General features: G+C 73.9%; 51 protein-coding genes, 1 tRNA gene and 2 pseudogenes (1 of these 54 only partly in view). 17 read left to right on the top strand and 37 right to left on the bottom strand.

What is annotated here, in order from left to right; translation table 11 throughout:
* A protein-coding gene (locus LCD35_RS19020; RefSeq protein WP_224955530.1) for an aldehyde dehydrogenase family protein crosses the window boundary here: on the top strand, positions 1–1,367 show its 3' portion. The gene continues 94 nt to the left of window position 1, outside the view; only the last 1,367 of its 1,461 coding nucleotides appear in the window; its start codon lies off the left edge, out of view; the stop codon is at positions 1,365–1,367.
* Positions 1,368–1,436: 69 nt separating this feature from the next.
* Here the strand turns inward: LCD35_RS19020 and LCD35_RS19015 are convergent, their stop codons facing one another.
* Together LCD35_RS19015 and LCD35_RS19010 are read right to left on the bottom strand one after the other, a co-directional pair.
* Positions 1,437–2,924, bottom strand: coding sequence for a long-chain fatty acid--CoA ligase (locus tag LCD35_RS19015; RefSeq protein WP_224955531.1), 1,488 nt, complete (start codon positions 2,922–2,924; stop codon positions 1,437–1,439).
* A gap of 66 nt (positions 2,925–2,990) precedes the next feature.
* Positions 2,991–3,860 (bottom strand): p-hydroxycinnamoyl CoA hydratase/lyase, encoded by an 870-nt coding sequence (locus LCD35_RS19010; protein WP_224955532.1) that lies wholly within the window; start codon positions 3,858–3,860, stop codon positions 2,991–2,993.
* Positions 3,861–4,196: 336 nt separating this feature from the next.
* On the opposite strand from LCD35_RS19010, the gene LCD35_RS19005 reads away from it, so the two are divergent.
* The gene (locus LCD35_RS19005; protein ID WP_225044584.1) at positions 4,197–5,975 is read left to right on the top strand and encodes an FAD-dependent monooxygenase; all 1,779 of its coding nucleotides are present in this window, start codon (positions 4,197–4,199) and stop codon (positions 5,973–5,975) included.
* 62 nt (positions 5,976–6,037) lie between these two features.
* On the opposite strand, the gene LCD35_RS19000 is transcribed toward LCD35_RS19005, so the two are convergent.
* Together LCD35_RS19000 and LCD35_RS18995 are read right to left on the bottom strand one after the other, a co-directional pair.
* On the bottom strand, positions 6,038–6,568 hold the full coding sequence (locus LCD35_RS19000) for a hypothetical protein (RefSeq protein WP_224955534.1): 531 nt from the start codon (positions 6,566–6,568) through the stop codon (positions 6,038–6,040).
* 98 nt (positions 6,569–6,666) lie between these two features.
* Positions 6,667–7,377 carry a TetR/AcrR family transcriptional regulator gene (locus LCD35_RS18995; protein WP_225044583.1) on the bottom strand — a complete coding sequence of 237 codons (711 nt, stop codon included), beginning with the start codon at positions 7,375–7,377 and terminating at the stop codon, positions 6,667–6,669.
* On the opposite strand from LCD35_RS18995, the pseudogene LCD35_RS30325 reads away from it, so the two are divergent.
* Positions 7,320–8,279 (top strand): annotated as a pseudogene (locus tag LCD35_RS30325) (FAD-dependent monooxygenase); the annotation flags it as partial. The gene LCD35_RS18995 and the pseudogene LCD35_RS30325 overlap by 58 nt on opposite strands.
* Positions 8,280–8,367: 88 nt before the next feature.
* On the top strand, positions 8,368–8,985 hold the full coding sequence (locus LCD35_RS30320; RefSeq protein ID WP_308011232.1) for an FAD-dependent monooxygenase: 618 nt from the start codon (positions 8,368–8,370) through the stop codon (positions 8,983–8,985).
* A gap of 87 nt (positions 8,986–9,072) precedes the next feature.
* On the opposite strand, the gene LCD35_RS18985 is transcribed toward LCD35_RS30320, so the two are convergent.
* Complete coding sequence (locus LCD35_RS18985; protein ID WP_224977617.1) at positions 9,073–10,200, bottom strand: NDMA-dependent alcohol dehydrogenase; 1,128 nt, start codon at positions 10,198–10,200, stop codon at positions 9,073–9,075.
* A 392-nt stretch (positions 10,201–10,592) separates the two neighbouring features.
* Between LCD35_RS18985 and LCD35_RS18980 the strand changes: the two genes are divergently transcribed.
* Together LCD35_RS18980 and LCD35_RS18975 are read left to right on the top strand one after the other, a co-directional pair.
* Positions 10,593–11,234 (top strand): carbonic anhydrase, encoded by a 642-nt coding sequence (locus LCD35_RS18980; RefSeq protein WP_224955538.1) that lies wholly within the window; start codon positions 10,593–10,595, stop codon positions 11,232–11,234.
* Between the two features lie 92 nt (positions 11,235–11,326).
* Positions 11,327–12,088: an MBL fold metallo-hydrolase gene (locus tag LCD35_RS18975; protein WP_224955539.1), complete on the top strand. Its 762-nt coding sequence runs from the start codon at positions 11,327–11,329 to the stop codon at positions 12,086–12,088.
* Positions 12,089–12,158: 70 nt separating this feature from the next.
* On the opposite strand, the gene LCD35_RS18970 is transcribed toward LCD35_RS18975, so the two are convergent.
* Entirely contained in the window at positions 12,159–13,178 is a 1,020-nt protein-coding gene (locus LCD35_RS18970; protein WP_374108110.1) for a GTP-binding protein, read from the bottom strand.
* A gap of 174 nt (positions 13,179–13,352) precedes the next feature.
* On the opposite strand from LCD35_RS18970, the gene LCD35_RS18965 reads away from it, so the two are divergent.
* Complete coding sequence (locus tag LCD35_RS18965) at positions 13,353–14,147, top strand: acetoin reductase (protein WP_224977616.1); 795 nt, start codon at positions 13,353–13,355, stop codon at positions 14,145–14,147.
* A 208-nt stretch (positions 14,148–14,355) separates the two neighbouring features.
* Here LCD35_RS18965 and LCD35_RS18960 read toward each other — a convergent pair.
* Positions 14,356–14,826: pseudogene (locus LCD35_RS18960) on the bottom strand (lysostaphin resistance A-like protein); the annotation flags it as partial.
* 550 nt (positions 14,827–15,376) lie between these two features.
* On the opposite strand from LCD35_RS18960, the gene LCD35_RS18955 reads away from it, so the two are divergent.
* Both LCD35_RS18955 and LCD35_RS18950 read left to right on the top strand, forming a co-directional pair.
* Positions 15,377–16,795, top strand: coding sequence for a histidine kinase (locus LCD35_RS18955; RefSeq protein ID WP_224955542.1), 1,419 nt, complete (start codon positions 15,377–15,379; stop codon positions 16,793–16,795).
* 4 nt (positions 16,796–16,799) lie between these two features.
* Entirely contained in the window at positions 16,800–17,453 is a 654-nt protein-coding gene (locus tag LCD35_RS18950) for a response regulator transcription factor (RefSeq protein ID WP_224955543.1), read from the top strand.
* Positions 17,454–17,626: 173 nt separating this feature from the next.
* Here LCD35_RS18950 and LCD35_RS18945 read toward each other — a convergent pair whose 3' ends face one another.
* The 4 genes from LCD35_RS18945 to LCD35_RS18930 all read right to left on the bottom strand — a co-directional run bounded on the left by LCD35_RS18945 (position 17,627) and on the right by LCD35_RS18930 (position 21,189).
* Complete coding sequence (locus tag LCD35_RS18945) at positions 17,627–18,454, bottom strand: carbohydrate ABC transporter permease (protein ID WP_224955544.1); 828 nt, start codon at positions 18,452–18,454, stop codon at positions 17,627–17,629.
* A complete protein-coding gene (locus LCD35_RS18940; protein ID WP_224955545.1) occupies positions 18,451–19,362 on the bottom strand; it encodes a carbohydrate ABC transporter permease in 912 nt (303 codons plus the stop codon). Before LCD35_RS18940 ends, LCD35_RS18945 begins: the two co-directional genes overlap by 4 nt.
* Positions 19,359–20,558: an extracellular solute-binding protein gene (locus LCD35_RS18935; protein ID WP_224955630.1), complete on the bottom strand. Its 1,200-nt coding sequence runs from the start codon at positions 20,556–20,558 to the stop codon at positions 19,359–19,361. The genes LCD35_RS18940 and LCD35_RS18935 overlap by 4 nt, the downstream gene beginning before the upstream one ends.
* Before the next feature lie 256 nt (positions 20,559–20,814).
* Entirely contained in the window at positions 20,815–21,189 is a 375-nt protein-coding gene (locus LCD35_RS18930; RefSeq protein ID WP_225044582.1) for an Imm1 family immunity protein, read from the bottom strand.
* A 382-nt stretch (positions 21,190–21,571) separates the two neighbouring features.
* Between LCD35_RS18930 and LCD35_RS18925 the strand changes: the two genes are divergently transcribed.
* Complete coding sequence (locus LCD35_RS18925; protein ID WP_224955547.1) at positions 21,572–21,760, top strand: DUF397 domain-containing protein; 189 nt, start codon at positions 21,572–21,574, stop codon at positions 21,758–21,760.
* A 63-nt stretch (positions 21,761–21,823) separates the two neighbouring features.
* Here LCD35_RS18925 and LCD35_RS18920 read toward each other — a convergent pair whose 3' ends face one another.
* From LCD35_RS18920 to LCD35_RS18910, 3 genes are all read right to left on the bottom strand, one after another.
* Complete coding sequence (locus tag LCD35_RS18920) at positions 21,824–23,044, bottom strand: FAD-dependent monooxygenase (RefSeq protein WP_224955548.1); 1,221 nt, start codon at positions 23,042–23,044, stop codon at positions 21,824–21,826.
* A gap of 52 nt (positions 23,045–23,096) precedes the next feature.
* Positions 23,097–24,905, bottom strand: a complete 1,809-nt coding sequence (locus LCD35_RS18915; RefSeq protein WP_225044581.1) for an ABC transporter ATP-binding protein — start codon at positions 24,903–24,905, stop codon at positions 23,097–23,099.
* Between the two features lie 136 nt (positions 24,906–25,041).
* Positions 25,042–25,182, bottom strand: coding sequence for a hypothetical protein (locus LCD35_RS18910; protein WP_225044580.1), 141 nt, complete (start codon positions 25,180–25,182; stop codon positions 25,042–25,044).
* Positions 25,183–25,527: 345 nt separating this feature from the next.
* On the opposite strand from LCD35_RS18910, the gene LCD35_RS18905 reads away from it, so the two are divergent.
* Together LCD35_RS18905 and LCD35_RS18900 are read left to right on the top strand one after the other, a co-directional pair.
* Positions 25,528–26,895, top strand: coding sequence for an aminotransferase class V-fold PLP-dependent enzyme (locus tag LCD35_RS18905; protein ID WP_225044579.1), 1,368 nt, complete (start codon positions 25,528–25,530; stop codon positions 26,893–26,895).
* Positions 26,896–26,995: 100 nt separating this feature from the next.
* Positions 26,996–27,154 (top strand): hypothetical protein, encoded by a 159-nt coding sequence (locus LCD35_RS18900; RefSeq protein ID WP_224955551.1) that lies wholly within the window; start codon positions 26,996–26,998, stop codon positions 27,152–27,154.
* A 146-nt stretch (positions 27,155–27,300) separates the two neighbouring features.
* On the opposite strand, the gene mftE is transcribed toward LCD35_RS18900, so the two are convergent.
* The 12 genes from mftE to mftA form a co-directional block, all read right to left on the bottom strand.
* Positions 27,301–27,972, bottom strand: coding sequence for a mycofactocin biosynthesis peptidyl-dipeptidase MftE (gene mftE / locus LCD35_RS18895; RefSeq protein ID WP_225044578.1), 672 nt, complete (start codon positions 27,970–27,972; stop codon positions 27,301–27,303).
* Positions 27,969–29,303 (bottom strand): mycofactocin biosynthesis glycosyltransferase MftF, encoded by a 1,335-nt coding sequence (gene mftF / locus LCD35_RS18890; protein WP_225044577.1) that lies wholly within the window; start codon positions 29,301–29,303, stop codon positions 27,969–27,971. The genes mftE and mftF overlap by 4 nt, the downstream gene beginning before the upstream one ends.
* On the bottom strand, positions 29,300–30,085 hold the full coding sequence (locus LCD35_RS18885; protein ID WP_225044576.1) for a mycofactocin-coupled SDR family oxidoreductase: 786 nt from the start codon (positions 30,083–30,085) through the stop codon (positions 29,300–29,302). The genes mftF and LCD35_RS18885 overlap by 4 nt, the downstream gene beginning before the upstream one ends.
* Complete coding sequence (locus LCD35_RS18880; protein ID WP_224977612.1) at positions 30,078–30,938, bottom strand: mycofactocin-associated electron transfer flavoprotein beta subunit; 861 nt, start codon at positions 30,936–30,938, stop codon at positions 30,078–30,080. Before LCD35_RS18880 ends, LCD35_RS18885 begins: the two co-directional genes overlap by 8 nt.
* A 5-nt stretch (positions 30,939–30,943) precedes the next feature.
* Positions 30,944–31,240, bottom strand: coding sequence for a ferredoxin family protein (locus tag LCD35_RS18875; RefSeq protein WP_224955556.1), 297 nt, complete (start codon positions 31,238–31,240; stop codon positions 30,944–30,946).
* Between the two features lie 24 nt (positions 31,241–31,264).
* Complete coding sequence (locus LCD35_RS18870) at positions 31,265–32,623, bottom strand: FAD-dependent oxidoreductase (RefSeq protein WP_225044575.1); 1,359 nt, start codon at positions 32,621–32,623, stop codon at positions 31,265–31,267.
* Positions 32,616–33,554 carry a mycofactocin-associated electron transfer flavoprotein alpha subunit gene (locus LCD35_RS18865; RefSeq protein WP_225044574.1) on the bottom strand — a complete coding sequence of 313 codons (939 nt, stop codon included), beginning with the start codon at positions 33,552–33,554 and terminating at the stop codon, positions 32,616–32,618. Before LCD35_RS18865 ends, LCD35_RS18870 begins: the two co-directional genes overlap by 8 nt.
* Positions 33,551–35,515: a mycofactocin system FadH/OYE family oxidoreductase 2 gene (locus LCD35_RS18860; protein WP_225044573.1), complete on the bottom strand. Its 1,965-nt coding sequence runs from the start codon at positions 35,513–35,515 to the stop codon at positions 33,551–33,553. Before LCD35_RS18860 ends, LCD35_RS18865 begins: the two co-directional genes overlap by 4 nt.
* Positions 35,512–37,446, bottom strand: a complete 1,935-nt coding sequence (locus tag LCD35_RS18855; protein ID WP_225044572.1) for a mycofactocin system FadH/OYE family oxidoreductase 1 — start codon at positions 37,444–37,446, stop codon at positions 35,512–35,514. Before LCD35_RS18855 ends, LCD35_RS18860 begins: the two co-directional genes overlap by 4 nt.
* 64 nt (positions 37,447–37,510) lie before the next feature.
* Positions 37,511–38,713: a mycofactocin radical SAM maturase gene (gene mftC, locus LCD35_RS18850; protein WP_225044571.1), complete on the bottom strand. Its 1,203-nt coding sequence runs from the start codon at positions 38,711–38,713 to the stop codon at positions 37,511–37,513.
* 22 nt (positions 38,714–38,735) lie between these two features.
* Positions 38,736–38,975 (bottom strand): mycofactocin biosynthesis chaperone MftB, encoded by a 240-nt coding sequence (gene mftB, locus LCD35_RS18845; RefSeq protein ID WP_224966059.1) that lies wholly within the window; start codon positions 38,973–38,975, stop codon positions 38,736–38,738.
* A 207-nt stretch (positions 38,976–39,182) separates the two neighbouring features.
* A complete protein-coding gene (mftA, locus tag LCD35_RS18840) occupies positions 39,183–39,290 on the bottom strand; it encodes a mycofactocin precursor MftA (RefSeq protein ID WP_224955563.1) in 108 nt (35 codons plus the stop codon).
* 81 nt (positions 39,291–39,371) lie between these two features.
* Between mftA and mftR the strand changes: the two genes are divergently transcribed.
* Positions 39,372–39,983, top strand: coding sequence for a mycofactocin system transcriptional regulator (gene mftR / locus LCD35_RS18835; protein ID WP_225044570.1), 612 nt, complete (start codon positions 39,372–39,374; stop codon positions 39,981–39,983).
* 45 nt (positions 39,984–40,028) lie between these two features.
* On the opposite strand, the gene LCD35_RS18830 is transcribed toward mftR, so the two are convergent.
* Positions 40,029–40,934, bottom strand: coding sequence for a pseudouridine synthase (locus tag LCD35_RS18830; protein WP_225044569.1), 906 nt, complete (start codon positions 40,932–40,934; stop codon positions 40,029–40,031).
* Between the two features lie 115 nt (positions 40,935–41,049).
* Here LCD35_RS18830 and LCD35_RS30765 point away from each other — a divergent pair, with 115 nt between their 5' ends.
* From LCD35_RS30765 to LCD35_RS18820, 3 genes are all read left to right on the top strand, one after another.
* Positions 41,050–41,139 carry a putative leader peptide gene (locus LCD35_RS30765; RefSeq protein WP_374108108.1) on the top strand — a complete coding sequence of 30 codons (90 nt, stop codon included), beginning with the start codon at positions 41,050–41,052 and terminating at the stop codon, positions 41,137–41,139.
* 83 nt (positions 41,140–41,222) lie between these two features.
* A tRNA-Cys gene (locus LCD35_RS18825) sits at positions 41,223–41,296 on the top strand.
* Positions 41,297–41,359: 63 nt separating this feature from the next.
* Positions 41,360–42,496, top strand: coding sequence for an MsnO8 family LLM class oxidoreductase (locus LCD35_RS18820; protein WP_224955566.1), 1,137 nt, complete (start codon positions 41,360–41,362; stop codon positions 42,494–42,496).
* Positions 42,497–42,520: 24 nt separating this feature from the next.
* On the opposite strand, the gene LCD35_RS18815 is transcribed toward LCD35_RS18820, so the two are convergent.
* The 4 genes from LCD35_RS18815 to LCD35_RS18800 are packed head-to-tail and all read right to left on the bottom strand — an operon-like array spanning position 42,521 to position 47,940.
* The gene (locus tag LCD35_RS18815) at positions 42,521–43,468 is read right to left on the bottom strand and encodes an iron-siderophore ABC transporter substrate-binding protein (protein WP_224966061.1); all 948 of its coding nucleotides are present in this window, start codon (positions 43,466–43,468) and stop codon (positions 42,521–42,523) included.
* Positions 43,465–44,481 carry an acyl-CoA dehydrogenase family protein gene (locus tag LCD35_RS18810; RefSeq protein WP_225044568.1) on the bottom strand — a complete coding sequence of 339 codons (1,017 nt, stop codon included), beginning with the start codon at positions 44,479–44,481 and terminating at the stop codon, positions 43,465–43,467. The genes LCD35_RS18815 and LCD35_RS18810 overlap by 4 nt, the downstream gene beginning before the upstream one ends.
* A 40-nt stretch (positions 44,482–44,521) precedes the next feature.
* Positions 44,522–45,973 carry an ABC transporter substrate-binding protein gene (locus tag LCD35_RS18805; protein ID WP_224955569.1) on the bottom strand — a complete coding sequence of 484 codons (1,452 nt, stop codon included), beginning with the start codon at positions 45,971–45,973 and terminating at the stop codon, positions 44,522–44,524.
* Positions 45,974–45,999: 26 nt separating this feature from the next.
* Positions 46,000–47,940 (bottom strand): ATP-binding protein, encoded by a 1,941-nt coding sequence (locus LCD35_RS18800; RefSeq protein WP_224955570.1) that lies wholly within the window; start codon positions 47,938–47,940, stop codon positions 46,000–46,002.
* Between the two features lie 466 nt (positions 47,941–48,406).
* Here LCD35_RS18800 and LCD35_RS18795 point away from each other — a divergent pair, with 466 nt between their 5' ends.
* Positions 48,407–49,297 carry a CoA ester lyase gene (locus LCD35_RS18795; protein WP_225044567.1) on the top strand — a complete coding sequence of 297 codons (891 nt, stop codon included), beginning with the start codon at positions 48,407–48,409 and terminating at the stop codon, positions 49,295–49,297.
* A 149-nt stretch (positions 49,298–49,446) separates the two neighbouring features.
* On the opposite strand, the gene LCD35_RS18790 is transcribed toward LCD35_RS18795, so the two are convergent.
* The 6 genes from LCD35_RS18790 to LCD35_RS18765 are packed head-to-tail and all read right to left on the bottom strand — an operon-like array spanning position 49,447 to position 55,489.
* Entirely contained in the window at positions 49,447–50,304 is an 858-nt protein-coding gene (locus tag LCD35_RS18790; protein ID WP_224955572.1) for a phosphogluconate dehydrogenase C-terminal domain-containing protein, read from the bottom strand.
* Positions 50,301–51,098, bottom strand: a complete 798-nt coding sequence (locus tag LCD35_RS18785; RefSeq protein WP_224955573.1) for a sugar phosphate isomerase/epimerase — start codon at positions 51,096–51,098, stop codon at positions 50,301–50,303. The genes LCD35_RS18790 and LCD35_RS18785 overlap by 4 nt, the downstream gene beginning before the upstream one ends.
* Positions 51,095–51,868, bottom strand: coding sequence for a triose-phosphate isomerase family protein (locus LCD35_RS18780; RefSeq protein WP_225044566.1), 774 nt, complete (start codon positions 51,866–51,868; stop codon positions 51,095–51,097). Before LCD35_RS18780 ends, LCD35_RS18785 begins: the two co-directional genes overlap by 4 nt.
* Complete coding sequence (locus LCD35_RS18775) at positions 51,865–52,335, bottom strand: ribose-5-phosphate isomerase (RefSeq protein ID WP_224977608.1); 471 nt, start codon at positions 52,333–52,335, stop codon at positions 51,865–51,867. Before LCD35_RS18775 ends, LCD35_RS18780 begins: the two co-directional genes overlap by 4 nt.
* Positions 52,336–52,371: 36 nt before the next feature.
* The gene (locus LCD35_RS18770; RefSeq protein WP_225044565.1) at positions 52,372–54,111 is read right to left on the bottom strand and encodes a dihydroxyacetone kinase family protein; all 1,740 of its coding nucleotides are present in this window, start codon (positions 54,109–54,111) and stop codon (positions 52,372–52,374) included.
* A gap of 31 nt (positions 54,112–54,142) precedes the next feature.
* Complete coding sequence (locus LCD35_RS18765; protein ID WP_224955577.1) at positions 54,143–55,489, bottom strand: MFS transporter; 1,347 nt, start codon at positions 55,487–55,489, stop codon at positions 54,143–54,145.
* Positions 55,490–55,863: the final 374 nt, after the last annotated feature.

The following is a 55,863-nucleotide window of genomic DNA, read 5'->3' as shown; positions in this document are numbered from 1 at the left end:
CCGCGACCGGCGACGTCCTCGGCGAAGTCGGCCGGGCCGCGCCGGAGGACGCCGCCGAAGCGGCCAGCCGCGCCGCCCGAGCGCAACGCGACTGGGCCGCCACCTCCCCGTTCGACCGCGCCGCGGTGCTCTCCCGCGCCGCCGCGCTGTTCGAGCGGCACGCCGCCGAGATCGGCGACTGGATCGTGCGCGAATCCGGCTCCACCCGGTTCAAATCCGGCATCGAGACCGCCGCCGCCACCGCCGAGTGCACCGAGGCCAGCGCCCTCGCCACCGCGCCGCACGGCGAACTGCTGCACTCGCCGATGCCGCGGGTCAGCGTGCAGCGCCGGGTGCCCGCGGGCGTCGTCGCCGTCATCTCCCCGTTCAACTTCCCGCTGATCCTGTCCATCCGCTCCGTCGCGCCCGCGCTGGCGCTCGGCAACGCCGTGCTGCTCAAGCCGGACCCGCGCACCGCGATCTGCGGCGGCGTGGTGATCGCGCGGATCTTCGAGGAGGCCGGGCTGCCGCCGGGCGTGCTGCAGCTGCTGCCGGGCGACGCGGACGTCGGCGGCGCCCTGATCGACGCGCCCGAAGTGCGGATCGTGTCGTTCACCGGGTCCACCCCGGCCGGCCGGGCGATCGGGGCGCGCGCCGCGCGGACCTTCACCCGAACCCACCTGGAGCTCGGCGGCAACAGCGCGCTCGTCGTGCTCGGCGACGTCGACGTGCCCGCGGCGGCTTCCTGCGGCGCGTTCGGGAACTTCATCCACTCCGGACAGGTGTGCATGGCCATCGGCAGGCACCTGGTGCACGAATCCGTCTACCAGGAGTACGTCGAGGTGCTCGCGGCGAAGGCCGACGCGCTGCGGGTCGGCGACGGGTACCGGGAGGACGTGCAGCTCGGGCCGATCATCGACCGCGGGCAGCTGGACCACGCCCAGGACCTGGTGCGGCGCAGCGCCGGATCCGGGGCCCGGCTGGTCGCGGGCGGCACGCACGAGGGGCTGTTCCACCGGCCCACGGTCCTCGCCGACTGCACCGGCGACACCCCCGCCTACGCGGAGGAGGTGTTCGGGCCGGTCGCCTGCGTCCGCCCGTTCTCCGACGTGGACGAGGCGGTGGCGCTCGCCGCGGACAGCGAGTTCGGGCTCAGCCTCGGCGTGCTCGGCGCCGATCTGGGGGAGGCGATGGCCATCGCGGGCCGCATCCCGTCCGGCCAGGTGCACATCAACGACCAGACGTTCAACGACGACGCGGGCGCGCCCTTCGGCGGGGTCGGGGCGTCCGGCTCCTCGCGCGTCGGCGGCGCCCGCGCCAACGCCGAGGCGTTCACCGAGACCCAGTGGCTCACCCTCCGCCGCCAGGCCCCGACCTACCCGTTCTGACCCCGACCCACCCGTTCCGATCGCGATCCGGCGTTCCGCCGGGGTGTGCGGCCCGCCCGCCCGCGCGGTTCAGCCGCCGTGGCGGGCGCGGACCTCCGCCTTGCGGACCTTGCCGGACCCGGTGGTGGGGAGTTCGGCGGCGAAGCGCACCGACCGCGGCACCTTGTACCCGGCGAGCCGCCCGCGCAGGTGCGCCAGCAGCTCCGCCGGATCGACCGAGGCGCCCTCCTCCGGCACGACCACGGCGCGGCCCACCTCGCCCCACCGCTCGTCCGGGACGCCGATCACCGCGCAGGCGGCGACGCCCGGGAAGGCGTGGATCTCGTTCTCCACCTCGGCCGGGTGCACGTTCTCCCCGCCGGAGATGTACACGTCCTTGAGCCGGTCCACGATCCGCACGCAGCCGTCCTCGTCCACGGTCGCCACGTCGCCGGAGTGGAACCAGCCGTCGCGCAGCACCGCAGCGGTCTCGGCGGGCAGCCCCCAGTACCCGGGCATCACGTTCGGCCCGCTCACCACGACCTCGCCGCGCTCGCCGGGCCCGGCCTCGGTCCCGTCGCCGTCCACCACGCGCACGTCGGTGAAGAACGACGGCACCCCGGCCGAGCCGATCTTGGTGGTCAGGTGCTCGCGGTCCAGCAGCAGCGCGCCGGGCGCGGTCTCGGTCATGCCGTAGCCCTGCACGAAGCTCAGCCCCCGCGCCAGGTACCGCTCGATCGTCCTGGTGGGCACCGGGGATCCGCCGCACAGCAGCGTCCGCACCCCGGACAGGTCGGTCGCGTCCCACCGCTCGTGGGCGGCGAGCGCGTCGTACATGGCGGGCACCCCGAACATCAACGTCACCCGCTCGCGCTCGATCGCGGCCAGCGCCGCCGCCGGATCGAAGGACGAGTGCAGCACCACCGTCCCGCCCTTGAGCAGCGTCGGCAGGCACACCATGCCGAGCGCGGCGGCGTGGAACAGGGGAGCGGCGACCAGCGCGCGTTCGTCGGCGGCCAGATCGGTCTCCACGAGCACGTTGACGCAGTTCCAGGTGAGGTTCCCGTGCGTGAGCACCACGCCCTTGGGGCGCCCGGTGGAACCGGAGGTGTACATGATCAGGCACGGGTCGTCCGGGCGCACCGGTTGGTCGACCACGTCGGCTCCGCCCGCGTGCTCGACGTTCCCGTCGGCGTCGACGAGAACGCGGCGGGCGCGGGTGCCGAGCGCGGCGGCGGTGGCGGCGTGCTCGGCGGTGTGCACGAGCAGCACCGCCCCCGCGTCGTCGAGGACGACGTCCAGTTCCGGTGCGGTGAGCCGGAAGTTCAGCGGGACGAACACCGCGCCGATCCGTCCGCAGGCGAACAGGACCTCCAGGTACGCCGGGTGGTTCGGCCCCAGGTAGGCGACCCGGTCGCCCTGGCGCACGCCGGCGCGGCGCAGGCCGTCCGCGAGTCGCCGCACCCGCTCGGCGAGTTCGGCGTACGTGGTGGTCCGGTCGCCGTGGCGCAGGGCGATCCGGTGCGGTGTCATCCTGGCCCGCCGGTCGGGCCAGGACCCGAGCCCCTGGTTTCGCAACGGTGCACCTTTCGCCGAGCGCCCACCGGGCGCGGGAGGAGGATCTCGCGCCGCGGTGGGCGAGTGCTACCTGTTCGAGTCGAAGGCGCCCAGGCCCGGCCGGTAGGCCTTCTCGTCCAGGAACTGGCTGAGCCCCTGCGCGCGCGCCCCGGCCTGGTCGGCGAACTGGGACTGGTCGAGCTTGGCGTAGAGGTAGTCCTCGGCCTGGTCCCACGGCATGTCCGCGGCGACCTTGTAGCCGACCTTCGCGGCGTGCAGCACCACCTGGTTCATCGAGGCGAGCTTGAGCGCGAGCTCCCGCGTCCGCTCCCGCAGGCGTTCGGCGGGCACCGCCTCGTTGACGAGCCGCATCCGCGCCGCCTCGGCGCCGTCGAAGGGTTCGCCGGTGAGGATGTGGTACAGCGCGTCGCGCTGGCTGACGGTGGCCGCGAGCGCCCTGCTGACGACGCCGCCGGGCGGAATTCCCCAGTTCACCTCGGAAAGCCCGAACTTCGCCCGCTCGTCGGCGATGGCGAGGTCGCAGGCGACGAGCGGGGTGAAGGCGCCGCCGAAGCACCAGCCGTTGACCATCGCGATGGTCGGCTTGATCCAGTGCGCGAGCCGCTTCCACTGCCATTCGGCGCTGGCGCGGCGGACCTTGGTCTGCACGGCGGTGCTACCGGTGGCGTCGACCTCGCGGAAGTACTCCTTGAGGTCCATGCCGGCGGAGAAGGATTCCCCGGCGCCGGTCAGCACCAGCACGCGGCAGCGCTCGTCGCCTTCGAGGTGGTCGAGCACCCGCACCATCTCGTCGTTGAGCGCCGGGTTCATCGCGTTGCGCTTGTCCGGGCGGTTGAGCGTCACCCAGGCGATGCCTTCGTCGAACTCCACCAGGACGGTGTCGCCCCAGGGTTCGGGGGTGCCCGGCCGCTGTTCGTCGTCCACCGCTGCGCTCATCCGCCACCTCACATGAATCAGGGTTCCTGATTCATGTGTAGCAGCGCCGCGGAAGACCGGTCAAGGTGGTCCTCGTCGTGCGCCGTGTTCAGGATCACGGTCGTCGGCCGGTGCCGCGCAGGAGCGGCGGCCGCGCGGTCACTTCGTGCAGAAATTGCTTCCTCGAAAGATGTCCGCTTCGAGTCCACAGTGGATGCCAGCTCGCCCGCGGCCGCGGAAGTCTTGATCGACTGGCGGGCTGCGGCTGTAATCAGCCGCGAACTCGGGTCGCCGGCCAGCCCGCGAGCAGGTACCGGCGGACCGAGCGCGTGCCCGCGTCCAGTGCGAAGGAAGCAGATGACGGTTCCCGACCAGCAGTCGGCCACCCGGACGGACCCGGTGCGGACCGAGGTGCTCATCATCGGATCCGGCCCCGCGGGCGCGTCCGCGGCGCTGTTCCTGTCCACCCTCGGGGTGGACAACGTGATGGTGACCAAGCACCGGTGGACCGCGAACACCCCGCGCGCCCACATCACCAACCAGCGCACGATGGAGATCTTCCGCGATGTCGGCATCGAGGAGCAGGTGATCGCCGAGGCCACACCGCACGAGCTGATGGGCGACACCGTCTTCTGCACCGCCATCGCGGGCGAGGAGCTCGGCCGCATCCGCACCTGGGGCACCCATCCCGCCCGGCACGCCGACTACGAACTCGCCTCCGCGTCGTGGAACTGCGACATCCCGCAGAACTACCTCGAACCGATCCTCGTCGAGAACGCGACCAAGCGCGGCACCCAGACCCGGTTCGCCACCGAGTACCTGTCGCTGCGGCAGGACGCCGACGGGGTCACGGCGCGCGTCCGCGACCGGTTCACCGGTCAGGAGTACGACATCCGGGCCCAGTACCTGATCGGCGCCGACGGTGCGCGGTCCCGGGTCGCCGCCGACGTCGCGCTGCCGATGCGCGGCGAGCTCGACATCGCCGGATCCCTGAACATCACCTTCACCGCCGACCTCGCCGAGCACGTCGCGCACCGCCCCTCGGTGCTGTACTGGGTGGTGCAGCCCGGCACCAACGTCGGCGGCATCGGCACCGGCGCGGTGCGGATGGTGCGGCCCTGGAACCAGTGGATGATCGTCAGCGGCTACGACGTGCGCGGCGAACCGCCCGTGCTCGACGACGCCGGCGCCACCGCCATCGTGCGCAAGCTGCTCGGGCTGCCCGAGCTGGACGTCGAGATCACCGGAACCTCGTTGTGGGGCAACAACGAGCAGTACGCGACCCGGTTGCAGTCCGGCCGGGTGTTCTGCGCCGGGGACTCGGTGCACAAGCACCCGCCGAGCAACGGGCTCGGCTCCAACACCTCCGTGCAGGACTCCTACAACCTCGCCTGGAAGCTCGCCGCCGTGCTGCGCGGGCGGGCGGGGGAGCGGCTGCTGGACAGCTACACCGCCGAGCGCGCCCCCGTCGCCGAGCAGATCGTGCTGCGCGCCAACAAGTCCGGCCGCGAGTTCGCGCAGTTCTTCGAAGCGCTCGACATCGCCGAACCCGGTCCGGAGGAGCAGCTGCTCGCCAACATGGAGCAGCGCAAGGACGCCACCCCGGACGGCGCCGCCAAGCGCGAAGCCCTGCAGCGCGCGATGGAGGTCAAGGACTACGAGTTCAACGCGCACGGCGTGGAGATGGGCCAGTTCTACGAATCCGGCGCCGTGGTCTCGGACGGTTCCGCCCGGCCCGAGCCGGAGCGCGACCCGGAGCTGTACTACCAGCCCTCGACCGTGCCCGGATCCCGGCTGCCGCACGCGTGGGTCGGGGACCGGTCCCGCCGGTACTCCACCCACGACCTCGCGCCCGCCGGCCGCTTCACGCTGCTCACCGGCATCACCGGGCAGGCGTGGAAGGACGCCGCGGACAAGGTCGGGCACGAGCTGGGCGTGCCGGTCGAGGCGGTGGTGATCGGGCCCGGGCGCGAGGTCACCGACCTGTACTTCGACTGGGCGCGGCTGCGGGAGGTCGCCGAGGACGGGGTGCTGCTCGTGCGGCCGGACAAGCACATCGGCTGGCGCGCGCACCGGCTTCCCGCCGACCCGGAGGCCGCGCTGCGGGACGCGCTGCGCGCCATCCTCGCGAGGTGAGCGTCGGCTGAGCGGGGTGCGGGAACCCGGTTCGCGCCGGATTCCCGCACCACCGCGGGAGATCACTCCTGCATGGACTTGGCGAGTTCGCCCGCGATGCGCAGGTCCAGCCCCAGCCGCTCGCGCAGCAACCGCACCACTTCGATCTCCGCCTTGTGCTCGATCAGCGGCCGCAACCGCTGGGCGAGCTCCGGTTCGCGCTCGCGCAGGTCCCGCACCACCTCGGCGTAGCTCGTGGGGTGTTCGTGCTCGGCGAGCCGGTCCACCAGCAGCTTGCCCTGCAGCAGCGACACCGCGGGGATCGCCTCGCGCAGCACCTTCACCGCCCGCACCCGGTCGTCGGCGCGCACCAGTTCCCGCACCGCCTGCTGGATGTCCGGCGCGACCGGGACCGCCCACAGCAGCTCGCGCTGGCGCGGCGCGCTGAACCCCTGCCGCCACCGCAGCCACTTGCTCAGCACCACGAGCACCAGGGCGATCCCCAGCAGCACCAGCACGAGCACGAACACGACGCGCATCGGATCGATCGGCGCGGCCTGCGCGACCGCGGGCGGCGCACCGGCGAGCACGCCGGGCGCGAGGAAGATCGGCATGGTCGGGATCATGCCCGAGCGCGCTCCGCGACGGCGGAACGGGTCCCGGCCGCTGGGCCGATCGCGGCGGGCCTCGACGACCGGACGGGGGAGCGCGTTCAGCGCCGTGCGAGGCCGTCGATCAGCAGCCGCACGGCGAAGTCGAACCGCTCGTGCCCCGTGCCGGCGGTGAGCTCCGCCGCGTGCCGGGTGGTGTGCGGGAATTCGGCGGCGGGCAGCGCGGTGAGCCTGCGCCGCAGCTCCTCCCGGTCCAGCACCCAGGCCGCGTCCTCGTGGGCCGCCTTCCGCCGCGCGATCGCCAGCTCCAGGCAGTAGGACGCCACGTGCAGCACCAGCGCGTCGACCGCCCAGGCGGCGTCCCCGGGCGCGGCACCGCCGGCGAGCGCGATCGCCAGCAGGCCTTCGCCGATCCGCGCGACCTGGCGGTCGGTGGGCGCGGCGGCGAGCGCGGCGCGGGAGATCCCCGGGTACTTCAGGTACTGGTCGCGCAGCTGGGCGCACACGTGGTGCAGCTGGTCCCGCCACACGTCCGGATCGGGTTCGGGGAGCGCGATCTCGCCGCAGAGCCGCCCGATGAGCAGCTCGTCGAGGTCCGCCTTGTTGACCACGTGGGCGTAGAGCGACGCGGGGCCGGTGTCGAGCGCGGTGGCGACCCGTCGCATGGTCAGCGCCTCGTAGCCCTCCGCGGCGACGAGATCGAGGGCGGTGTCGACCACCTGCTCCACGGTGATCGGGAGCGCGCGGCGCCGGGGTGCCGCTTCGGCGGCGCCGGGCTGGTGGCGCGCCGCGCGCCGGTCTCTCGGGTTCACCCGGTCATCCTAGCTTGACGCGAACAGCGTTCGTCCGTAGAACGGTGTTCGTGACTGGAGCGGATGCGGGTGTGGTGGTCGTCGGAGCAGGACCGGTCGGGCTGGTGCTCGCGGCGGAACTGGCGCTCGCCGGGGCGGCGGTGCTGGTGCTGGAGCGGCGCACCGAACCGGACGAGTCGATGAAGGCGGCGTCGATCAACGTGCCCACCGCCGAAGCCCTCGCCCGCCGCGGCCTGCTCCCCGCCGCCCGGCAGGTGCAGCGGGAGGTGCGCGAGCGGGCCGGCGCCCCGGTGCTCGGCGGCGCGCGGTTCACCGGGCACTTCGCGGGCGTCGTCCTCGAACCCGACCTGGTCGACTGGACGCGGCCCGAGCTCGCCGCGCACGCCGCCGCCGCGGACACCTGGCTGGTGCCGCAGCGCGAACTGGAAGGCCTGCTGGCCGACCACCTGGCGCGGCTCGGCGTGCCGGTGCGGCGCGGGGTCGAGGTCACCGAGCTCGACGACGCCGGCGAGGACGTGCTCCTCGGCACCACCGCCGGACCGTTCCGCGGCCGGTGGGTCGTCGGGTGCGACGGCGGGCGCAGCGCGGTCCGGCGCCTCGCGGGCATCGACTTCCCCGGCACCGACCCCGAACTCACCGGCTACCTGGCGGTCGCCGACATCGCCGAACCGGAACTGCTCGGCGAGGGGTGGACGTGGTCGGAGCGGGGCGCGTACCGCTGCGGACCGCAGCCCGGACGGCTGATCACCGCGGAGTTCGACGGCGGGCCCGCCGACCGCACCGCGCCGGTCGAGCTCGCCGACGTGCAGGCCGGCCTGCGGCGGATCTCCGGCACCGAGGTTACGCTGACCGCGCTGCGCGGCCCGGCGACCCGCTGGACCGACAACGCCCGGCAGGCCGCGACCTACCGCTCCGGCCGGGTCCTGGTGGCGGGCGACGCCGCGCACGTGCACCCGCCGTGTCCTGCTGGGTCGGGTCCGACATGCCGAGGTGGGCGACGCCGCGCACGTGCACCCGCCGTTCGGCGGGCAGGGGCTCAACCTCGGCGTCGGAGACGCGATGAACCTCGGCTGGCGGCTCGGCGCCGTCGTCGCCGGATGGGCGCCGGACGGGCTGCTGGACGGCTACGACGCGGAACGCCGCCCGCTCGGCGCGCGGGTGCTGGACTGGACGCGGGCGCAGACCGGGATGCTGCGCGGCGACCCGAAGTCCGCCGCGCTCCGCGAGATCGTCACCGCGCTGCTGCGCACCCCGGACGGCGCGACCTGGGCCGTGGAGCGCAGCTCCGGCGTCGCGCAGCACGTCGAGCTGCCGGGCGAGCACCCGCTGCTCGGCCGGTTCGCCCCGGACCTGCCGCTGGCGGACGGGACCCGGCTGGTCGACCACGGGCACGACGGCGGTTTCCTGCTGCTCGACCGCACTCCGGGGCGCGAGTTCGCGCGGGCCGCCGAACGCTGGCCGGGGCGGGTGCGCGCGGTCCCGGACGGTCCCGGTGCGCCCGCCGGCGCGCTGGTGCGTCCGGACGGGATCGTCGTCTGGGCCGCGGACGACGCCGGGGCGCCCGGCCTGCCGGAAGCGCTGCACCGGTGGGCGGGCGACCCGGAGTAGCGGGAGCGGCCCGCGACGCGGCACGGGCCTGCCGCGCGGGTGCGGCAGGCCCGGTGTCAGCGGCTCATCGGTTCGCCGTGCGGCGCCTCACCAGTCCGCGTCGGTGTAGCGGACGATGCCGCGCAGGTTCTTGCCCTCCCGCATGTCCTGGTAGCCCTTGTTGATCTCGTCCAGCGAGTAGGTGCGCGTCACCAGCTCGTCCAGCTTCAACCGCCCCTGCCGGTACAGCTCCAGCAGCCGCGGCACCTGGGTCCGCGGGCTCGCGCCGCCGAAGATCGCGCCCTGGATGCGCTTCTGCAGCAGCGTCAGCTCGAACATGCCGATCTTCGCGTCGGTGGCGGTCATGTCGGCGAGCGCGGTCACCACGACCTGCCCGCCCTTGCCGGTGATCGCCAGCGCCTCGGCCAGCTGATCGCCCTGCAGCTCGCCGACGGTGAGGATCGTGGTGTGCGCGAGGCTGCCCCAGGTGATGTCCCGCAGCGGCTCCAGCGCCTCCGCCATCGAGGCGAAGGTGTGCGTGGCGCCGAACTCGACGGCCTTCTGCCGCTTGAACTCCACCGGGTCGACCGCGACGACGAACCGCGCGCCCGCGGCGGCGGCGCCCTGCACGGCGTTGATGCCGATGCCGCCCGCGCCGACGATCACCACGGTGTCGCCGGGGCGCGTGGCGCCGATCTCCGTCGCCGATCCCCAGCCGGTGGAGACGCCGCAACCCAGCAGCGCCGCGGTCTCCAGCGGGATGTCGTCCTCGATCCGGATGACGCTGGACTGGTTGACCGTCACGTACGGGGCGAACGTGCCCAGCAGGCACATCGGCGCCACCGGCCGCCCCTGGTGCGTCACCCGGTGGGTGCCATCGGAGATGGCCTGCCCGGTGAGCAGGCCGGCGCCCTGGTCGCAGAGGTTCTGCATGCCCGCCGAGCACGGCCGGCACACCCCGCAGGCCGGGATGAACCCGAGCACCGCGTGATCGCCCTCCCGCAGGCCGGTGACCCCGGCCCCGACCTTCGTGACCACCCCGGCGCCCTCGTGCCCGCCGAGCACCGGGTACACCGGCACCGGCATCGCGTTGGTGCGCAGGTGCTCGTCGGAGTGGCAGAGTCCGGTCGCCGCGAGCCGCAACTGCACCTCCCCGGCGACCGGATCACCCACCTCGATCTCGTCGATGGCCCAGTCCTGGCCCGGTTCGTGGAGAAGGGCGGCCTTGGTCTGCACGATTCGTTCCTCCCGCGGGGCGTCGGCGGACAGCGCTGCTCCGCCGGAATGCGATGGCGTCGTCGGCATCGGGCCGGCGCAGGACGGTGCGCGCCGACCACGGGTGACCTGAATCTCATGCAGACCGTGTCATGGGTCGTAGTGGCAGGTCAACCGGTCAGCGCTGACTTCGTTGGGTGAGTGGAACCCCGTCGTGGCAGGCGGGATCCGCCCGTTCGGCGCATTGCTGATCCGCGATCGGATGTGCTGGTCAGGCCGGAGGGGCGGGCCGTGTGCTGGTCCGAACGGCGGCAGGCCCGTCGCGCTCCGCAACCGCGCGCGGCCGCCACGTCCGGCCCGATCGTGATCGCGCCCACCGCGGTGCCCGCCTGACCTCGGGTAGCTTGCTGCACATGCCCTTCAACGATCCGGACTCCCCGTCCCAGGCCCTCGATCTGCTGATCCAGGGCAACGCCCGCTTCGTCGGCGGGGAGCGGCTGCACCCGAACCAGGACGCCGATCACCGCGCCGCGCTGGCTCCCGGCCAGACGCCGTTCGCCGTCATGTTCGGCTGCTCCGACTCCCGGCTCGCCGCCGAGATCATCTTCGACCGCGGGCTCGGCGACCTGTTCGTGGTGCGCACCGCGGGGCACGTCGCGGGCGCCGAGGCGCTCGGCAGCATCGAGTACGGCGTCGGCGTGCTCGGCGCCCCGCTCGTCGTGGTGCTCGGCCACGACTCGTGCGGCGCCGTCACCGCCGCCTCGCAGGCCTACGTCGACGGGAACTCGCCCACCGGTTTCGTGCGCGACGTGGTGGAGCGCGTCTACCCGAGCGTGCTCAGCGCCCGCGCCGCGGGCACCACCGAGATCGACGACATCGTCGACGAGCACATCCGCAAGACCACCGAGTTCCTGGTGGAGCGCTCGGCGGTGCTGGCCGCGAAGGTCGCCGACGGCAGCTGCGCCGTGGCCGGGCTGTCCTACCGCCTGCACGAGGGCACGGTGCGCCTGGTGGCCGCGCACGGCGAGCTCGGCGAGCACCTCGTCGCGAACTAGTGCCCGCGGGGGGGCGGTCCGCAACCGGCGCCCCGACCGCGCTGTCCCGCCCGGACGTCGATGCGGCATGATCGTCCCGGGAGGGGATCCTGATGAGCGAGAGCCGCGTCGTGCAGGCCGCCGAAGGCACGTACCTGGTCCGCGGGAGCAGCAGCAACTGGGTGATCCTCGTCGAGGACGACTCGGTGACGCTGATCGACGGCGGCTACCCGGACGACGCCGACGCGGTGGAGGCCTCCGTCCGCGAGGTCGGCCACCGGATGCGGGACGTGGAGGCGGTGCTCGTCACCCACGCGCACGTCGACCACATCGGATCGCTGCCGCACCTGGCCCGCAAGTACGGCTTCCCCGTCTACCTGGACCGGGTCGAGGTCGCGCACGCGAAGCGCGAATACCTGCAGCAGGTGTCGCCGAAGCAGATCCTGGCGAACGCGTGGCGGCCCGGCGTGCTGCCGTGGGCGGCGCACGTGGTGCGGGCCGGGGCCTTGAAGCCGTGCGCCGTCCCGTCCGCCGAACCGTTCCCGCGGGAGGGCGCGCTGGACCTGCCGGGGCGGCCGGTGCCGGTGCCGACGCACGGCCACACCTCCGGGCACAGCGCGTTCCACCTGCCGCAGCGCGGGGTGGTGATCAGCGGCGACACCGTGATCACCGGGCATCCCACGTCGCGGGTCGAGGGGCCGCAGCTGCTGCTGCCGATGTTCCACCACGACGGCGCCCGCGCCGTGCAGTCGCTGGACGCGCTGGAAGGGCTGGGCGCGGACGTCCTGCTGCCCGGCCACGGCCCGATGCGCACCGGATCGTTGAACAGGGCGCTCGGCGAGGCCCGCGAGAACGCCGCCCGCACCCTCCGCTGACCGGCCGAGTCCGCACCCCCGGCTGCGTGCGCGGCGCGGTCGGCGGACCGGGCGCGGAAGCCGCGGTGGATCAGCTGACGTAGCGGAGGACGGGCAGCATCGCGTAGTCGCCGTGCTCGGCGGGAGACCCGGCCGCGCAGGCCGCGAGCCGGGCGCGCAGGTCGGCTTCGTCCAGCTCGGTGCCGATGAGCACCAGCGCGGTGCGCGGCGCTTCCCCCGCGGGCCACTGCGTCCGGTGGAAGCGCACGTAGTTGCCCACCGTCTGGAGCAGGTACGGCTGCCGGTACCCCGGGATTCCGAAGTGGACGGTCCCCTTCATCCGGTACAGCCCGGCGGGGCGCGAGTCCAGGAACGCCATCAGGGCCCCCGGATCCACCGGATCGTCGAACTCCACGGCCACGCTCCGGTAGGCGGCGTGCGCGTGCTCGGCGCAGTCGTGCTCGGCGAGCAGGTCGGTGAACGACAGCTGCCGCGGCCCGGTGTCGGCGGGCCGTTCCGGCCGGTCGAACAGGAACGCCGGATCGACCTGGCCGCGTTCGGCCTCCAGCAGCGGGATTCCCGGCGCCTCGGCGGTGATCCGCTCGCGCAGCGCGGCGAGCTCGCCCGCGCCGACCCGGTCGACCTTGTTCAGCACCACCGCGTCGGCGAACCGCAGGTGGGTGGCGAACTCGGGGTGGCGCCGGACGGTGCCGTCGAACTCGGCGGCGTCGACCACCTCGACGAGCCCGCCGTAGCCGGTGCGCGGATTCTCGCCCGCCAGCAGCATCCGGATCAGCTCGCGCGGATCGGCCAGCCCGCTGCATTCCACGACGATCACGTCGATGCCCGCTCCCGGCTCGGCCAGCCGCTCCAGCATCGCGTCCAGCCCACTCGCGTCGACCGCGCAGCACAGGCAGCCGTTGCTGAGCGAGACCATCGAATCGACCTGCCCGGCGACGTTCATCGCGTCGATGCCGATGCTGCCGAAGTCGTTGACCACGACCCCGATCCGGGTGCCGCCCGCGGTCGCCAGCAGGTGGTTGAGCAGGGTCGTCTTGCCCGAGCCCAGGTAGCCCGCGACCAGCACCACCGGGATCCGCCCGCCCGCCACCGGCATCGACCTCCTCCGCGTCCGTCCGCCGCGAACCTACCGGCCCCGCGCGGCCCGGCCGCGGACGGTGCCGTTGTCAGCATGTGAGAACGGGCCTTGGGCGGTGGCGGTCGGTCGCGCAGCATTCGGTTCGCCGGGTCGAGTGACCTGGGACACGAACACGGAGGTCTGCACATGAGCGACCAGGCAACGACGCCGCGGAACGCACTGGTGACCGGCGCCGGGCAGGGGATCGGCAAGAGCATCGCGCTGCGGCTCGCCGCCGACGGGCTGGACGTCGCGATCAACGACATCCCGGCGAACGGCGAGGCCGCGCGGGCGGTGGCGGCGGAGGTCGAGTCCCTGGGCCGCCGTGCGACGGTCGCCCTCGCCGACGTGTCCGACGCGCAGGCCGTGGACGGCATGGTGGCGCAGGTCGCCGCCGACCTCGGCTCCCTCGACGTGATGGTCGCCAACGCGGGGATCGCGCACGTCAAACCGCTGCTGGAGGTCACCCCGGAGGAGTTCGACCACCTGATGTCGATCAACCTGCGCGGGGTGCACCTGTGCTACGGCGCCGCCGCCCGGCGCATGATCGAGCAGGGCGGCGGCGGGAAGATCATCGGTGCGTGTTCGATCGTCGGCTACCGCCCGTTCCCGCTGCTCGGACCGTATTCGGCGTCGAAGTGGGCGGTGCGCGGGCTCACCCAGGCGGCGGCGATGGAGTGGGCGCAGTACGGCATCACCGTGAACGCCTACTGCCCGGGCATCGTGGGCACCGCCATGTGGGACCACATCGACGAGAAGCTCGCCGAGAACGAGGGACTGCGCAAGGGCGCGGCGATCGAGAAGTACTCCGAACTGATCCACCTCGGCCGGGTGTCGGTGCCGGAGGACGTGGCGAAGTTCGTGTCGTACCTGGCATCCCCGGACTCGGACTACATGACCGGGCAGTCGGTGATGATCGACGGCGGCGTGCAGTTCTCCTGACGCGGGGGACTCCGGCGGGTTCCCGGTGGGCCCGCCGGAGCCCCGCGGCCCTGGCGATGCCGCGGCGCCGCGCCAGCCGGTCGATCCACCACGCGTAGACCACGGTCAGCGCGGTCGTCGGCAGCACGTCCCAGGCGGCGAAGTCCCCGGACTGCTCCAGGCTCGGCACGCCCTGCGTGCAGGCGACCAGCATCCCGAACGCGTTGTTCACCACGTGCAGCGCGATCGCCGCCTCCAGGCCGCCGGTGCGCACGGTCAGCCAGCTCATCGCCAGCGCGAACACGAACATGTCGGCCAGCACCAGCGGGTCGTCGTACCCGTGCAGCGCGACGAACAGCACCGAGGTGAGCACGGCACCGGGCCACGGGGTGCGCCACCAGGATGAGAAGGACTGCAGCAGGAACCCGCGGCACAGGTACTCCTCGGCGGCGGCCTGCAACGGCACCACCGCCAGCGTGATCAGCGCCAGCAGCGCGTACCGGGCGAACCCCGGCCACTGCGCCGCGAGCCACGGCTCGCCCCGGGTCAGGCCGAACGCCGTGACCAGTGCGAAACCGCCCAGCGCCCAGCCGGTGCAGTGCGCCAGCCACCGCAGGCGCAGTCGCCCCTCCACACTGGACAGAGTTCCGGCGGGTCGGCGGTGCGCCCACCTCGCGGTGAGCAGCACCGCGGGCAGCATCGCCGCGACGACCAGGAATCCCGCGGTGTACTCCCACACCGGGTCGGCGAAGGTGCCGTCGTGCTGCTCCACACCGGCCAGGGCGGCCAGCCCGAAGACGACGCCGGTCACCAGCCCCATGCACACCAGCGCGAGCAGGCCCAGGAGCGGGAAGCCGAGCAGGGTGCGCCACCAGCGGTGCCGCGAGCCGCGCTGCGGCAGGTGGTACGGGATCCCGCCGCCGGGGCGGGGAGTCCTGGTGTCCTGGGTGGTCGGGACCATGCGGATCCTCTCCTGGGGAAGTCTCGTCGGCTGTTGCTCGGAACCTCGGCGCTCGCGGCGCCGCGGGATCGGTGGCGCCGCGGCCCGGCGGCGGTGCGAGCCGCTCCGGTGATCGCCCGTCCTCGGCTTCGCCACCGAGCGGGGCACCGGCACGGGAACCGGCTCGAAGCTATGCGCCGCTCCCGCACCCGATCGTCGGCCGACCGGATGCTGGTGCCGGTCGATCGGCCACGAAGTCGTGGCCATCCGGTGCTTCCGGCCGCCGGGCGTCGGGCACGATGATCGGGTGGTGTCATCGGGGAAGAGGGTGCCGTCGCCGCGCGAGCTGGCGGCACGGGTCGCCGCGGAACCGCGGCTCGTGCGGGAGGCGGTGCGGGCGGCGCCGCGCCGCGTGCGGCTGGCGGAGTCGGTGTGCTTCGTGCTGCTGGTCGCCGCCGGGCTGGCGATCCAGCTGAACATGCCGCCGGAGCTGGTGCCGGCGCCGCGACCGTCGGTGCCGGTAGCCGTGCTCTCCGCGCTGTGGGCGGCGGTGCTCGTCCCGGCGCGGCGCCGCTGGCCCGTCGCGGTGCTGCCCGCGCTGGTGTTCGGCGAGGCGGTGCTCAGCATGCTGCTGTTGCCGGTGCTGGCGTTCTCCGCGGGCAGGCGGACCCGCAGCCCGGCCCTGCTGTGGACGGCGGTGCTGGGCACGGTGCTGCTGGGGACGGCCTACGACGCGCTGCTGCGCCCGGCCGTCCCGATGAGCGGCGCGGACTTCGCGCTCACCCTGGTCGGCTCCGCGGTGCTGCTGGGGGTGCCCGCCGTCGCCGGGCAGCTGCTCGGCACCCGGCAACCGCTCGTGCGGCTGCTGCGGGAGCGCAACGACTACCTGGAGAGCGTCCGCCACCTCACCGCCGAGCAGGCCCGCAGCGCCGAACGCGCCGACATCGCGGGCGAGATGCACGACATGCTCGGCCACCGGTTGTCGTTGTTGTCGCTGCACGCCGGTGCGCTGGAGCTGTCGGCGGCGAAGAAGGCGCCCGAGGTCAGCGAGCAGGCCGAGTTCGTGCGCGCCACCGCGGGGGAGGCGCTCACCGAGCTGCGCGGCATCCTCGGCGTGCTGCGTTCCGGTGCCGTCGACGCGGGCCGCGACGACAGCAGCGGCCGCCGGGCCGACGTGGAACGGCTCGTGGCCGAGTCGCGCACCGCCGGGATGGCGGTGCAGCTGCACTGGCACGGCCCCGACCTGGACGAGGTGGATCCTCGCGTGCGGCACGCGGTGCACCGCATCGTCCGGGAGGCGCTCACCAACGCGCACAAGCACGCGCCGGGCGCCGCGGTGGTCGTCGAGGTGTCGGCCGCGGATCCCGTGTCGGTGCGGGTGCACAACGCGCCGGTGGCCGCTCCGGATTCGCCGGCGCGCGGGCTGCGCAGCGGTCTCGCCGGACTGGAGGAACGCGCCCGGATGCTCGGCGGCACGTTCACCGGCGGCCCGGGCGCGGACGGCGGCTTCGCGGTGCGCGCGGAGCTGCCCGCGCACCCGCCCGCGGCGCCGCCACCGGAAGCGCCGGTGCGGGAACGGCCGCCGGTGCGGGAAGCGGAAGTGCTCACCAAGCCGCGGATGTTCGGCGCCGGGGTGCTGCTGTTCGTGCTGGCGGTGCCGATGCTGCTGCTGGTGTGCGTGCTGGTGTTCGCGCTGATGTTCAGCTCTGGCGGCGTGCCGCTACCGTAGGCGCATGATCAGAGTGCTCATCGCCGACGACGAGACGTTGATGCGCGCGGGGATCCGGCTGATCCTGGACAACGCCGACGACGTCGAGGTGGTCGCGGAGGTCTCCGACGGGCCCGCCGCAGTCGCCGCCTGCCGAGGGCAGGAGGTGGACGTGGCGCTGCTGGACGTGCAGATGCCCGGCGGCGACGGCATCACCGCGGTCGCCGGGATCGCGCGGGAATCGCCGCGCACCCGCAGCGTCGTGCTCACCGCGTTCGGCGACGACCGCAACGTGGCGCGGGCGCTGCGGTCGGGGGCGAGCGGGTTCCTGCTCAAGGACACCGGCCCGGCCCAGCTGATCCACGCGGTGCGCGAGGTCGCGGCGGGGGAGCCGATCCTCGCGCCGCAGATCACCCGCGGCCTCATCGAACGGCACCTGCTCACCCCGGACGCGGGCGAACCGGCGCGGCGGCGGCTCGCCGAGCTCACCGAGACCGAGCTGGAAGTGCTGCGCGAGGTCGGGGCAGGCCTGTCCAACGCGGAGATCGCGACGCGGCGGCACATGGCGGTGGGCACGGTGAAAGCGCACCTGAGTAGGCTGCTCACCAAGCTGGACTGCACCAACCGCGTCCAGGCCGCGATCGTCGCGCACGAGGCGGGGATCCTGGACGGGCGTTGACCGCGAGGTCCGCGTCGAACCGGTACCCGGCCCAGAACCCGGCGAGCCCGGCGGTGATCACGGCGGTGATTCCCACGAGGTGCGGCATGTCCGGTCCTCTCCGCGGAAGGGGTGGACGTCCAGTCTCGACCCGCCGCGTGTCACCGCCGTGACGGGCCGGTTTCCCGCTCGGGTCAGCCGTTGACACCGGTCTCGGTGACGCCGCGCACCAGGAACCGCTGCAACCCGGCGAACAGCAGCACGATCGGCAGGATGGACAGCGCCGCCGCCGCGAACAGCAGGTTCAGCTGCGGGTTCTGCGCGGTGAGCAGCGCGGACAGCGCCACCTGCACCGTCCACGACGACGAGTCCTGCGCGATGACCAGCGGCCACAGGAACGAGTTCCAGCTGCCGATGAACGTGATCGCCCCGATGGCCGCCAAAAACCCCGTCGAGTTCGGCAGCACGATCCGCCGGAACACGCCCCACCGCCCGAGCCCGTCGATGCGCCCCGCGTCTTCCAGATCGGCGGGGAAGTCGAGGAAGAACTGCCGGAACAGCACCGCGTTCAACGCGCTGAACAGCCCGGGCACCACGAGCCCGCGCAGGTCGGAGAGCCAGCCGAGGCTGGACACGAGCACGAAGCTCGGCACGAACGTCACCGAGGTCGGCACCAGCAGCGTGGCCACCACCGCGCCCAGCACCTTCCCGGAATGCCGGTAGGGGATGCGCGCCAGCCCGTACCCGGCGGCGGCGCACAGCACCAGCGATCCGGCGGTCTGCAGCACGGCGATCACCAGCGAGTTCAGCAGGCTGCGCGCGAACGGCACGTCGGTGGCCGACAGGAGTTCGGTGATGTTCTCCCAGCGCGGGTGGGCGGGCCAGAACGTCCAGTGCGGGGAGGTGATCTCCTCGCGGGTGGCGAGCCCGTTGCGCACCAGCAGGTAGAACGGCAGCAGGAACAGCGCCGCCGCGAGCAGCAGCGCGCTCCAGCGGGCGGCGGCGGCCGCACCGCGCCTCACCGCTGCCGCCCGGTGCCGAAGCCGAACACCTTGCCCTGCACCAGGGTCACCACCGCGATCAGCGCGGACAGGATCACCGCACCGGCGCTGCCGCGGCCGAGGTCCTGGCCGCCGGAGCCGAGCGCCGTGTAGTACAGGTACACCAGCGGCGGCCGACCGTACGGCGGGTAACCGCGGGCGTCGCCGAGGATGTTGTAGAACTCGTCGAACGCCTGGAACGCGCCGATGAGCAGCAGCAGGAGCACGGCGACGCTGGTGCCGCGTAGCTGCGGCAGCGTGATGTGCCGGAACACCTGCCAGCCCGGTTTCGCCCCGTCCAGCCACGCCGCCTCGTACAGGTGCCGCGGGATGCGTTGCAGCGCCGCGATGAACAGCAGCATGTAGAAGCCCAGCTGCAACCACAGCCGCGCGGTGATGAGCACGATCCAGTACAGCGGCGGGTCGGCGGTGCCGGTCCAGGCCACCGGTTCGACGCCGAACGCGCCGAGCGCGCTGTTGACCAGCCCGGAGCTCACCCCCGGGAACAGCGAGGTCTTCCAGATCAGCGCGGCCACCACGTAGGAGCAGGCGAACGGCAGGAAGAACACGGACCGGAAGAACGCCTTCGCGACCGGCAACCGGTCCACGGCGAGCGCGAGGGCGAGCGCGGCGGCGTAGGTGAGCGGCACGATGCCCGCGGCGAACGCGGTGAACGTGCCGAGGCTGGCGAGGAACGCCTCGTTGCCCAGCATCGCGGCGTAGTTGTCGACGCCGACGAACACCTCGGGCGTGACGGTGTTGCGGGCGTCGAAGAAGCTCAGGTACAGGCTCCACCCGATCGGCACGTAGGCGAACACGACGAGCCCGAGCAGCAGCGGGCCGACGAACAGCCAGAAGTCGCGGGCGTCGCGGCGGGTGCGGGCGCTCACCCGTGCAGGCGCTTCAACTCGGCGTCCGAAGTGGACACGACCTGCCGGGTCTCCGCTACGGGATCGGCGCCTTGGCGGGCGATGCGGAACAGCGCGTCGGACAACGCCGAGCCCGCCGCCGAAGTCCACATCGGACCGCCGACGAGGTGGGCGTGCTCCCGGGTGTAGCGCACCGCGTCGGCGGCCGGACCGGTGCGCAGTTCCGCCGCCCGGCCGGTGAGGCTGTCCCGGGCCGGCAGGTGGAAGCCGAACGCGGTGGCGAACTCCAGCTGGTGGTCGGTGCGGTCGACCCACAGCCAGCGCACGAAGTCCTTCGCGGCGGCCACGTCCGAGCTGCGGGCGTTGACCATCGCGCCGTACGCGCCGATCGGCACCGACGGCGCGCCCTGGTCGTCGAGGCGCGGGAACGGCAGCACGCCGAAGTCGTCGCCGAGAGCGGCCGCGACCTTCGGGATGTTCCACAGCCCGGTCCACTGCATGGCGGCGAGCCCGTCGATGAACGCGCTCGGATCGGACCAGTCGGCGGGTGCGCCGAGCAGCAGGCCGGAGTCGCCCAGCTCGGCGAGCTTGCCGAACGCGACGGCGGCTCGCGGATCGTCGAACCCGGTGCTCCGCTGGTCGGGGGTGAGGTAGTCCAGGCCCGCGGACCACAGCAACGGCCCGGCGAGCACGCCGACGCCGCCGTCGTTGCCGACGAACAGGCCGCGGGAGGTGGGCGAGTCGAGGCGCTTCGCCGCGTCGATCAGCTCGTCCACGGTCCGCGGCGGGCGCACGCCCGCGTCGGCGAGCCTGCTCTTGCGGTAGAACAGCACCTGCGTGTCCACGGCCTGCGGGATCGCGTACAGCCGCCCGTCGACGGTGGCGGTCGCCAGCACCTGCTCCGGGAAGTCGTCGCGGGCGTCGCCGAGCACGTCGTCCAGCGGTACCACCTGGTTCTGGCGCACCCAGTCCACCTTGACCTGCGCCTCGAACACGTCGGGGACCGCGCTGTTCTGCAACGCGGTGACGATCTTCGAGTCGTAGTCGCCGGGGTTCCACTGCACCGAGACCTCGCCCTGCGGGTACTCGGCGGCGTAGCGCTGCACGGCCTCGTGCACGCCGTCCTCGCCGTAGGCGTGGTACCACTGCTGCAGCGAGCCGGGCGCCGAGCCACCGCGCCCCGTGTTGGAGCCGCAGGCGGCGGCGGTCAAGCCCACCGCGCCCAAGCCGATGCCGGCCAGCAGCGACCGCCGGGTGAACCCCGGTCCGCCGAGCCGCGCCGAGGACACCCCCGAAGTCGTTCTGCGCACGGCGGATGACGCTAGGACGCAAGATCGCGCAGGTCAACCGCTCCCACACCGTGGTCGTCGGTCGGTCCTGCGCCGCTCACCAGCACGACCACCCGATCACCACGCCGCTCACCCGCCCGATCCGTCCCCCGATGGAGTGGCGGCCGTCCCGGCCGCGTCCAGGTCACCGCTCGCCCTCGACATCGCCGAGCACGGCGCGCAGCAGCTCCGGCGTGATCGTTCCTTCCTCGGGCACCGCCTGCATCGCCGCGCGATAGCTCGTCCACCGCACGCACTGCGGCCGCACCCCGGTCGTCGCGAACTCTTCGGCCGCATCGACGACGGTGCCCGCGTCGATCTCGGCGCCGGGCGGGAAGGGGATCTCGTTCGCCCCGTACATCTCGCTCTCGGTGTTCTCCCCGCTGGTGGACACCACGTCGTCGCTCTCGCCGTGTCGCCAGTAGCAGGCGCCGCGTCCGCCGCGGAAACCGATCACGAGCTCCGCGGCCTCCTGTTGGAGATGCAGCACGACGCGGTCCGCCGCCGCGTACCGGGTCACCACACCCCCCGGACGTCACCGATCTGCACCGGAGTCCCGTCATCCAATCGCACGACGAGCGTCATCGTTCCGCCTTCCCGTGGGAGGTCCTTTGGTAGGGAAGATCGTTCAACGTCGACATGAGCCCCCGTTCGTCTCCGTGCCGCACAGCATGCCGGGCAACACCGACAGAGCGGGTTCGGGCTGACGGATGGACGCCCTGCTCGTCCGGGGCGAGCGGGTGGGAAAGAGCCTGGTGCACGCCGAGAACAGGAGGGTGGGCAGGTCTTGCACGAGCTTGCGGATGTATCCGCATGTGTCGGTGCGGTCGCTACGATCGAGGACTTGGCGTGTGAGGCGAGATCCGGCTCGTCGCGGACATCCTCGATCAGCGGGAGGCGTCGTGAGTGCACGGGGTTGGCGCAAGTCCAGCCGCTCCAACCCGAACGACAACTGCGTCGAAGTCGGGCGGTCAGCGGGCGGTGCCGCGGTGCGGGACACGAAGGACCGGGCCGCCGGGTACTTCGCGGTGCCGCGACCGCGGTGGTCGGAGTTCCTGGCGGCGCTCAAGTCGGGTCGCCTCGACCGCTGACGCACGGTGAACGGCCCGTTCGACCGAGCGGATCGGACGAACGGGCCGTTCACCCGCGGTGCGTCAGCGGGAGGTGGACTTCTCCGGGCGGCTGCCGAGGGCTTCGCCGCGGCGGCAGGCCAGGTACCAGCGGTGCCCGTTGTCGTACCAGCGCATTCCCCTGCGCACGGCCGGAACCTGCGTCGCCTGGTGCATCCGGTACTGCCACGGCGACTGGGCGCCGCCGCGCGCGGCCATCGCGTACGCCACGTCCACCGCCTCCCGGTCGAGGTAGCGGTCCGCCCGCTCGAACCAGGCCATGCTGGTGCGCCCGGCCGCCTGCAGCGGGCGCAGCGCGCTGCGGCCCTGCTGGTCGAAGTCGCGCAGCGCGGTGTCCAGGTGCTCGTGGTCGTGCAGCTTCTGCGCCAGGATCATCGCGTCCATGATGGCCAGCCGGGTGCCGGAGCCGATGCTGAAGTGCGTGGTGTGCGCGGCGTCGCCGAGCAGCATCACGTTCTCGTACCGCCAGCTCCGGTTGAGCACCTGGGTGAACCGCTGCCACCGCGCCGCTTCGCCCCGGGAGCTGCTGATCAGCGAATGTCCTTCGAGGGGCTTCTCGAAGATCTTCTCCAGCAGCCGCACCGCGTCCTCGTCGCCGCGCTCGTCGAAACCGAGCGCCTTCCAGGTCTGCTCGGTGGTCTCCACGATGCAGGTGCTGACGCCGGCGCTGGACGGGTAGGCGTGGAACCAGATCCAGCCCGCCGAGGTCCGCTCGAACGCGAACGTGAACCGGTCGAAGACCTTGTCCGTGCCCAGCCAGATGTAGGGGTTGCTGCCCGTCTCCACCCGGGTGCCGAACTCGTCCTCGTGCAGCGAGCGCACCTTGCTGCCCGCCCCGTCCGCGCCGATGATCAGGTCGCTGTCGGCGAGCTCGTCGAGGCTCTGCACGTCCTGCTCGTAGTGGACGTCCACGCCCAGGTCGGTGGCGCGTTCGGCCAGCACGTCCAGCAGCGTCGCCCGGTTCACGCTGAACCCGTAGCCGCCGAGGAAACCGTAGTCGGTGCCGCCGAGGACGATCTGCTGCTCCTGCCACAGCGTGGACGCGGACCGGATCTGCTGCGCGCTCTCCGCATCGTTGGCGTACAGCGGATCGAGCAGGTTGTCCCAGTACACGACGCCCCACCCGTAGGTGGCGCCCGGCGGATCACGCTCGATGACGGTGATGTCGTGCCCGGCGTCGCGCAGCTTCGCCGAGATCGCGAAGTACAGCCCGGCCGGTCCAGCACCTACGCACGTGATCTTCATGGGCACCTCCTGGACGGGGGCGGCGGGTGGCCGCCCGGTTGTCGTTGCGCTGTCACGTGTGCTCCCGCGTCCCGCCGTTGCGCTGCGCGGGCGCGCCGTGCACCACTTCCTCCGACGGGTGGTGCAGGTGGTAGAGGTGCGCGTAGCCGTTGTTGCCCGCCAGCAGCTCCGAATGCGTGCCGAGGCCGGTGACCCGGCCGTGGTCCAAGTAGAGGATCTTGTCCGCGTCGGTGACGGTGAGCAGGTTGTGCGAGATGACGATCGTGGTCCGCCCCGCCATCAACCGGTTCAGCGGGCCGAGGATCCGTTGCCCCGCCTCGGCGTCCAGGCTCGCGGTCGGCTCGTCCAGCAGCAGGATCGGCGCGTCCCGGATCATCGCGCGGGCGATCGCGATGCGCTGGCGCTGCCCGCCGGAGAGCAACCTGCCGCGCTGTCCGACGCGCGTCTCGTACCCGTCGGGCAGCGCGGCGATGAAGTCGTGCGCGTCGGCGGCGCGCGCGGCGTCCACCAGTTCCGCGCGGTCCGCATCCGGTTTGCCCGCGCGGATGTTGTCCTCGATCGTGCCGTCCAGCAGCAGCGTCTCCTGCAGCACGATCGCGATGTGCGAGCGCAGCTCCTTCGGGTCCAGCTCGCGCAGGTCCGCGCCGTCCAGCGAGATGCTGCCGCGGTCCGGGTCGTAGAACCGCAGCAGCAGCTTCGTCAACGTCGACTTCCCCGCGCCGCTGGCGCCGACGACGGCGACGCGTTCCCCGGGCTCCGCGGTGAGGTCCACGTCGTGCAGCACCTCGTCGGCGGTGTCCGGGTAGTGGAACCCGACCCGGTCCAGCCGCACCGCGCCGCGCACCCGGTCCAGCCGCTTCGGGTTCCGCGGGGCGGGCACGTGCGGGCGCTGGTCGAACAGCTCCAGGATGCGTTCCGCGCTCGCCGCCGCCCCGTAGATCACGTTCGAGAGCTGGCCGAGGTTGCTCACCGGCGAGTACAGCTGCGACAGGTACACCAGGAACGCCAGCAGCCCGCCGAGGGTGATCCGGCCGGACGCCAGCTCCCAGATGCCGACGCCGACGATCGCCATGATCGCCAGCACTTCCAGCAGGTCCACCAGCGGCTCGAACAGGCCGCCGATGCGGGCCGCGGACAGCTCCGCGGACAGGCTGGACCGGCTCTGCCGGGTGAACCGCCGCACCTCCGCGGACTCGCGGCCGTAGGCCTGGATCAGCGGGGCGTTGCCGAGGCTTTCCTCCGCGACCGTGCCGATCGACCCGGTGCGGCCGGCGACCTCCCGGGACGCCGACTTGATGCGCATCGCGAAGAACCGCGCCACCGCCAGGAACAGCGGGACGACCAGCAGCGCCACCACCGTGAGCCGCCAGTCCAGGTAGAACAGCACCCCGGCGAACACCACGATCTTCACCAGCGACGCCACCGTCTGCGTGATGCCCGACAGCACCAGGCTCTCGATGGACGCCACGTCGGTGGTGAGCCTGCTCAGCGTGTCGCCGAGCCTGCGCCGGTCGAAGAAGTCCACCGACAACGTGTGCAGGTGGGTGAACACCCGGATCCGCAAGCGGTTCAGGAAGTGCTCACCGATCCACACCGTCAGGTAGCTCTCGCCGAACCCGACGATGCCCATCACGATCGTGATCCCCGCGTACGCGACGGCCACCAGCGGGAACAGCGAGAAGTCCCGCGGCGTCAGCACGTCGTCGATGAGGACCTTGAACAACCAGATCGCCGCCGCGTCCAGCAGCGGCGACACCAGCACCAACCCCAAGCTGAGCACCATGTACCAGCGGAACGGTCGCGCGTCCGGCCAGAACCGCCGGAACACCTCCCGCACCCCGATCGATGGCGCGGTCTCCACCAAACCCGCCTCTTCGGCGACCGGTGGATCGAACAACCACCGAATCGGTCCCCGCACGACTTACCCCCTGTTGCCGACGGGCGTGACGCCCGCACCAGGGAAGGTGCGGGCGTCACCCGGACGTTGAGCCAAGCTGTTACTTGCAGCCGCAGCCGTGGCCCCAGCCGTGTCCCCAACCGTGGCCCCAGCCCCAGCCGTGGCCCCAACCGTTGCCCCAGCCGTGCTTGCGGCGGCGGTTGTTGTTCACGTACACGAAAACGCTGCTGCCTTTGCCCATCGCCATGCACCTTTCCGCATTGCCGACTTCCCCCGGAGAAGAACGTCATCGTCGACATTCCGCTCGTCGGTCGGTGTCGTCGTTGGACATCGGACCGCTGGTGATGCCGCCCGGGCCGGGCCCGGAGATCGGCGCACTCCTCCAGTGGCTTTCCGAAAGGTAGGTGCCCCCCATGTGGCGGAACAACCCGACCTGACAACGAGTAAACGCCATGTCACCGAGCTTGCACAGAGGACTATCGACCCTGATTTCCCGCTGAACCAACGGGTTCTGCTTTCCCGCGGTGCTGGCCGCACCCGCTCGCGCGTGGTTCCTTGTGGGGGCGCCGGACACGAGGAGGAGCGGATGGACCTGCGCGCGTGGGCGGACCGGGCGGTGGCCGAGATCGTTGCGTGGCAACGGGAATTCGGCGAGTTCGCACCGCACCCGGACGCCGTCGTGCCCGACGAGGAGTTCGGCCCCGCGTTCGCCGAACTGCTCGACCGGTTGCGCGGCACCTACCCGTTCCACCACCCCCGCTACCTCGGACAGCTGATCAAGCCGCCGCACCCGGCGGCCGTCGTCGGCTACCTGGCGGCGATGCTGCTGAACCCGAACAACCACGCGCTCGACGGGGGCCCGGCCACCACCGGGCTGGAGCGGGAGGCGGTGGACCGGCTCGCGGCGATGCTGGGGATGCCGGGCGCGCTGGGCCACCTCACCGGCAGCGGCACCATCGCGAACCTCGAATCCCTCTACGTGGCAAGGGAAACCCGGCCCGGAGCGGCCATCGCGCACAGCGCGGACGCGCACTACACGCACGCTCGGATGTGCCGTCTGCTGGGCGTGCGCTCGGTGCCGATCCCGGTGGACGCGGTAGGGCGGATCGACGTGGCGGCGCTGGATTCGCTGCTGGGGGACCAGGACATCGGGACCGTGGTGCTCACCGCCGGGACCACCGGGCTCGGTGCCGTCGACCCGATCCACGAGGTGCTGGACCTGCGGTGGCGGCACGACTTCCGGATCCACGTCGACGCGGCCTGCGGCGGGTTCTTCGCGCTCATCGCCGACGACGCGCCGGACGGGGTGGCCGCCGCGCCGTTCCGCGCCATCGCCGAGTGCGACTCGGTGGTGGTGGACCCGCACAAGCACGGCCTGCAGCCCTACGGGTGCGGGGCGGTGCTGTTCGCGGACCCCGCGGTGGAGCGGTACTACCGGCACGAGTCGCCGTGGACGTACTTCACCTCAGCGGAACCGCACCTGGGCGAGATCTCCCTGGAATGCTCCCGATCCGGGGCCGCCGCTGCCGCGCTGTGGCTGACGCTGCGGGTGCTGCCGCCCACGCCGGACGGCCTCGGCCGGGTGCTGCGCGCGGGCAGGCGGGCCGCGCTGGGCTGGGCGGAGCTGCTGGCGGACTCGACGGTGCTGTCCGCGTACCAGCGGCCGGAGCTCGACGTGCTCGGCATCGTGCCCGCCGCGCCCGGCATGGCCGCGCTGGACGAGCGCACCCAGCGGGTGCTGCACGGCGGGATGCGCGCCGAGCCCGGCGAAGCCGTGCACTTGGCGGCGATGGAGGTCACCGCGGCCGACCTGGCGCGGCGCGGCCACCGGCTGCGCGCCGACGTGCCGACCGCGCGGGTGCTGCGCAGCGTGCTGCTGAAACCGGAGCACGAGCACTGGATCCGCCGCTGCCACACCGATCTGGAGGCGCTCGTCCGGCGCGCCGCGGAGTGAGCGGTTTGCTCCGCCGGGTGACCGGGCACCCGGGTGGGGCGCTCGCCGGATGACCGGACGGGCGCCGCACCGTGCCACGTTGATCGAAACCGGGGGTCCCATGTCCACTCGTTCGTCCGTCCGCGCCAGGAGGGTTCGCCCGGAGTTCCTGCACACCATGTGGGACGAGTCCCGCCGGATCGCCGACGCCCGCCACCGCTTCCTGCACGGCGGGAACCCCGAACCCCAGCGCGGCCGCACCGTCCCCGCACCGCGCTGATCCGGGTGGGCGATCCGCTCCGAACGGGCGGCCCGCTCACCGGACGATCTCCACGAGTCGACGGCCCACCAGTCCGCGCACGCCGGGCGGGTGGGCGTCGACGTGTCGGGCTGGGGTCCAGCCGGCGGTCCGGACGAGCGCAGGGCTCAGCCGATCAGCCAGCGGGTCACCGCGGTGGTGAGGGCCTCGGTCCACCGGGCGAGGAGGACCGCGCCCTCAGCGGCGGTCGCGCCCGCGGGGTCGCCTAGGACGCCGTTGGGGCTCACGGCGCGGACTCCGCCGCCGCGCAACCGGTCGATGATCCGGGGCAGCGGTTCGGTGCAGCCCGCGGCGGCGTCCGGGAGGGTGACCTCGCCCGGATGCAGGTGCAGCATCGCGGAGGTCTCGGTGCGTCCGGCGTGGCTGTCGTCGGCCGGCCCGTCCGGGCACCACGCCAGCACGCGCCTGCCCTCGCCGCGCAGCTGCTCGGCGGCCCGGTGCACTGTGGGCAGGTTGCCGCCGTGCCCGTTCACCAGCACCACCCCGGTGAACCGGTCCGCGGACCGCACCAGCTCCACCAGCAGCAGCCACAGCGCCTCGTGCCCGATGGAGAGCGTGCCGGGGAAGGCGGCGTGCTCCCCGCTGGCGCCGTAGGGCACGGCCGGGCCGACGACGACCTCCGGCAGCCGCCGGGCCAGCCGGGCGCAGAGCGCTTCGGCGATGGCGGTGTCGGTGCGCAGCGGCAGGTGCGGCCCGTGCTGCTCGGTGGCACCGAGCGGGACCGCCAGCACCCGCGCGGCGTCGTCGAGTTCGGTCCAGCGCAGCGCGCCCAGGCTCATCGCGTCGTCCTCCCGGTGAACCGCGGCAGCAGCGGCGCCGCGGACCGCTCCCGCGCGCACCCGGCCCACACCCCGCACCCGTAGGCGAGGTCGTCGAGCAGCCGCAGCGCGAACCAGCCGGGTCCGCGCCGGTGCCGCAGCGCCTCCCACGCGCAGGGCAGCGCCGCCACCAGCAGCACCGCGCGGCTCCGCCGCGAGACCAGCAGCAGCGGGAACCAGGCGCGCCGCGCCGCCTCCGCCAGCAGCCGCCCCGCGCCGAGGTGCCCGCGCACCGCCAGCCGCCACGCCTCCCGGTCCGGCACGCCGTGCGCCCGCAGCTTCAGCGGCAGCGTGGCGGCGCTGCCCGTCGCTAACCCCGCGGCCAGCACCGGCCGCCCCGCCACCAGCGCCGCCCAGGACGCCGCGCTCCACGGCGACAGCCGGGCGCAGCAGAGCCTGCCCGGGTGGCGGCGGGCCAGCGGGGCGGCGGAGGTGCCGTAGTCGAAGCGCTGCCGCAGCCAGGACCGCAACCCGCTGCGCGGCCGGTGCCGCACCACCGACCCGGGCACGTAGCGCACCACCGCGCCGGAGTCGACGATCCGCCACACCAGGTCCACGTCCTCGCCGAAGCGCAGCGCCTCGTCGAACCCGCCGAGCTCGGCCAGCGCTGCCCGGCGCACCACGAGCGCGGCGCTGGGCACGTAGCCGACCCGGCTCATCGGCCGCACGCCCGCGGGCAGCGCCCCGAGGTCGAGCCCGCCGCGGTCGGCCTCGTAGCAGGCGATCGCCCCGCCGCCCGCGGCGCCGCGGGCGCGGGGCGCCACCGCGTGCACGGCGGGATCGGTGAACTGGCGCAGCAGCGGCGCGAGCCACCCCGGTTCGGGCAGCACGTCGGCGTCGAGGAACGCGACGAGTTCGGTGCGCGCCCGCCGCCAGCCGGTGTTGCGGGCGGCCGCGGGCCCGCGCGCGACCGGATGCCGGAGCTCGGCGGCGGGCTCCTGCGAGCCGTCGTCGACGACGATCCGGTGCGGCAGTTCGGCGGTCGCGGCCAGCACCCGCGCCAGGCCGGCCGGATCGTCCTTCACCGGCACCACCAGCGTCACGTCGGCGGGCCCCAGCTCGCCCGCGGGCGGCTCCGGGTGGGCGAGCCCGGAATCCAGCAGCCGCCGCGCCAGCGCGCCGCCCTCCCGCACCGGTTCGCCCGCGAACCACCGGTCCACCAGCCGCGCGGCGCGCGCCCCCACCCGCAGCAGCCGCACCGGGGAGCCGCCCAGCAGCACCTGCCCGTCGCGGGCGCGCCGCAGCGACGGGTCCGGCACCAGCCGCGTGCCCGGGGGGACCGGTGCGCTCATGCGGTGAACCCGCCGTCGGCGTGCACCGCGGTGCCGGTGATCGCGGACGAAGCGGGCGAGCACAGGAATTCGACCACGGCCGCCACCTCGTCGGGCTCCAAGATCCGTTCGGTGAGCTGGTGCTCCGCGAATTCGTCCACATCGGACAGACCGTAGATCTCGGCGGTGGCCCGCAGCATCTCGGTGCGCGTCGAGCCGGGGGAGACGGCGGTGGCGCAGATCCCGGTGCCGCGCAGGTCGGTCGCCAGCCCCCGCACCAGCCCCAGCACGGCGTGCTTGGCCGCGTTGTAGGAGGTGAGCCGCCACAGCCCGGTGTGCGCGGCCGCGGAGGCCAGCGCCACGAACCGCCCGGTCCGCGGCTCGGGACGGCGCAGCAGCGCGGGCACGGCGGCGCGCGCCAGGTGCGCGGTGCCGTCCACGCCGACGGAGAACGACGCCGCCCACTCGGACTCGTCGGCCTCCCAGAACGGGCGCCCGCCCGCCATGAGCGCCGCGGCGGCGACGGCAGCGTCCAGGCCGCCGAAGCGCTGCTCGGCGAGGGCGACCGCGTCGCGCAGCGCCCGCGGGTCCTGCACGTCGGCGGCCACGTCGAGCACGGCGCCCGGGTGCTCGGCGGCGAGCTCGGCCAGCTGCTCGGTGGTGCCCAGCGGGTAGGGCACCCGGGGGTCGTCGGCGCAGCGGTCCACCGCCACCACCCGCCAGCCGTGGCCGGCGAGCCGCCGCAGCACCGCCGCCCCGATGCCGCGGGCCGCGCCGGTCACCACCGCCACCCGCTCAGCCATCGAGGTGACCCTCGGCGCGCAGGAATGCCAGCAGCTCGTCGGCGGCTTCCGCCGGGTCGTCGGTGACCACCACGCGTGGCGGGTCGGACCGCTGGCCGACGCCGGTCAGCTCCCGCAGCCGCCGCAGCGGATCGGCCCCGGCGGGCGCGGGCAGTTCCTTGGCGCGCGGCCGGTAGCCGTGCGCGGCGGTGAGCGGTGGCGGGTCCGCGGTGGCGCGGGCCGCGACGACCGGGACCTCGGCGGAACGCGCCGCCAGCACGGCGGGGAGCGCGGCGGTGCGCGGGCGCACCCCGGCGGCCTCCACCGAGCACACGGCGGGCAGCGGCACCGCCAGCCGCTCCCGGCGCCCCCGGTCCAGCCTGCGCAGTGCCCGCAACCGGCCGTCGGCGGCGGGTTCGGTGTCGAGGGACACCAGGCCGAGCGCCTGCGCGCAGCCGAACTCGGCGGCCAGCAGCGCCGGGGTGGCACCGGTCCCGCGGTCCGGCGAGTGGTCCCCGGTGAGCACCAGGTCGGGCGCGCCGAACCGCTCGCGGACCGCGGCGGCGAGCGCCACCGCCGTGCCCGCGCCGGAATCGGCGGCCCGCGGATCGGGTTCCCCGGCCGGTTCGACCCGCAGCACCTCGTCCGCGCCGGAGGCCAGCGCCGCGCGCAGCAGCTCGTCCGCGCCCGCCGGGGCGAGGCTCACCGCCGCGCACCGGCCGCCGGTGAACCCGGCCAGCCGCAGGCCCAGCTCCAGCGCCGCCGCGTCCGCGGCGGAGGCGCCCGCGGACCGGTCCGACGTCCGCACCCGGCCGGACAGCGGATCCACCTCGGCCCGCTCGTCCACCCAGCGCAGCGCCACCACCACGAACATCCCGCTCACCCCTTCCGGAACACGACGCCGTGCCCGCCCGCCGGGTACTCCCAGGTGATGGCGCCGCTCTCGTCGCACACCTGGTAGCAGGTGCCGCACTCGAAGCACTGCTCGTAGTTGAACAGGATGCCGCCGTCGTCGGTGGGCACGAACAGGTTCGCCGGGCACGCGGTCACGCACGCGCGGGTCGTGCAGGAGCGGCACACCTCGGTGTCCACCGCGATGTGCGGTTGCCCGGACACCCGGAAGTCCACGTGGGACATCCGCTCCTCGAAGGAGATGTCGTGGTACGGATCGACCATCGCCGTCCCTTCCTTCCCGTCCGATCAGCCGAAGGTCCGCAAGCCGGTGAGCGCGTCCTTGGCGAGGTCCCGCATCCGCACCCCGTTGCGCTTCGCGGCCCGGCGCAGCAACGCGCGGAACCCGGGTTTCGGCCGCGGGTTGTCCACCGCGAACACGGATTCGACGAAGTCGCACAGCAGGCCGGGATACCGCTGCTGCATCCGCTCGGACAGCACGAGCCCCGGCGCGTCGCGCAGCCGCTCGTGGTCGGCGAGCACGAAGGAGCTCCGCAGCGCGGAGCGGTACCCGGCGAGACCGGCCGCCGAGGTGTCGCCGGTGGCGAGCGCGGTGGCCGCGGCGCGGCCCGCGCACATGCCGGAGCCGAGCGCGAAGTTCACGCCCTCCAGCCAGATCCCCGCCGCCAGGCACATCCCGGCCGCGTCCCCGGCCAGCAGCAGCCCGTCGGCGATCAGCGGCGGCATCGTCCGGTAGCCGCCTTCGGGGATGAGGTGCGCGGAGTACTCGACGAGTTCGCCGCCGCGCACCAGCGGCGCGATCGACGGGTGCCGTTTCAGCTCGGCCAGCAGGTGCTCCGGGCGCACCTTCGCCCGCGCGAGCCCGCGCAGGCCGAGGACGAGGCCGATGCTCACCGATTCCGCGTTGGTGTAGAGGAATCCGCCGCCGGGCACCTTCCCGGTGCAGCCGAGCATCTCCACGTCCACGCCGCCGCTGCCGGTGACGCCGAAGCGCTCGTCGATGACCCCGCGCGGCAGCGCCAGCGTCTCCTTCACACCGAGGGTGGTGTGCGAGGCCTGGTCGCCGCCGAGCAGACCGGCCTGCTTCGCCAGGAACGAGTTCACCCCGTCGCAGGCCAGCACGACCCGCGCGGTGAGGTCGCCGTCCGGCCGGTCGGTGCGCACCCCGTGCACGGCACCGTCGGCGGTCCGCAGCAGCGACACCGCCACCGTGGACGGCACCAGCACCGCCCCGGCCCGCTGCGCGTGCTCGGCGAGCCACGGGTCGAACTCGGCGCGGTGCGTGGTGGCGCCGTTGTGCGGTGCCCGGCCCCAGTTCTCGTTGCGGAAGTCGACGGTCAGCGAGCGCTCCCCGGACAGCACCATCGTCTGCCTGCGGGTCACCCACCGCTGCACCGGCATCTCCTGCTGCCAGCCGGGGATCAGCCCGTCGAGGACCCGTCCGTAGACGACGCCGCCGTAGACGTTCTTCGAACCGGGGAACAGTCCGCGTTCCAGCAGCGCCACGCTCCGCCCGGCGCGGGCCAGTTCCAGCGCGGCGGCCGATCCGGCCGGTCCGGCGCCGACGACGATGGCGTCGAAGTCGTAGCGCTGCGGCCGCGGTATCGGCACGGCGGCGGTGGACGGCCCGGCACCCCGGTCAGACATGGTGCTCCTCCTCGATCCGGGCGAGCCTGCGCACCAGTTCGGCGAGCAGCCGTTGCGCGTCGGTGACGAGGCCGAGATCGGCCATCGCGGTCATGGGGCAGCTGGCGTCGGTGTTCACCGACACCACGTGCCCGGATGCGTCGAGCCCGCCGAGGTGCTGGGCGGCGCCGGACACCCCGAAGGCCAGGTACAGCTCGGGGGACACCACGGCACCGGTGGTGCCGATCTGCCTCCCGGGAGCGGTCCACCCGGCGTCGGTGACCACGCGGGTCGCTCCGACGGAGGCACCGAGGGCGGTGGCGAGTTCTTCCAGCAGCGCCACCGATTCCGGCCCGGTCAGGTCTCCGCGGGCGAGCCCCGCCCCGGCGCCCAGCAGCCGACGCGCCTCGCCGAGCTCGGCGGTCGCCGGATCCGGTTCCAGCACCTCCAGCACCTCCGCGTCCGGAACCGGCGGAAGCGGAACGTCCACATCGGACACTTCGGGGATCCCGCCCGCGGGCAGCGCCCCGCGCACCCCGGGCACCAGCGACACCACGCAGCGCGCCGGGGTGCGGACGACCGCGGTGAGCCTGCCGTCCCAGCGCACCAGGTCCGTGCCCGCCGCGTCGGTGCGGGTGGCCCCCGCCAGCAGCGGCCGGTCCAGCGCGGCCGCCAGCCGGGGCGCGAGGTCCCGGCCGTCCGGTGAACCCGGCAGCACCACCCGCGGCACCTCCGCCAGCAGCGGCGCGAGCGCGGCGGCGTACGCGCCCGGCGCGAAGTCCCCGGCCTCCGCGCACCACGCCCGGCGCAGCGGCGGCAGCTCCGCGACCGCCCGGCGGCAGCCGGAACCGACGAGGACCGCGGCGCCGCCGGCCTCCGCGACCGCCTCGTCCCCGCCCACCGGCGGCACGCCGTCCCGCACCACCAGCACCGCGGCCACCTCCCCCTTCACAGCGCCACCGCCGCCCGATGTCCTTCCAGCACCGCCGCGTGCGCCCGCCGCGGCGCCACGCAGTCACCGACCCGGTGGACAGGCAGCTCGCCGGAAGCGGACAGCTCCAGCCACAGCTCCTCTTCGGGCTCTTGGTGCGTCGCGCACACCACCCAGTCGAACACCTCCGCGCCGCTCGCGCCGGTGGTGTGCTTGAGCAGCTGCACCCGCACCCGGCCGTCGTCCGCGGCGGAGGCGTCGAGCACCACCTCGTCGGTGGTCTGCTCGATGCTCTTGGCAGCGGCGCGCACCGCGAACGACTCCAGGTCCAGCGTGATGCCGAGGTCCTGGCCGACGACCATCCCGGGGGTGCTGATCCGCACCGCGCAGCCCCGGTCCGCGAGCAGCTCGGCCACCGAGGTCGCCTGGTGGAACCCGAGCTCGTCCACCACCAGCACCTGCCCGCACGGCGCCGCGCGTCCCTCCAGCACGTCCCGCACGTCCACCACGCGCGCCAGGTCGCCTGCCCAGTGCGGGCGCTGCGGCCGCGCGCCCGTCGCCAGGACCACCACGTCGGGTCGCAGCGCGCGCAGCGACTCGGCGGTGGCGTGCTCCCCGGTGCGGACCTCGACGCCGTACCGGCGGCACTCGGCGAGCGAATTCCGCACCACGTCGAGGAATTCGGCGCGCTGCGGCACGCTCGCCGCCACCGCGACCTGACCGCCGGTGGTGGAGCGGCGCTCCAGGAGCGTCACCCGGTGCCCGCGCTGCGCGGCCGTCGCCGCGGCCTGCAACCCGCCCGGACCACCGCCGACGACCACGACCCGCTTGGCCGCGCGCGGCGGCGGCAGCGGCACGGATTCCTTGCCGGTGCGGGGGTTCTCGATGCAGCCGAGCCAGCGGTTCAGGCCCATCCGGCCGACGCACTCCTGGTTGCAGGACAGGCAGGTGCGGATGTCGGCGGCGTGCCCGGAGCGCGCCTTGGCGGCGAAGTCCGCGTCGGCGATCTGGCCGCGCACCACGCCGATCAGGTCCGCGTGCCCGTCGGCCAGCGCGCGGTCGGCCTGCACCGGGTCCTTGAACCGGCCCACCCCGACCACCGGCAGCTCCACCGCCTTGCGCAGCGCGCTCGGGATGAACAGGGCGTAGCCGGGCGGCACGCTCATCGACGCCTCGATCATGTGCAGCGTGGCGGTGGCGACCCCGATCGAGGTGTTCACGTAGTCCACGGCGCGGGTCGCCTCGACCAGCCGCGCCACCGCCACCGCCTCGTCGATGGTGGTGCCGCCGTCGATGAGCTCGTCGCCGCACAACCGCACGCCCAGCGCCAGGTCGGGCCCGATCGCCGCGCGCACCGCCGCGACCAGCCGCAGCAGCAGCCGAGCCCGGTTCGGCAGCGCGCCGCCGTACTCGTCGGTGCGCGCGTTCGTGGCGGGGGACAGGAATCCGCGCACGATCGACGAGTGCGAGCACTGCAGCTCCACGCCGTCGAAGCCGCCGTCCCGGCAGTGCCGCGCCACGGTCGCGTACCCGGCGACGATCTCGTCGATCTCGGCGTGGTCCACGGCTTTCGGCACTTCGCGGAACAGCGGGTCCGGGATCGGCGACGGCGCCCACACCGGCAGCCGCGAGTACATCCCGGAGCCCTGCCCGCCGTTGTGGTTGAGCTGCGCGAAGATCGGCACCCCGTGCGCGTGCACCGCGTCGGTGATCCGCCGGTAGCCGGGCACGACCTCGGGGTGGAAGCCGTGGATCAGCTTCTCGTACGGCCAGTCGGTCGGATGGGTGGAGTGCTCCTCCGTGATGATCAACCCGGCGCCGCCCGCGGCCCGCGCCGCGTAGTAGGCGGCGTGCTGCTCGGTGGGCAGCCCACCGGCCGCGTAGTTCGTCAGGTGGGCGGAGAACACGATGCGGTTGGCGACGGTGACCGGCCCGAGCCGCAGCGGCTGGAACAGGTGCCGGTACCGGCCGGTGGCGCTCATGCCGGCACCGCCAGGTCGCGGACCAGGGCGAACGCGGCGCGCCGGCCTTCCCGGACGGCTTCGTGCGCGGTGCGCGGCGCCACCCGGTCGCCGACGGTCGTGCCGAAGTCCGGCGGCGGAGCGGGGTCGGGCAGCCGGTGGCCGCAGTGCACGACGAGCTCGGCGGGCAGGGTGCGTTCGGCACCGGTGAACACGTCGGCCAGCAGCACGTCGCCGGGCCGCACCGCCCGCAGCGCGCTGCGCTTGGCGAGCACCACCCCGGCGCGCTGCAACCGCGCGTTCGCGTCCGCCAGGTCGCCGGTGCGGGCGAGCTGGGTGCCGATCACCGGGTCCTGGCTGATGATCGAGACCTCCCGCCCGGTGGCGGCGAGGAGTTCGGCGACGGCGACCCCGGTGGCGGCGCCGACCGGGTCGAACACGGCGACCGGACCGTCCGGCACCACCAGGTCGAGCCGCCCGTCCCGGACCGCGCGCAGCAGGTCGGCGGCCTCCAGCACCGGTCCGGCGCTCTCGTAGTGCCGCGGTCCGGATGCGGAACCCGTTGCGGCGACGAGGAATTCCCCCGGTTCGGGTCGGGCGTCCGCGCCGGTGGTGATCGGGACGCCGAGCTCCCGGACCTCCGCGACGAGCCAGTCGACCAGCGCGCCGAGCCGCCCCCGGCCGGGCAGCAGCGCCGCGAGCGCCAGCATCCCGCCGAGCCGGTCGGTGCGCTCCACCAGCCGCACCGGGTGCCCGCGCAGCGCCAGCACCCGTGCGGCCTCCAATCCGGCGGGCCCGCCGCCCGCGACGAGCACCGGCCGCCCGTCGCCGGTGCCGCCCGGGACCGGATCGGTGGTCTCGTGCCCGGTGCGCGGTTCGCCGAGGCAGCTCACCAGCGGGTTGCGGTCGTCGCGTACCCGGCACTGCTGGTTGGTGAGCGTGCACGGCCGAACCCGCCGTCCCGCCCGGACCTTCCGCACCAGAGCCGGATCCGCGAGCTGGGCGCGCGTCATCTCCACCAGGTCCGCCGTCCCGTCGTCCAGCGCGGCCTGCGCCTGCGCCGGATCGACCACGGACCCCTGCAACACCACCGGAGCCGCCCCGGCCACGGCCTCGCGCACCGCGCGGCACAGCTCCCGGTTGAACCCGGGTTCCGCGTGCGCGTCGGGCGTGGTCGCGGCGGTGCCCATCGCGGAACCGCGCACCACGGCCAGGTAGTCCACCTCGGGGGCGAGCGCGGCGGCGAGCTCGGCGCCCTGCTCCGGGGTGATGCCGGCCCACGGCGCGAGCTCGTCGCAGGACAGCCGCAGGCCCAGCACCCGGCCGGCGCCGAGCTCGGCGCGCACCGCGGCGAGCACTTCCCGCAGCAGCCGGGACCGGTCGGTGCCGTACTCGTCGGCGCGCTGGTTCGTCAGGCCGGACAAGAACTGGCGCAGCAGCGAGAACTGCCCGGCGCCGATCTCCACACCGTCCACATCGGACTCGACGGCGATCCGGGCGGCGGTGGCGAAACCTCCGAGGAGAGCGCGGATCTCGCGCGGTTCCACCGCCATCGGCAGTTCCCGGCTCGCCACGTCCGCGACCCGCGACGGCGCCCACAGCGCCGACTGCGACCGCGCCGACGAACCCTGCGAGCCCGCGTGCCCGAGGCCCGCCAGCACCAGCGTCCCGTGCGGCCGGCAGGCCCCCACGACCGCCGCCCAGCCCGGACCGCACTCGGCGGCCAGCGGGGCGCGTTCGTAGGGCCAGTCCGAGCCGTGTGCGCTCGCGACCTCGGTGACCACGACTCCGGCGCCGCCCGCGGCCCGCTCGGCGTAGTGGGCGGCGTGGGCGCCGGACAGCGCGCGCCCGTCGCCGAGGTTCGTCTCGTGCGGCCCGAACAGCACCCGGGACGGCGCCGCGCGCCCGGCGAGCCGCACCGGCTCGGTGAGCCCGACCGCAGATCCGCTCATGTGGTGGGAGCCTTCCGTGGGAAGCGGGTGACCGGACCCGCCGGGTTCGGCCGGGCCGCTCGGGTCAGGGGCGGAAACCGGCGAGGGGACTGGTGTCGCAGGCCCGGTCCGGCACCGGCTGCTCGTCCGGCGGGCCCCAGCCGATGCCGACCGCGACCGGTTCCGGCCGCCGCCGGGGCGCGGTGCGGTGCGAGTGGTCCTTGTCCGGTTTCGGCACCGCGGCCCCGACCCCGGCCAGCGCGCGTTCCCCGTTGCCCAGCACGCATTCCGGGTCCGGCCCGTCCAGCGGCAGGCCGGTGAAGAACTTCGCCGCCATGCACCCGCCCTGGCACGCGTCGTAGGCGGTGCAGGACGTGCACGCGCCGCCGGCCTGCGGCGCGCGCAACCGCTCGAACAGCTCGGATTCCCGCCACACCGCGCCGAATCCGCCGTCGTCGCGCACGTTGCCCGCGAGGAATTCGGAGTGGATCGCGAACGGGCAGGCGTAGACGTCGCCGATCGGGTCGATCAGGCACACCACGCGTCCGGCGCCGCACAGGTTCAGCCCCGGCAGCGGCGTGGAGCCGAGCGCGTTGAGGTGGAAGAACGAATCCCCGGTGAGCACGCCCTCGCCGTGCGCGACGAGCCAGTCGTAGATCTCCCGCTGCTGCCCGGCGGTCGGGTGCAGCTCGTCCCACACGTCGGCGCCGCGCCCGGACGGCCGCAGCCGGGTGAGGCGCAGCTGCGCGCCGTGCTCGTCCGCGATCTCCTGGAACCGGTCCAGCTGGTCGACGTTCTCCCTGGTCAGCACGACGCTGATCTTGAAGTCGCGGAACCCGGCATCGCGCAGGTTGCGCATCGCCGCCATCGCCGTGTCGTAGGAGCCCGTCCCGCGCACCCGGTCGTTGACCTCCGCGGTCGCCCCGTCGAGGGACAGCTGCACGTCCACGTAGTCGGTGCCCGCCAGCCACCGCGCCCGCTCCGGCGTCAACCGCACCCCGTTCGTGGAGAACTTGACCCCCACCTGGTGGTCCACGGCGTACTCGACGAGTTCCCAGAAGTCGGCGCGCACGGTCGGCTCGCCGCCGCCGATGTTCACGTAGAACACCTGCATCCGCTGCAGCTCGTCGAGGACGGCCTTGCACTCCGCGGTGGACAGCTCGCGCGGGTCGCGCCGCCCGGACGCGGACAGGCAGTGCACGCAGGACAGGTTGCACGCGTAGGTGAGTTCCCAGGTGAGGCAGATGGGGGAGTCCAGGCCGTGCTGGAAGTGCTCGACAAGCCGCATGTGCGCCTCCTCGCGGGGCGGTTCAGTCGCGGGGCCGGATGGTGCCCGCCTCGCGCAGTCCGGCGAGGGCGGTCAGGTAGCGCGGGTGCTGCTCGGCGGGCACACCGGCGGCGGTGAGCGCGGCGTGCACGTCCGGCTGGTGCTCCAGTTCGCGGACCACGGCGACGAGTTCCGGCGTCTTCAGGAACGACAGCCGCCGCGTGGTGAAGTCGTAGACGAGCGCCCCGAAGCGCTCCGGGCGCAGCGAGACGGCCGGGCTCAGCCGGTGCGGGGGGGCGGGGGGGGACCCCCCCCCCCCCCCCCGGGGGGGGGGGGGGGCCGGACGGCCCCGAGGGCCCCAACCCGCCCCGGCCGGGGGGCGCCCCCCCCCCCGCCCCGGGGCGCCCGGGGGCCGCGCGGGGGGGGGGGGCGCGGCGGGGGGGGGGGGCGGGGGGCCCCCCCCCCCCCCCCCCCCCCCCCCCCGCCCGGTTCAGTAGACGCCGCACATGCCATCGATCGACACTTCCTCGACGAGCAGGTCGTCCTCCACCCCGTCGGCCGGGGCGGTGCCGGTCGCGTCGTGCTGGGATTCGCTCATGGGATGCTTCCTCCCGATCACTCACTGCGATGTGGTGGCCGCCACACGATATGGGCACCCGGTGTCACAATGGAAGAGGCGATGACCGGACCGACCCGCGACCACACTTCCGGACCAACGACGGGGCCCGGCCGGCGGCGCACGACCAGCCCCGCCGAACTCGAACGCGTCGCCTTCGCGCTGTTCGACTCGGACGGCTTCGACCGCACCACCGTGGAGCACATCGCGCGGGCCGCCGGCATCGGTCGGCGCACGTTCTTCCGCTACTTCGACTCGAAGAACGACGTGGTGTGGGGCGCGTTCACCGAACGGCTCGACGTGATGCGGGAGCGGTTCCGCGCCCGGCCCGCGGACGAGCCGCTGCTGGCGGCGATCCGCGCGGTCGTCGTCGAGTTCAACCGGGTCGATCCGGCCGAGACGGCGCGGCACCGCCGCCGCCTCGAACTGATCCTGCGGGTGCCCGCGCTGCAGGCGCACTCGACGTTGCGCTACGCCGACTGGCGCGCCGTCGTCGCCGAGTTCGCCGCCGACCGCCTCGGCGAACCGGTCACCGCGCTGCGCCCGCAGGCCATCGCGCACTCCACCCTCGGCGCGGCCCTCGCGGCCTACGAGCACTGGCTCTCGACGCCGGGGATCGACCTGTGCGCGGTCCTGGACGACGCCCTCCGCGACCTGTCCCGCGGCTTCACCTGACCGCGCCGCGCCCGGCTTCGGGGCGAGCGCCGCCGCGTGGTCGGGTCAGGGGAGTTCCAGCGCGCGGCGGCTGGTGAAGCGGCGCGGGGCCCCGGTGATCGGGTCGTCGAAGGCGAGCTCCTTGGCCAGCAGCCGCAGCGGATCGGTGAAGTCTTCCGCGGCCCGCTCCCGGACCTCCGGGTACAGCTCGTCGCCGAGGATCGGCACGCCCAGCGACGCCAGGTGCACCCGCAGCTGGTGGGTGCGGCCGGTGGCGGGCAGCAGCCGGTAGCGGGCGAGCCCGCCCCGGTGCTCCTCGAGTTCCACCCGCGTCTCCGCGTTCACCGGGCCCGGCACCTCGCGGGCCTGGAGCACGCCGCGCTCCTTCTCGATCCTGCTGCGCACCACGCGCGGCAGCTCCAGGGCCGGGTCGTGCGGCGCGATCGCCTCGTACTCCTTGCGCACCGCGCGGTCCTGGAACAGCAGCTGGTACTCGCGCCGCGCGGCCCGGTGCACGGCGAACAGCACCAGGCCCGCCGTCAGCCGGTCGAGCCGGTGCACCGGGCTCAGCTCCGGCAGCTCCAGCGCGCGGCGCAACCGCACCAGCGCCGTCTCGGCGACGTGCCCGCCGCGCGGCGTGGTGGCCAGGAAGTGCGGTTTGTCCGCCACCAGCAGGTGCTCGTCGCGGTGCAGCACCGCCACCTCGAACGGCACCGGCACCTCGGCCGGGAGTTCCCGCTGCACCCACAGGAAGGCATCGGGCGCGAACGGCGTGGTGGCGTCCACGAACCGGCCGTGCCGATCGGCGACGCGCTGCTCGCGCAGCATCCGGTCCACCTCGCCGGCCGGGATCGGCAACCGCTCGACCAGGTGGTCGCGCATCGTCGCCCACGTCCCCGAACCGGGGGTGCGCAGCCGCGCGGCGTCGAGGCCGTCGCGCTGCGGCAGGGGGGATCGGAGCTTGCGTCGCATCACCGGCCAGCGTACGGCGCGGCCCGTGCGCTGCGGTTCCGGCCGAGATCGTCCAGCCAGTGGGACGCCACCGGGCTCCGTTGACGCCCGGCGGGTGCGGCGCAAGAATCGTGGCGTGGACATCGAGGCGCGGTTCTTCTTCGCTCGCCTGCACGTCGACCTCCGGCGGCACGCGAGCTCGATCTGTGCGCCCGCGCTGCCCTGAGCAGCGACCTCCCGGACCCGACTCGGGTCCGATGTGGACGATTCTGGTCCCCGATCCCCGGCTGCGGCCGCTGATCGGGTCGTGGCGGAGTGACCGAGAGGCCAGGTAAGGGCCTGCAAAGCCCTGCACGCGGGTTCGAATCCCGCCTCCGCCTCCACGATCCACTGTGGACAGCCCGCCTCCCCCGAACCCGAGGGGAGGCGGTGCGTTGGAGGAAGCGATGACCGCGGTACCGCTCTCGATCCTCGACCTCGCACCGATCCCCACCGGCGGCACGGCGGGCGGTGCGCTGCGCGACACCGTCGAACTCGCCCGGAACGCCGAGCAGTGGGGCTACCGGCGGTTCTGGCTCGCCGAGCACCACCTGGTGCCCGGCGTCGCCTCGTCCTCCCCCGCGGTGCTCATCGCCGCGGTGGCCGCCGCGACCCGGCACATCCGCGTCGGATCCGGGGCGGTGCTGCTCGGCCAGCACAGCCCGCTGCAGGTCGCCGAGGACTTCGGCACCCTCGCCCAGCTGCACCCGGACCGCATCGACCTCGGGCTCGGCCGCTCCGGCCTCGCCAAGTACGTCGAATTCGCCAAGGCCGCCACCGGCGACAGCGCACCGGTCACCGCGCCCGAACCCGCCTACGTGGACGGACTTCCGGTGCCGCGCACCGCTCGCGGCGGCAGCCTGTCGAAGGCCCGCGTGGAACAGCTCGAAGGGCACGCCCTGCTGCTCGGCGACACCGGGCGCTCCGACTACGCGGATCAGGTGCGGGAAGTGCTGGCCTTCCTCGACGGCACCTTCCGCGACGGCGGTGGGCGCGAAGCGCACGCGATCACCGCCGAGCACGCGGCGCTGCAGGTGTGGGTGCTCGGCGCCAGCGCGGGCCCCAGCTCCCGCGCGGCGGGCGAGCTCGGCCTGCCGTTCGTGTCGAACTACCACGTCACCCCGAGCACCGTGCTCGACTCCGCCGCGTCCTACCGCGACTCGTTCGCGCCCTCCCCGCGGCTGGACCGGCCACACCTCGTCGTGTCCGCCGACGTGCTCGTCGCCGAGGACGACGCCACCGCCCGCGAACTCGCCACGCCCTTCGCCGGGTGGGTGCACGACATCCGCCACGGCGACGGCGCCCAGCCGTACCCGAGCCCGGACGAAGCGCGCCGCCGCCACTGGACCGAGGCCGAACGCGCCCGGGTCGCCGACCGGGTGCAGACCCGCATCGTCGGCTCCCCGGAGACCGTCGTGGAACGGCTGGAGGTGCTGCGGCGGGTCACCGGGGCCGACGAACTGCTCATCACCACCATCACCCACGACCCGAAGGACCGGCTGCGCTCCTACGAACTGCTCGCCGGGGCCTGGTCCCGCTCCTGACGCGCACGACGCCCCGGGCGGGGCTCAGCGGCGGTGCCGGGCCGCGTCCGCGATCCGGGGGAGCAGGTGGTCGACGAGGTACGGCAGCGAGAGCACACCGGGCTGGCGCAGCAGCGGCCAGTCCGCCTGCGTCAGCGGCAGGTAGCCGCCGTCCCGCACCGCGTCCAGCGACTCGAACACCGGCAGCGACTCGATCTGCGGCCGCACCGCCGGGTTCGGGTACGCGGTGATGAGCACGTCGGTGTCGATCCGCGCCAGGTTCTCCGCGCTGACCTGGGCGTTGAACGCTGCACCGGGCAGGTTCGCCGCCGCGGGGGACAGCGCCATGCCGAACTCGGTCAAGGTGCGCACCGTGACGTCCTGCGCGGAGCGGATCACCCCGAGGCCGCCGGGGCTGTGCCCGAGGGTGACCGCGACCTCGGCGCCCGCCAGCTGCGGGTGCGCGGCGGCGGCCTCGCGGACGCGCCGCTCGGTGTCGGCGACGAGCCGGTCCGCCTCCGCGGGCCTGCCGAGCGCGCGCCCCACCTGGCGGGTGGTGGTCTGCCACGGTTCCTCGTCCGGTGCGGTCTCGAACGCGGTGGTCGGGGCGAGCCGGGACAGCGCCGCGTACTCCCCGTCGATGTAGTAGTCGCTGCCCGCGAGGATCAGGTCCGGGTGCAGCTGGGCGATCGCCTCGGTGGAGTAGCCCTGGTCGGTGGGCCGCAGCGTCACCGGTTCCCAGCCCGGCCGCCGCTGCCACGGCTGGACCTCCGCGCTCAGCGGCAACCCGATGCCGACCGGTTCGACGCCGAGGGCGAGCGCGGCGTCCACGTCGGCGGGCCCCAGCGCGACGACCCGCGCCGGGTGCGCGGGCGCCGTCGTGGTGCCGAGCGCGTGCCGCACCTCGGTCCCGGTGCGCTCCGGGGCCTGCGGGGCGGGCGAACACCCGGCGAGGAGGCCGAGCAGCAGGGCGGCGGCCGCGATCCGCTTCACCGCGCGCCTCCCGCCAGCAGCGCGAGGATGCCGTCCTTGATGGGTGGCCGGGACGCGGCGACGAGGGTGAACGTCGCCTCCCGCACCAGCCGCTGCCCGTGCTCGCCCAGCAGCAGCGCGGAACTGCCTGCCGCGGTCACCAGCGCTCCGGCGGCGCGCAGCGCCAGCTCGGCGGCGGCCGCCCGGGCCGGTGCGATGTCGGCGCCGGTGGCGAACGCCTCGTCCAGCCCGTCCCGCACCGCGTCCCGGTCCGCTTCGAGCCGTTCGGCGACCTCGGGCCGCCCGGTGTCGGCGATGAGCCGGGCGCAGCGCCCCGCGATCCCCAGCGGCATCGCCCCGTTGAGCCGGGCCGCCCCGGCCTGCGCGGCGAGCACCGCCGAGTGCGGGACGACGCCCAGCACCCGCTCGGCCGGGACGAAGTGGTCGTCGAACCACAACCGCACCGTCGCGGTGGCCTGCGCCGCGACCAGCCGGAGCGGTTCGACGCGGATCCCGGGCGCCGGGCGCGCGTCGAGGAAGGCGTTCACGACCGAGTCGCCGTCCCGCGCCGACACCTGCAGCACGTCCACGATCCCCCAGCCGCTGACGAACGGTGCTTCGCCGGTGAACCGGTAGCCGCCGTCCACCGGCACCGCGTGCAGCCGCGGCGGCTGCGGGATGGCCCCGGCGAACGACACGCCACCGCGCAGCTTCCCGCGCACCGCGTCGTCCAGGTGGCGGTCGCGCAGTTCGGTCCGTTCGGTGCTCAGCAGCCCGCGCACCACGCCGTGGTGCTGCGCCCAGACGAACGCGGTGCTCAGGCAGCCGCCGGACAGCGCCTCCACGATCCGGCCGGCCTCGTCGAGCGGGAGCTCCGGGCCGCCGTGCTCGTGGGGCGCGACCGCGCCGTAGAAACCGTGCTCGGCCAGCAGATCGAAGTGGGAGCGCGGCACCGCGCCCGCGGCGTCGACCTCGGCCGCCGCCGGGAACAGCACCTCGTCGGCCAGGGTCCGCGCGAGTTCGAAGGAGACCACTGGGTGAGGCTAGCCTAAGATCCACGGGCGGGTGAAGGTGTCACCCCGCGTCGCCGCCGGGCACCACGACCTCCACCTGCCCGTCCCCGGAACGGCGCAGCACCGGGATGCTCCCGCTGACCCGGTCGCCGCTGTCGGAGTCGAACGTGAACCGCCCGCTCGCCCCGGCGACGCTGTTCGTCTCGTGGTTGAGCAGCCGCAGGTGGGCCAGCACCCCGTTGGTGGTGGGCACACCAGGGTGGCGGCCCACCGCGTGCTGCGCGGCGGTGACGGCGGCGAGCGTCGCGTCGTGCCCCAGCACGCTCCAGTTCGACACCGGCGCGTCCGCGTCGAACAGCCGGTGCAGCGCACCGGTGAAGGCCGTGTACAGCGGGCGGTCCTGGTTCCTCGCATCCGCCAGGGCCGCCGGATCGGCCACCGAGGCGTAGAGCACCGAGACCGGGGCGGTGCCCGGGTCGGCGCTCAGGTGGAGGTCGGTGGATTCGGAGCCGGTGATGATGGTGATGTGGCGGTGGGGGTCGCAGCCGCGCCTGCGGACCTTCTCGACGAAGTCGGGCAGCAGGTTGCTGCGTCCCGCGTACAGCACCACGTTCACCTCCGACGTGCAGATCCGGTCGGCGATGTACTCGAACTGGGTGCCGAGCCCGAACGCGTCCGGTCCACCCGTGTAGGAGCCGGTGGTCCGGCCGCTGCGCTGCCACGCCGCGCCGAACTTCTCCTGGAAGTTCTCCCGCAGGTCCGCGGTGTAGATGTCGTCGCCGTTGCCGTCGCGGACCAGCAGGGCCGTCGGCTGCGGTCCGACCAGCTCGTCCAAGTGCTCCGCGATGGTGCCGAGCTCCTGCTCGATGCTCGGCGACACCCGGTGCAGGCCCGCGATCGCAGGCCCGTGCTCGCCGGGGAGGCTGTTGAACCGGTCGGCGCTGAGGTAGCCGACCATGGGGATGCCCGCCGCGGCGAGCTCGCGCGCGCCGAGCGCGGTTTCGGGGGAGCTGAGCCCGAGACCGGTGACGGCCACCAGGTTCTCCGGCTCCACCATGTCGACCAGCCGCTCCGTGACCTCCTTCCAGGCGTGCTCGTAGCGGCCCTCGTTCGCCAGCGCCAGCCGGACCTTCAGGCCGCGCCGGTCCTGGTTGGCGTTGACCTGCGCCACGTGCGCGCCTTGCAGGTAGGAGCGGATCTGCGAGATGGAGAGGCTGTCGTCCTCCCCGGCGGTCATCGGCATCAGCACGGCGACGGTGACGACGAAGTCGTCGTCGGCGACCCGGTCGTTCTCGGCCGCGATCCGCCGTTCCACGTCCTCCAGCTCGGGCGAGAACACCTCGGAACCGTCGGTGACGCCGACGCACTCGCCCCGCACGTGCGACATCCCGCTGTCGCACGGGGCGACGGCCCAGACGACGGTGACGACGCCGAGCACCAGGACGAGCGCGCTGCCCGCCGCCAGTGCGATGCGCAGACCCCATCGGGGGCGCGGGGGCTGTTCGAAGCTCACGCTGATCCTCTCCTCGTGGCCGCGGTTCAGTCGGTCAGTTCGGACCACCTGCGGTACTTCTCCGATTCGGCGCGCAGCGTGGCCAGGCCGCTGCCGGAGTGCGGTGCGATCTCGTCGTAGCAGGCGGCGATCTCCAGGTAGAGCGCGTGCCGCCTGCTGTCGCCGAGCGGATCGGCGGCGATCCACCGCGCCGCGACCAGCCGAGCGACCGCGGCCTGCGGCGCGGCACCGGGATGGGTCCAGTCGGCCAGCGAACGCACCTGGTCGAGCTGCGGGTCGGCGTGGTCGAGGCGGTTGGGCGCGGCGGTGGCCGCGGCGAGCAGATCCAGCCAGGTCGGCAGGTCGCTGTAGGCCAGCAGCGTGTTGAGCCGCCGCGCCACGGACTCCACTTCGCCGACCGCGAGCGAGTGGTACAGCTCGCCGACCTCGTCGCCCTGGTCGGCGAGCGTCTCGCGGAACCAGGTGTGCACCGCCGTCCAGTTCGCGGGTTCCTGCTCGGGCCGGGCGGCGAGCTCCCGCAGCAGCACCCGGCGCAGCACCGGCGGCAGCACGTGGTGCCCGTCGTCGGCGGGAACCCACAGCTCCGGGGCGAACACGGCCCGCGCGCCGTGGGAGGCGGCGAGGCCGCTGTGCGCGACGAGCCGCTCCGCCTCGACCTGGTGGCGCGCGGCCGCGCAGGTCACCAGGTCGTGCAGCGCCTCCTCGGCGAGCCCGGCGCGGAACGGCTCCGCGAGCCCGAACGAGCCGCCCGGCCCGAGCAGGGGCGCGTCGCCGAGCAGCGGTCCCAGGTCCACCGGATCGCCCGGCCGGACCCGGATCTCCTCCAGCAGCCTGCGGGTCGCACCGGGATGCCCGCCGGTGAGGCGGAGGATCGCGGCGCCGACCCGGTTCTTCCGGTTCCCGGCGTACCGGCCGAGCTCGTCGACCATGTTGCCGATCTCGTCCCGGGTGAGGTCGCGCAACCGCACCGGGTACCACGGTTTCCCGCCGTGCTCGGTGAAATCGGCGTAGTACGGCTCGGGCCCGGACGCCTCGATCCGCTCGATGTCGCGCAGCGGCGACGCTTCGCCGGTGGCGATGACGGCGCCGGAGCGCTTCCCCCGGCTGGTGGCCACCACGGTCAGCGGGTCGCAGCCGCCGGGCAGGTGCGCGGCGTACTGCCTGCGGGCCCGCACGAGCGCGTCGAGGAGGGGCTTCGCGGCGGGGGAGTCGACGTCGTCGAGCAGCAGCGCGCAGTTGAGCCCGCGCCGCGCGCGCCGCGTCCCGCGGTCGAACTCCTCGCGCAGGTCGGCGAGCAGCGCCGCCCACAGCAGTTCTCCGGTGTCGCGGGCGTCGTCCTGGTTCTGCGGGGTGCGGGCGCGCCGGTTGAGCTCGACGAGCACGTCCAGCGGGTCCCGGCCGAGGTCGCGGTCCTGGTGCCCGAACCAGTCGGCGGCGAGCACCGCCCGGTGCCCGTGCCGCCAGGACACCAGCCCGCGCAGCACCCCGTCGGCGAGCCGCCGCCCGACGTGCTCGGCGTGCGGCAGGAGGCCGCCGAGCAGTGCGCGCAGCCGGTCGGCGCGGCGGTGCTCCAGGAGCGCGCGTTCGGCTTCGAGGCGGGCGATGCCGGGGTCGACGTCGAGCTGCTGGGCGGCGACCACCTGCCCGGCGACGAACCGGGGGAACGCGATCGGGTCGGGTGCGTGCCGGTCGAGCTCGACGGCGATGTGCGCGAGGGAGAGCCGGGCGGGGTCGAGCACTTCGCAGTCCAGTCGGGCGTACGGGCCCTGCCCGTGCAGGCGGTCGGCGAGCGCGTCGAGGAACGCGGTCTTGCCGCTGCCGCGCGGACCGGTGAACAGCAGCACGGGTTGCGGCCTGCTGGCGTGTCCCGGCCGGTCGGCGAACTCCCGGACCAGGCGCATCGCGGGTTCGCGGCCGAACAGGTGTCTCCCGTCGCCCGTGCCGGTCGCGGTTGCGCGCAGTGCCACGAGAAGCCCCCCGACTTCATTCAGTTGAACCGACTGCTTCCCCCGGTCAGCCACTCAGCGTAGTCACAAGCGATCACACCGTCAATGAAGGCCGGTCGCGGTGCGGTAGCGGGGTTCCGGCGGCGCGGCACTTCCGAGACCGTCCACTGTGGTCTCGACGGATCGGGGCGGTTCGCGGCTGGTACGCCTTTCGGGCGTCCTCCCGGCGGTGCTCCGGTGCCGCCGCGCTCGCGCCGTCCGCGATCACCGGGCCGCACCACGGGAACGCGGAAACGCCGTCGCAGCACGAGATCCGCCGCTCCGGTCGCGGCGGAACCCGTGCCCGGAACGCCGGAACCGTTGCGCCGCAGCGGAACCACCGCACGTCCCCGGAGCGGATGAATCGCGCAGCCCCGCCCCGCCGTCGAATGGCCGTCGATCCACCTGGCTCGTACCGTCGGAACCGGTCGATCTGGGGGGAACGGACATGGTTGACGGAGACGTGGAGACGGCGGTGCGCGCCGCCCGCAGCTGGTTGTACGCACCCAGCACCCGACCGGAGCAGTTCGACTCGGCGGAGCGCGACGGCGCCGACGCGGTGATCCTCGACCTGGAGGATTCCGTGCGGCCGCAGGACAAATCCGCGGCCCGCGCCCTCGTCATCGAGCACCTGGCGGCGGCGCCGCCCGGCGAACTGGTGACCGCGGTGCGGATCAACGCCGCCTCGACGGCGGTCGGCCTCGCCGACCTGACCGCGCTGCTCTCCGCGGACGTCGCGCCGGACGTGCTGGTGCTGCCGCGGACCGAATCCGCGGGCGCGCTCGGCGTCATCGAGAACCTGCTGTTCGAGGCGGGCAGCCGCACCATGCTGGTGCCGCTGATCGAAACCGCCCGCGGGCTGCGCAACCTGCCGCGGATCCTCGCCTCGCAGACCCGCGTGGTCGGCGTGCTCGTCGGTGCGGCGGACGTGGTCGCCGACCTCGGCACGCCGGGGGACCCGGAGGCCATGCGCTCCGTGCGCGATTCCGCGGTACTTGCCGCGACGTCCGCCGACGTCGTCGTCATCGACTCGCCGCACTTCGGCGGCGGGGACCCGGACGCGCTGGCGGCCGAGACGCTGCGCGCCGCCCGCGCCGGGTTCACCTCGAAGGCCGCGGTCACCGCGGAGCAGATCGCCACGATCAACGACGCGTTCGCGCCGACCGAGCAGGAGCTGTCCTGGGCACACGCGGTCCTCAAGGCCAGCGCGGCGCGCGCCGGTGCGGCGGGCGGCACCCCGGTGGACGAGGCCGACGCCGCCCGCGCCCGCCGCTACCTGCAGCGCGCCCGCCCCACCGGAGCGCCGGCCCCGGCCCCCGCGGCGGCCCGGGCGATCTGACAACGGCCTCGGCGATCTGACAACGGCCCGGCGATCGGACAACGGCCCGGAAGCACGAACGCACCGCCCCGGAGGAGGGCGGTGCGTTCGTCGTCCCCGCGCCGACCGGCAGGTGGCGCCCGAGCGGCCGGGCGGGGTGGCCGGGCGGATCAGCGCTCGATGCGGTCCAGCTTCAGCATCCGGGTGATCACGGCGTCCAGCTGCTCGTCGTCGAAGATCTTCTTCCAGTCGTCCTTGATGATCGACTCGCGGCCGTAGTCCATCGCGATCAGGCACGCGTCCGAGAACGGGTTGTCGCCCTTGAGGGTGTTCGCCAGCGCCACCTGGGTGTGGCCGAGCAGCATCGCGCGCGCCGCCGCCTCCGGGACGCCCACGGTGTGCACCGTCTCGTGCAGCGCCTCCTTGAGCAGATCGCCCACCATGCAGGCCACCGTCTCCACCAGCGTCGGCTCCAGGTAGGCCAGCTGCTTCACCGTCACCCAGTGTACGTCCACCACCGGCGCGTACATCGCGCGGATCACCGACTCGGCGACGGCGCGGCGCTCCTCGTCACCGGACTCGATGGCGGCCACGACCTCCTGCGGCGCGGCGATGCCGCCGAAGGTGTCGGCCAGCTCCTCCGGGGTGCGGCGCTGCAGGAACACCGACGGGTGGCAGGGGTGCGCGACCACGTACTCCAGGTCCTCGCGCTTGGCCAGCAGGTTCGCGTACGCCGCGGCCGGGTCGAGGGTGACCACGACGGAACCGGCGCGCAGCTGCGGCACGACCTCCTCGGACACCTTGCCCAGCACGATGTCCGGGACGGCGAGGATGACCACGTCGGCGTCGGCGATCGCGGCCGAGGTCTCGGTGACCGCGCGACCGGCCTCGGTGACGCGCTCCTGCCCGGCGGGGGAGTTCTCGCTGTAGAACACGGTGTGCTCGGTGCGCTGCAGGTTGTTCGACACCCGCATGCCCATCTTGCCGCCCGCGCCGATGACCGCGATCGTCAGCTTCGCATCCGTCATGTCCGCTCACTCCTCAGGTAGTCCAGGTTGTGCGCGGTCCACTCCCGTTCGACCGCGCAGGTCGTCGCCGCATCGCCCTGCCAGGGCAGCCAGTGCTCGACGACCTCGTTGATGCCGCGTTCGGCGGCGCGCACCGCGCGCACCTCGTGCGCCCGGTCCAGCTGTCCGGTGCCCAGCCGGGCGCCGGTCAGCGCGAACCCCACCCACCCGGCGGAGCGGGTGAAGGCGAAGTCCTTGACGTGCACGTTCTTCACGTGCGGGGCGGTCAGCTCGATCACGTCGCCGGGCAGTTCCAGCGCGGCCACCACGTTCGCCGGGTCCAGGCAGATGCCCAGGTGCTCGTCGCCGACGCGGTCCACCAGGTCGACGAGCACGCGGGTGGGGACCTGCTCGTAGGTCTCCAGCGCGATCGTCACGCCCGCCGCCGCGTACTCCGGCACGACCTCCCGCAGGTAGGCCTCGGCCTCGTCGGGGGTCGGCCTGCTGTCGGCGGAGTAGAGCATCGACCGCACCAGCGAGGCGTCCAGCCGCCCGGCCAGCTCCAGGTAGCGGCGCAGGTGCTCCGGTCGCAGCCCGCGGGTGCCCAGTTCGAGGCGCACCCCCAGTCGACGCGCCTCGTCCCGCGCCTCGTCCAGCTCGGCGTCGGTCATCGACTCCAGCGGCGGGTAGTCGCAGATCTGGAACAGCTCCGCGCCCTGCGCCGCGGTGTCCGCGAGCATCCCGGTCAGCGACAGCGGTTCCGGAACCTGGTCGGACCACTGCCAGAAGTAGGCGTAGGTGCTCAGCCCGATCATGCCGACACCCCGTCCAGCGCGACGACCTCGTCCAGGATCCGCTCCAGTGCCGCCGGGTCGTGCGCGAACCGGCCGAGGAACAGCCCGTCCGCCGCGTCGCCGAGCGTGCTGAGCAGCCCCGGCCCGGCGCTGCCGCCGTAGATGACGCGGCTGCCCGCCAGCACCGGTTCGGCGTCCAGCGCGTTGCGCAGTTTGCCGCACACCGCGCCGATGAACTCGGGTTCGGCGGGTTCGGCGGCGCCGATCGCCCACTGCGGTTCGTAGGCGATGACGACCGCCCCGGCGCGGTCCGCTGCGCGGGCCGCGTCGAGCGCCGAATCCAGCTGCTCCAGGCAGGTGCGCACCGCGTCGGTGGTGCTGCCCGCCCGCTCCTCGCCGAGGCACAGCACCGGGGTCAGCCCGTTGCGCAGCGCCGCCGCCGTCTTCGCCGCGACCACCCGGTCGTCCTCGCCGAACAGCCTGCGCCGCTCGGCGTGCCCGACCTCGACGTGGCGGCAACCCAGTTCGCGCAGCTCCGCGCCGCTGACCTCGCCGGTGTAGGCGCCGTGGTCCTCCCAGAACAGGTCCTGCGCGCCGACCTCGACCGGGGTGTCCCGGAACAGGTCCAGCGCGGGGGGCAGACCGGGGAACGAGGGCAGCACGAACAGCTTCGCGCCGCCGCCGCGCACCGCGGGATGGCGGCGGGCGATCTCGGCGACGTCCGCGCACCAGTCGAGCGTGCGCTGGTGCCCGAAGTACATCTTCAGGCTGACGCCGATGGTCCGGGTCACCGCTCGGACCTGCTCTCGTAGTCGCTGATCAGGCAGACCTTCTGCGCTGACGCCGATGCCGGGTCGAAGCGGTGGGTGAGCCATTCGGCGGCGAGCTTGCGGGCCAGTTCGATGCCGACGACGCGCTGGCCGAAGGTGAGCACCTGCGCGTCGTTGCTCTTGATCGCGCGCTCCACGGAGAAGGTGTCGTGCGCGGTGACGGCGCGGATCCCCTCGACCTTGTTCGCGGCGATCGCCACGCCCAGCCCGGTGCCGCACACCAGCAGCGCCCGGTCGGCCTCCCCGGCCGCGACGAGCTCGGCGGCGGCGATGGCGACGGTGGGGTAGGGGGTGTGGCCGTCCGCGTCCACGCCGACGTCGCGCACGGACTCGACGAGGTCGCTGTTGTCCAGGTCCCGCTTCAGGACCTCCTTGTAGTCGAACCCGGCGTCGTCCGAGCCGACCACGATGCGCAGCTTGTCGCTCACGCGATTTCTCCTCTCACCGCAACGGGTTTCGGGTTGTCACCTGGCGAGCACGGCGTGCACCGCGCGGGTGATCAGCGACAGCGAGACGGCCCCCGCGTCCGGGGTGCCGAGGCTCTTCTCCGCCAGCGGGCGGGCGCGGCCGCGCAGCGGGCGCAGCGAGGCGGTGGCCTCCGCGGCCTTCGCGGCGGTGGTGGCGGCGGCGTCCCACGCGGTGGCGAGGCCGGATCCGGCGGTGAGCGCGGATTCCAGCTCGTCGGCGAAGGGCACCAGCACGTCGACCATGGTCTTGTCGCCGAGCTCGGCCTTGCCGAGCCGCACCACCGCGTCGGCGGCGGCGCGCACGGCGGCGCCGGTGGTGCGCGGACCGGGAGCGGTCTCGTCGCCGAACTCGGCGCCGATCGCCCGCAGCGCCACGCCCCACAACGCACCCGAGGTGCCGCCGGCCCGGTCGGCCCAGGCGTCGGCGGCGCGGTTGAGGGTGCTGCCCGCGCCCGCACCGCGTTCGACGGCCTCGCGGGCGGCGGCCACGGCCGCGTCCGCGCCGCGCTGCATGCCGATGCCGTGGTCGCCGTCGCCCGCGACGGCGTCGATCCGGCCCAGCTCCGCCACATTGTCGTCCACAGTGGACTTCACGGCTTCGAGCGCGGCCAGCGCGCAGCGCGCCGACTCCCGCGATTCGCCGGTGGCGGGCGGGATCACGTCCAGCGCCACGAAGTCCTCGCCCGCCTCGACGTCCGCGGCGGCGACCGCCGGGGTCTTGCGGTAGGCGGCCGCCGGGGTCTTGCGGTAGGCGGCCGAATCGGCGGGGGCGCGCCAGAACCGCTCCAGCTCCTCGTCCAGCCAGCACAGCGTGAGGGAGGCGCCCGCCATGTCGAAGCTGGTCACCAGCTCGCCGACCTCGGGTTCGACGACCTCCACCCCGGCTTCGGCGAGCAGCGCGGCGACCCGGCGGTACACCACGAACAGCTCCTCGTACTTCACCGAACCGAGCCCGTTGAGCAGCACCACGACCCGCGATCCGGCGACCTCGACGCCGTCGGGCACCTCGGCGAGCAGGGTGCGCACGAACAGCTCGGCGAGCTCGTCGGCGCTCGGCACGTCCTGCTCGGCGATGCCCGGTTCGCCGTGGATCCCCAGCCCCACGGCCATCTTCCCGTCCGGCACGGTGAACAGCGGCTCGTCCGCGCCGGGCAGGGTGCAGCCGCCGAAGGCGACGCCGAAGGAGCGGGTGCGGTCGTTGGCGTGCGCGGCGACCCGCGCCACCTCGTCGAGGTCGTAGCCGGCCGCGGCGGCCGCCGCCGCGGCCTTGAACACCACCAGGTCGCCTGCGACGCCGCGCCGCTTGTCCCGCTCGTCGGCCGGGGCGCTGGAGACGTCGTCGGTGACGACCACGGTGCGGCAGTCGATGCCGTCACCGCGCAGCCGCTGCTCGGCGAGGCCGAAGTGCAGCACGTCCCCGGCGTAGTTCCCGTAGCACAGCAGCACTCCGCCGCCGTTGTGCGCCGAGGTCGCCACCGAGCGCACCTGCTGCGCGGACGGCGAGGCGAACAGGTTCCCCATCGCAGCCCCGTGCGCGAGGCCGTCGCCGACCAGGCCGCTGAACGCGGGGTAGTGCCCGGAGCCGCCGCCGATGACGACGGCCACCTCGCCGCTGCGGGCTCGGTCGCGGCGGACCACTCCGCCGGGCACCCGGCGCACCCGGTGCGCCTGGGCGGCGGCGAAACCTTCCAGCATCTCCTCGGCGAACGAGCCGGGGTCGTTGAACAGGCGGGCCATGAGCTCTCCTACGGGAACGGGGGGACGGTGGTCACTCGGCGGCGGGCACGCGGCGGTCGGCCCGCTCGGTGCGCGTGAGCAGCACCATCAGCACGGCGGACAGCAGCAGGAACGCGCCGACGACGAACATCGGCACCACGTAGGAGCCGGTCCAGTCGAACAGCGCGCCGGTCACGTACGGCGCGAGGAACCCGGCCAGGTTGCCCAGCGTGTTGATCAGCGCGATGCCCGCGGCGGCGGCCACGCCGGTGAGGAACTTCGTGGGCAGCGTCCAGAAGTTCGGCAGCGCCGCGAAGATCGCGCAGGCGGTGACGGTGATGATCGCGATGGTCAGCACGGGGGAGCCGGCGAACAGCGCCAGCGGCACGCTGACCGCGCCCACGACGGCGGGCACGGTGATGTGCCAGGACCGCAGCCCGCGCCGGGTGGCGTCCCGAGACCACAGGTACAGCACGATCGCCGCGGGCAGGTACGGGACCGCGGTGATGAGGCCCTTCTCGAACACGCCGAACGTGGTGCCGAACCGCTGCTCGAAGTCGCCGATGATCGCGGGGAGGAAGAACGCGAGCGTGTAGAGCCCGTAGATGAACCCGAAGTACAGCATCGCCAGCGTCCACACCCGGCCGTTGCCGAACACCGAGCGGAGGCCGTGGTGCCCGGATTCGGCGGCCGTGTGCTCCTTCTCGGCGGCGAGTTCGCCGGTCAGCCAGTCCTTCTCGGCCGCGGTCAGCCACTTCGCTTCGCGCGGGTCGTCGGCGAGGTAGAACCAGGCGACGACGCCGAGCACGATGGCGGGGATCGCGACGCCGAAGAACATGAAGCGCCAGCCCTCCAGCCCGAACACCCCGTGCTGCTGGATGAGCCAGCCGGCCAGCGGGGCACCGATGACGGTGGTCAGCGGCTGCGCGAGGTAGAACAGCGCGAGGATCTTGCCGCGGTGCCGGGCGGGCACCCACAGGCTCAGGAACAGCACGGCACCGGGGAAGAACCCGGCTTCGGCGACGCCGAGCAGGAAGCGCAGCACGGCGAGCTGGGTGAAGTCCTGCACCCAGGTGAACAGCAGCGCCACCACGCCCCAGCTGACCATGATCCGGGCGAGCCAGCGGCGGGCGCCGAACTTGTTCAGCGCGATGTTGCTGGGCACTTCCAGCAGCAGGTAGCCGACGAAGAACACGCCGGAGGCGAAGCCGAACTGGGCGGCGGACAGCGCCAGGTCGTCGCGCATCCCGTTCGGCGCGGCGAAGCTGATCGCCGTCCGGTCGAGGTAGTTGACGAAGAACATCAAGGCCACGAACGGCACGAGGCGGACGGCGACCTTGCGAATGGCCGACTTCTCCACCCCCGGACCGCGCTGCTGCGCGGCGGTCGAGGTGTCCACATTGACTCCTTTGAAGCGGGTGCGGGCGAGGACCGCGGCCGGAGCGGGCGGGTCCTGGTCCGGGCGTGGCGCGGCCGCGGCGTTCCGCGGCGGGGCTTCGCCGTTCGGCCTAGTATCGGAAGCAACCCCCAACCTGTCAACCGGTTGACCAATTGCAAGCCACTTGAACGAGAAAGAACCGATCCGAGCCTGACGCGGCAGGTCCTGCTGTTGTGTCAGCGGCGAAGCCGCTGAGCGGCGCCCCAGCATGCAGCCGGACCACCCGCGGGTTCTCAGCGGTCCCCTCGCGAGGACAGCGTTTTCTCATGTGGCGGAGCCACCTGTGAAAACGATCCCGCAGCGAGGGGGCCGCTGAGGTTCCGCCACCCCAGCGC

Source organism: Saccharopolyspora sp. 6V, assembly GCF_020176785.1.
In the GTDB taxonomy this organism is placed as follows: domain Bacteria; phylum Actinomycetota; class Actinomycetes; order Mycobacteriales; family Pseudonocardiaceae; genus Saccharopolyspora_C; species Saccharopolyspora_C gregorii.
This window is presented reverse-complemented; position numbering and strand designations above follow the sequence as displayed.

What these genes read in the sequence shown, in the direction of transcription:
- LCD35_RS18965 (WP_224977616.1), top strand. Translation starts at nt 13,353, where the DNA reads ATGAGCGACCAGGCAACGACGCCGCGGAACGCACTGGTGACCGGCGCC.
- LCD35_RS19005 (WP_225044584.1), top strand. Translation starts at nt 4,197, where the DNA reads ATGACGGTTCCCGACCAGCAGTCGGCCACCCGGACGGACCCGGTGCGG.
- LCD35_RS18830 (WP_225044569.1), bottom strand. Translation starts at nt 40,934, where the DNA reads ATGCGACGCAAGCTCCGATCCCCCCTGCCGCAGCGCGACGGCCTCGAC.
- LCD35_RS18790 (WP_224955572.1), bottom strand. Translation starts at nt 50,304, where the DNA reads ATGACGGATGCGAAGCTGACGATCGCGGTCATCGGCGCGGGCGGCAAG.
- LCD35_RS19000 (WP_224955534.1), bottom strand. Translation starts at nt 6,568, where the DNA reads ATGCCGATCTTCCTCGCGCCCGGCGTGCTCGCCGGTGCGCCGCCCGCG.
- LCD35_RS18875 (WP_224955556.1), bottom strand. Translation starts at nt 31,240, where the DNA reads ATGGTCGATCCGTACCACGACATCTCCTTCGAGGAGCGGATGTCCCAC.
- LCD35_RS18795 (WP_225044567.1), top strand. Translation starts at nt 48,407, where the DNA reads ATGGTTGACGGAGACGTGGAGACGGCGGTGCGCGCCGCCCGCAGCTGG.
- LCD35_RS18860 (WP_225044573.1), bottom strand. Translation starts at nt 35,515, where the DNA reads ATGAGCGCCACCGGCCGGTACCGGCACCTGTTCCAGCCGCTGCGGCTC.
- LCD35_RS18950 (WP_224955543.1), top strand. Translation starts at nt 16,800, where the DNA reads ATGATCAGAGTGCTCATCGCCGACGACGAGACGTTGATGCGCGCGGGG.
- mftR (WP_225044570.1), top strand. Translation starts at nt 39,372, where the DNA reads ATGACCGGACCGACCCGCGACCACACTTCCGGACCAACGACGGGGCCC.
- mftA (WP_224955563.1), bottom strand. Translation starts at nt 39,290, where the DNA reads ATGAGCGAATCCCAGCACGACGCGACCGGCACCGCCCCGGCCGACGGG.
- LCD35_RS18885 (WP_225044576.1), bottom strand. Translation starts at nt 30,085, where the DNA reads ATGGCTGAGCGGGTGGCGGTGGTGACCGGCGCGGCCCGCGGCATCGGG.
- LCD35_RS18920 (WP_224955548.1), bottom strand. Translation starts at nt 23,044, where the DNA reads ATGAAGATCACGTGCGTAGGTGCTGGACCGGCCGGGCTGTACTTCGCG.
- LCD35_RS18785 (WP_224955573.1), bottom strand. Translation starts at nt 51,098, where the DNA reads ATGATCGGGCTGAGCACCTACGCCTACTTCTGGCAGTGGTCCGACCAG.
- LCD35_RS18980 (WP_224955538.1), top strand. Translation starts at nt 10,593, where the DNA reads ATGCCCTTCAACGATCCGGACTCCCCGTCCCAGGCCCTCGATCTGCTG.
- mftC (WP_225044571.1), bottom strand. Translation starts at nt 38,713, where the DNA reads ATGCGGCTTGTCGAGCACTTCCAGCACGGCCTGGACTCCCCCATCTGC.
- LCD35_RS18975 (WP_224955539.1), top strand. Translation starts at nt 11,327, where the DNA reads ATGAGCGAGAGCCGCGTCGTGCAGGCCGCCGAAGGCACGTACCTGGTC.
- LCD35_RS18905 (WP_225044579.1), top strand. Translation starts at nt 25,528, where the DNA reads ATGGACCTGCGCGCGTGGGCGGACCGGGCGGTGGCCGAGATCGTTGCG.
- LCD35_RS18855 (WP_225044572.1), bottom strand. Translation starts at nt 37,446, where the DNA reads ATGAGCGGATCTGCGGTCGGGCTCACCGAGCCGGTGCGGCTCGCCGGG.
- LCD35_RS18770 (WP_225044565.1), bottom strand. Translation starts at nt 54,111, where the DNA reads ATGGCCCGCCTGTTCAACGACCCCGGCTCGTTCGCCGAGGAGATGCTG.
- LCD35_RS18820 (WP_224955566.1), top strand. Translation starts at nt 41,360, where the DNA reads ATGACCGCGGTACCGCTCTCGATCCTCGACCTCGCACCGATCCCCACC.
- LCD35_RS19010 (WP_224955532.1), bottom strand. Translation starts at nt 3,860, where the DNA reads ATGAGCGCAGCGGTGGACGACGAACAGCGGCCGGGCACCCCCGAACCC.
- LCD35_RS18870 (WP_225044575.1), bottom strand. Translation starts at nt 32,623, where the DNA reads ATGTCTGACCGGGGTGCCGGGCCGTCCACCGCCGCCGTGCCGATACCG.
- mftE (WP_225044578.1), bottom strand. Translation starts at nt 27,972, where the DNA reads ATGAGCCTGGGCGCGCTGCGCTGGACCGAACTCGACGACGCCGCGCGG.
- LCD35_RS18880 (WP_224977612.1), bottom strand. Translation starts at nt 30,938, where the DNA reads ATGTTCGTGGTGGTGGCGCTGCGCTGGGTGGACGAGCGGGCCGAGGTG.
- LCD35_RS18900 (WP_224955551.1), top strand. Translation starts at nt 26,996, where the DNA reads ATGTCCACTCGTTCGTCCGTCCGCGCCAGGAGGGTTCGCCCGGAGTTC.
- mftF (WP_225044577.1), bottom strand. Translation starts at nt 29,303, where the DNA reads ATGAGCGCACCGGTCCCCCCGGGCACGCGGCTGGTGCCGGACCCGTCG.
- LCD35_RS18910 (WP_225044580.1), bottom strand. Translation starts at nt 25,182, where the DNA reads ATGGGCAAAGGCAGCAGCGTTTTCGTGTACGTGAACAACAACCGCCGC.